Raw genomic sequence first — 49,625 nt, 5'->3', positions numbered from 1 at the left:
GTCTAGTGCCGGTACAGGTCACTTCTACACCACTGATAAAAACAAGCGGAACACGCCGGACAAGTTCGAATTCAAAAAATTCGACCCGGTCGTCCGTAAGCACGTTATGTACAAGGAAGCTAAGATCAAGTAATCGCTGTTGCGATGAAGATCGGTTTTCACTGCAGGCTAGCGCCTGTTCAAAAACCCGGCCCCAAGCCGGGTTTTTGCATGCATGTCTTTCATGTTACATGCGTCTCTTTGCCACTTTCACAAGGCTGTCATCAATAGGCCGGTACAGTGTCCAAATATGCCCGAACTCCCCGAAGTTGAAACGACCCGACGCGGGATAGCCCCCTATATTGAGGGCCAGGAAGTTACCGAGGTGTTGGTGCGGCAGCCACGGCTGCGTGTGCCGGTGCCAGAGGATCTTGCTGAGAGGCTGGTGGGCGCGCGGATTGGCGTGTTGACGCGACGTGCTAAATATTTGCAGATCCCCATTCACGCAGCCCAAGCGCCAGAAGGCGAATGTGATACCGCGCAACACGCGGATGCAACGCTGCTATGGCATCTGGGTATGTCGGGTAGCCTGCGTATTGCTAGGGTGGGGGACTTACCTAAAAAGCATGACCATGTCGATGTGGTGACCGCCAGCGGCTATGTATTGCGCTACCATGATCCTCGCCGTTTTGGCTTTGTGGATTGGCAGCAAGAGGATGCAGCGCTGGATAAGCGCCTGGCGCACTTAGGCCCAGAACCGCTGTCTGATGCGTTTAACGGTAAATGGCTATACACGCTCTCGCGCAACAAGCGGGTGGCGGTTAAGCCGTTTTTGATGGATAACCAGGTAGTGGTTGGCGCCGGAAATATTTACGCGGCCGAGGCATTATTTATGGCCGGTATTGATCCACGGCGCGCAGCTGGGCGCGTGTCCCTCGCGCGTTATCAGCAGTTGGCGGTAGCGGTCAAAGAGGTGCTGGCAGCGGCGATTACCCAGGGTGGCACCACGCTGCGAGATTTTGTCAGTGGTCAGGGCGAGCCCGGTTACTTCGCCCAGCGTCTGAATGTTTACGGCCGCCACGGCCAGCCCTGTTTACGCTGTGGCACGGAGCTTCGCCGCATTACCCTTGGCCAGCGCGCCAGCGTGTTCTGTCCCGGCTGCCAGCGCTGATGGCAGTTTGTAGAACTTGCCCTATTGATGTGAATTGAAACGCTTAAGTTTTTGGAGATTGCTGTGACCCAACGCCTGCGCCTAAATAAACACGCTGACCGCCGCCTTAAAGCGGGACATCTTTGGATCTACTCCAACGAGGTCGATATTAAAGAGACGCCGCTGAAAAACTTTGCGGCAGGCGAAACTGCTCTGGTAGAAGCTTCCAACGGCAAAGTCATGGCGGTGGCGTATGTGAATCCTCATTCGCTTATTGCCGCGCGGGTCATGTCACGCGATCCCGAGATGCGCTTGGACCGCTCGCTGTTTGTGCACCGCTTTAACCAAGCGCTTGCCCTGCGCCAGCGCTTGTATGACCAGCCCTACTACCGCTTGATCCACGGCGAAGGGGATCTGCTGCCAGGTTTGGTGGTTGATCGCTTTGGCGATGTGGTCGTCGTTCAGCTCAATACTGCCGGCATGCAGGCATTGGCAGATGAGATCGTTGATGCGCTGGAAAAAGTCATCAAGCCTGAGGTGATCGTCTTCCGTAACGACACCGGCGGTCGTCGTCAAGAAGGGCTAGAGGCTCACGTTGAAGTGATCAAAGGCGTCTTGCCTGACGAAGTCTTGCTTGAAGAGAACGGCGCGCGCTTTGCTGTGCCGGTTATTAACGGCCAGAAAACCGGCTGGTTCTTTGACCACCGGGTGAACCGCGAGTGGCTCAATCGCCAGGTGTCGGGTAAGCGCGTACTGGACGTGTTCAGCTACGTGGGCGGCTGGGGTGTTCAGGCCGCGGTTCACGGTGCCAAAGATGTGCTGTGCTTAGACTCTTCCAAGACAGCGCTTGAGCAAGTGGCTCGCAACGCCGAGCTGAACGGTGTGCAGGAGCAGGTTGCCGTGGGCGAGGGCGATGCTTTTGAAGCCCTGGCGGCTTTGAAAGCAGACGGTGAGCAATTCGACGTCATCGTGCTTGATCCGCCTGCGTTTATCAAAAAGCGCAAAGATATTCCCAACGGCGAGCGTGCCTATGCCCGCTTAAACCGCGAAGCTATGCGCCTACTGGGGCGCGATGGCCTGCTGATGTCCGCCTCGTGCTCTATGCACCTGGCGAATGATCGGCTAATGGATGTCGTGCGCGGCGCGGTACGCCATCAAGACCGTCAAGGTCAGGTGATTTTCCAGGGCCATCAAGGGCCTGATCACCCGGTACACCCGGCTATTCCCGAAACGTCTTACCTAAAAGCACTCGGCGTTCGTGTGTTCCGCGATTAATTGAAAGGAAAAGATAATGGAGTGGGCGCTGCCTGATCCCTTCATGATCGATATCCGCGTGGCTGATGAGGCGATTGACGCCTATCAGCACGCCAACAACAGCGAGTACCTGCGCTGGGTTGAGCAGGTCAGCTGGGCGCACTCAAAGGCGCTCGGACTGTCGCTTGAGCGTTATCGCGAGCTTGATCGCGCCATGGTGGTTCATCGCCATGAGCTGGACTATCTCGCGCCCGCCTTTGCAGGCGAAGAGCTGCTGTTGGCGACCTGGATTGTCGATTGTGATGAGCGGTTCAGTTTGACCCGGCGGTTTCAGCTTAAGCGACCGCGGGATGGCAAAACGTTGCTAAACGCACGCACGCGTTTTGCCTGTGTCGCGCTTAGTACGGGGCGCCCCAAGCGCCTGCCCGATGAGTACCGGCGTATCTATGGCGGCGCGGTAGTGGTGGAATGACGCAGAGGAGAGTTGATTTTTTCGTGTAGAAACAGCATTCGCTAGATTTTTCTCCTAAGAAACGCCTTAACCGGCGTTTTTTTTGTTTTTATTTTCTGGACTGGTGGTCAACGTTAGGGGTGATGTAGTTTGCCTAACAGAGCTCATTTTTTGCTGAGTGCCGACGTTAAATAAAAAGGAAGTCGCCAATGAACATCGCTATCCCTAAAGAAATTAAAAACCATGAATATCGAGTGGCCTTAACGCCCGCTGGCGCACGTGAATTAGTCGGGCGTGGCCATCATGTCAGCGTTCAGGCCGGTGCCGGTGAAGGTGCGGGGTTTAAGGATGATGACTATCAGGCTGCCGGTGCGCAGATAGAGGCCGATGTCGAGGCGCTGTGGCGCGGCGCTGAGCTGATTCTTAAGGTTAAAGAGCCTCAGCCGGAGGAGGTGGCACGGCTCACCGCGAAGCATACGCTGTTCACCTACCTTCACCTTGCCGCTGAACAAACGCTGACCCGTGGGCTGATGGAAAGCGGCGCGACCTGTATCGCCTATGAAACCATTACCGACGCGCGTGGCGGCTTACCGCTGCTGGCGCCGATGAGCACGGTGGCCGGTCGAATGGCTGTTCAGGCCGGTGCCCACAGCCTGGAAAAAGCCCAGGGGGGCGCCGGCGTGCTGTTGCCCGGTGTCCCTGGCGTTGCGCCGGGTAAAGTGACCGTGATTGGAGGAGGCGTGGTCGGCGAAAACGCGGCCCGTATGGCGCTGGGGCTAGGTGCTGATGTCACCATCTTGGATAAATCGCTGGCCCGGCTGGAAGTGCTGGACGATCGTTATCAGGGGCGCATTAAAACGGTTTATTCAACTACCGACGCATTAGAAAGCGCTGCGCGTGAGTCCGATATGATCATTGGCGCAGTGCTGGTGCCCGGTGCCGCTGCGCCCAAATTAATCACTCGGAACATGCTGGCTTATATGAAACCCGGCAGCGTATTGGTCGATGTCGCGATTGACCAGGGCGGCTGTTTTGAAACCAGCAAGCCCACGACCCACGCCGAGCCAACCTATATCGTTGATGGTATTGTGCACTACTGCGTGGCCAATATGCCCGGTGCGGTGGCGCGGACCTCTACCCAGGGGCTAACCAATGCAACGCTGCCGTTTGTGATTGCGCTGGCTGATAAAGGCTGGCAGCAGGCACTGCGTGATGACCCACATTTTCTGCCGGGCCTTAATGTCCATGCCGGGCGAGTGACGTACCCTGCGGTGGCGCAAGCGTTTGGTCTTGATGGTGTTGACCCCGCCAGCGTCATCAGCGGCAGCTAAACCGCCCATCCGCTGGCCGTCGGTTTAATAGTGCGGCGGCAGCTCATCCTCAGGGCGCCGGCCGCCCTGGGGCTCGCTATCTTGAAGTGCCTGATGCTGCTCGCGCAGGCGTTCGCGCATTAGCCCACTGAGCTGCTCCAATTTCTCCAGGCGCCGCTCTTGTTGCACGACCGCTTGGTCTAGCGTGTCCAGCCAGTGCTCTTGATACGCTAGACGACTCTCTAAAGATTCCAAAAGTTGGGTTAGCTCAGCAGGCGTTAATTCGTGGGTCATGATAACATTGCAACCTTATGTAGTAGTATGCCGGTGCTATTGGGAGTGGGCCTGATAGTTCGGCTATTGTCCTTCGTCTGTTACCCATACAACAAGAGAGCTTTCTTTTTCTATGAACCCAAAAGTTGTGTTTCGCTGTTTCTTAATCAGTGTATTACTGTCCGCCCCCACGCCACTTCTGCTGGCGGGGATTGTTCATTTAACCGATAGTGCGCTCGCTGAGCTATGGTTGGCCGAGTTAGCCATCAGTGGTATGAGCGGTGTGTATATTGCCGTTGCTATAGGGTGTTTTATTGTTTTGTTCCTCGGCACCTTGGCATCAGCTGCGTTTGCACCTTCAATGGTGGCATCAGACGCTATGGCACGCTCCACGTCAGCGTCGCGTCCATCCCAGGCGGCTCCTTTGGAAGATGATGAGGAAGAAGATATCATCGACCCCAATGACGGCCGTGAAGAAGGTGATGTAAAGTGGTTCAACACTAACAAAGGTTACGGTTTTATTACCCGCGACAATGGCGAAGACGTATTTGTACATTTTCGCGCCATTCGTGGTCGTGGCCCGCGTATGTTGGCCGAAGGTCAAATTGTGCGTTACCACGTGATAAAAAATGAGCGTGGCCTGCAAGCTGACGATGTAAGTATTATCGAGTAGGTTTAACCACTTATTTGATAGTAAACGACCCCGCCTTGGCGGGGTCGTTTGCGTTTAGCTCGTTGGATGGTTTAGTTAGCCTGATATCAGCGGCCCGAATCTGGCCACGCAATTTCACCTTCTTTGCCGCCCGGGAATACTTGCCAAAAGCGATCAGGATCATCGCCAGGGTGCCAGCCGCCTAGCGAGCAGCGCACCTCGATTTGCAGCGCCTCGGCTGCCTGCTGGGCGCAGTCTTGGTCGGTTAGCCAGGGGGTGTGGTTGCTATCAAACCAGAGGCTCGCAAACCCATCTGCAGCTCTATCAACCAATAAAACCGGTACACAGTCGCCCTGATATTGGCCGCGGGTTTTCCACTGGCCTTTGCCGACTGGGCTAAGCGGCGGTGCTATCAGCGAGCTTTTAAGCCACGCATTGAGTGCGTCAAGCGAAACGCTCTTCAGGTAAATTTCTATATCGGGGTAACGCTCCATCATACGTTTGCCTCGCCGGGTGTGAGCAGCGCCTGTAGCGTGGCTTCGTAAATCCGGCTTAAATCGTCTAGGTCGCTGGCGCGAACGCGCTCATTGACCTTGTGGATGGTGTCGTTAAGCGGTCCTAGCTCGACCACTTGCGCGCCCAGGGTGGCAATAAAGCGGCCATCAGACGTGCCGCCGCTGGTTGAAAGCGTTGGCCGCAGGCCGGTCACCGCTTCAACACCTTTAATGGCCGCATCGACAAGTTCGCCTTCTGCCGTCAAAAATGGCTCGCCATTGAGTGTCCAGTCTACCTGATACTCAAGCGCATGCTGGTCCAAAATCGCGTGTGTGCGCGCTTTGAGCTCTTCATGCGTCACCTCGGTGGAAAAGCGGAAATTAAATACCACTTCCACGTCGCCAGGAATCACGTTGGTGGCGCCGGTGCCCGCCCGCAGGTTAGATATTTGAAAGCTGGTGGCCGGGAAGAAATCGTTGCCAGCGTCCCAGTGCTCGTTAGTGAGCGCCGTCAACGCAGGCATTGCTTGATGAATAGGATTGCGCGCTAAATGCGGATAAGCCACGTGGCCTTGAATGCCTTTGATGTGCAGCACGCCGCCGAGCGAACCGCGGCGCCCGTTTTTAATCACATCACCCAGGCGCTCGGTTGAGGAGGGCTCGCCGACGATGCAGTAATCAAGGCGTTCATTGCGCTCGCGTAAATGCTCAACCACCGCACGGGTACCATCCACTGCCGGGCCCTCTTCGTCGGAGGTAATCAAAAAGGCAATTCGCCCATCGTGCTGAGGGTGGCGGGTAACAAACCGCTCCACCGCTGTCAGCATTGAGGCCAAGCTGCCTTTCATATCGGCAGCGCCACGGCCGCAGAGCATGCCCTCGTCGTCAATGCAGGGCTCAAACGGCGGATGCTGCCAATTGGTGTGGGGGCCGCTGGGAACCACATCGGTATGCCCCGCGAACGCTATGACGGGGCCGTGATGGCCGCGTATTGCCCAAAAGTTTTGCACATCACCAAACGGCAGGCGCTCAATATGAAAACCGAGCGCCTCCAAGCGCTCGATCATCAGGGGTTGGCAGCCTTCGTCGTCTGGCGTGACCGACGCACGGCGCAGCAGTTCAAAGGCGAGCGTGAGTGTCGGCGATTCAGGCTCAGTTATGGGCATGCAGCGCCTCGTTTAGGGCGATCGCACTTTTATTGGTCAGGCACTCAATACGGCCACTTTGCGAATTGCGACGCCATAGCAGGTCATCTTGCCCGGCTAATTCACGCGCAGCGATGGTATTCACTTCTTGGCCTTGCTCATCCAGCAGCGTAATTTTAGACCCAGCGGTGATGTAAAGGCCGGCTTCCACCGTGCAGCGGTCGCCTAGCGGAATGCCGATGCCTGCGTTGGCGCCGATCAGGCAGCCTTCGCCGACCTTAATAACCATATTGCCGCCGCCGGAGAGCGTGCCCATGGTTGAGCAGCCGCCGCCAAGGTCTGAGCCTTTGCCGACCATGACGCCTGCTGAAATACGGCCTTCAACCATGCCAGGGCCTTCAGTGCCGGCATTGAAGTTGACGAAGCCTTCGTGCATGACGGTGGTGCCTTCACCCAAATAAGCGCCCAGGCGCACGCGGGCGGTGTCGGCAATGCGAATGCCGGTAGGCACCACGTAGTCGGTCATTTTGGGGAACTTGTCAACGCAGTCAACGGACAGCGCACGTCCCGCCATGCGCGCCTTCAGGCGGCGCGTTGGTAGCTCTTCAATATCAATCGCGCCTTCGTTGGTCCAGGCGATATTGCGCAGCAGGCCAAACATACCGGTGAGATCGAGGCCGTGAGGTTTGACTAGGCGGTGCGACAGTAGGTGCAGCTTTAAATACACTTCTGGAACGCTTTGCGGAGCTTGGTCGGTGTCCAGGAACATGGCTACCAGCGGGCGCTGGCTGGCCGAAAGCGCTTCAGCAAGCTTCGCTTGGGCAGAATGGCCGGCGGCTTCTAACGCTTTAGCCAACCGCGTGCAGTCTTCGGGTAGAAAGCTGATGGCGGCATTGCCCTTGGGCGCATCTAGCGCTTGTTGCGCGGCCTCCACCAGACTCGCTTCTGGATTGAGCAGTGGCGCCGGGTAATAAATTTCCAGCCAATTGCCCTGAGTGTTTTGAGTGCCGATTCCAAGCGCAAAGCTCAGCATAAGTCATCGTCCTGTGGTTAGGGAAAAAGGGGTCGTAAAAATGAACAGTGTGTCGCCGCGGCTAGCCGCGAAGCTGGTCGTAATCGCCCTCGCGGTAGCCGACTAAAATGGTGGCGTCGTCTACCTCAAGCAGCGGCCGCTTAAGCAGCGTCGGATGTTTGATCAGCAGTTGGCGAGCCGAGTTGGCGTCGTAGTCTTTCTCTTCATCGGAAAGCTCGCGCCAGGTTTTGCTGCGCTTATTAATCGCCTCCACTAGCGCTACGCGCTCAAGAATGTGCTCAAGCAGGCTCGCGGAAAGGCCATCTTTGCGTAAATCATAGGTTTTAAAGGCAATGCCTTTCGCTTCTAAATCTTTTTGTGCCTTACGGCAGGTATCGCAATTATTGATAATGTAGAGCGTTCGCATACGACCTCCATTGAACGTTAAATAAGGGCGCGGTGAGTCATCGCTGTTAACCGCGCTCTATCAACTGGCGAATTCGCTGGGCCGCTTCAAGCGTGGGCGCTAACTCAGCGACCAGCGCTAATCGCAAGCGACCGGCTCCGGGATTTTTGCCACTTCTGCCGGTACGGCCCATTAGGCTGCCGGGTAAAACGCTCACGTGCTGCTCAGCGAATAGTCGTTGGGTAAAGGCGATGTCGTCACCGCCGGGAACCGCAGGCCATAGGTAAAAGCTAGCCTCTGGTGTCGGAAAGTCCATCACCGGCGCGAGTACATCGGTAACGGCGCTAAACTTCTCGCGATAGGCGTCGCGATTCGCGCGCACGTGGTGTTCATCCTGCCAGGCGGCGATAGAGGCATGTTGCAGTGGTAGCGACATGGCGCAGCCGTGATAGGTGCGGTAGCGCTTAAAGGGCGTCAGTAGCGCCGCATCGCCCGCCACAAAGCCGGAGCGCAGCCCTGGCAAGTTGGAGCGTTTGGAAAGCGAATGGAAAACGACGCAGCGCCGGTAATCGTCGCGCCCAAGCTCAGCGCAGGCCTGCAGTAGGCCGGGCGGTGGGGCGGCCTCGTCAAGATACAGCTCCGAGTAGCATTCATCGGAGGCGATAATAAAATCATGCTCATCAGCCAGCGCAATCAGTTGCTTGAACTCATCAAGGGGCGTTACTGCACCGGTAGGGTTGCCCGGCGAGCAGATAAAGACGATCTGTACCTCGCGCCACGTGGCGGCGGGCACCGCGCTAATGTCGGGTCGAAAGCCATTCTCAGCGGTGCAGTCTAGATAAAGCGGCTCGCCGCCGGCTAACAGCGTCGCGCCTTCGTAAATCTGATAAAACGGATTGGGTACGGCAACTTTGGCCGGGCGGGTGCGGTCCAGCGCCGCCTGAACAAAGGCGAAGATAGCTTCTCGCGTGCCGTTAACCGGCACTACGTGTCGCTCGCTATCCAGCTCGCGCAATTGAAAACGCTGGGTTGCCCAGGCAGCAATCGTTTGGCGCAGTGCAGGCAGGCCGTTAGTGGCCGGATAGTGAGCCATTTCTAGCTGATGCGCCACCATGGCTTCAAGCGCTGCGGGGTAGGGAGCGTGCTGGGGTTCGCCAATCGTTAGCGAGATAGGTGCGATCTCCGCTGGCGGAGTGAGCGCCGCCTTGAGCGCGGCCAGCTTTTCAAACGGGTAGGGATGCAGGGCGTCAAGGTCGGCGTTCATGATGTGTCCGTTGATGGCGTGGCGGGCGTAGACCGACAATTATAAGCAAGCCCCAGTGTTGGCTCAAACACACTGGGGCTAATCGGGCGATTAAAGCGAGCTAGACCGTCGATTAAGGGACGCGAATCGAAAGGCTTTCAAGGCTTTCAAAGGTCACGCCTGCCTGAACAAGGCCGCGCTGGTTTTGGAACTGCCCCAGCGCATCAAGCGTTCTAGGGCCCAAATGGCCATCAATGGCGCCCGTATGAAAGCCATATTGGCGCAAGGCGTTTTGTAAATCTTCCACAAGCCCAGGGGTGATGTCGTTGCCGCATATCGCCTGGCGCATTTCCAACTTGGGTTCGCCGCGGTAGTCAATGCGGTCCATCAGGCGTGTTTGGCGCGGCACGATGGTTTGCGAGGTGCGTGCAGGCGATGCAATGTCCTGAGTGCGTACCAGCTCTTCGCTAGGCTCATTCCACATCTCAATAACCCGCGCGGGCTGATCCACCACCTGGCGGGTCACCATGGTGTATTCCGCAGGTTCAACGACCACTTGCGTCGTTTCAGGGCTTACCATGACCTGCACGGAAACACGTTCTTCGCGGGCCGGGTGCTCTTGCATGCAAAAGCTCATGCTGGCGGAGCCGCCGCCGGCGCTGCACGATTCCAATGAACGGCGCTCCCCTTCTACTACGACTGTCCGCGTTTGTTCTTCAAAGACGGCGGGCACGACTTCGAACCGTTCCACGGGCGGGCGGGTCATCACACGCTCTTCAACCGTGCGGTAGGTGGCCGGTTCAATGCGGTAAGTGAGCGTGCCTTCGCGAGTTTCAACGCGTTTAAAGCCTTGCTCTATTTCCGCGGGAGTGACATCGATAGTGGCCTGCTGATCCTTGATCTGGATCTCGACCATTTCGCGCTGAGGGCGAGGATTAACGGCCCCCACGGCCCAGCACTGGCCAGGTTGAATTTGCGATAATGATTCCTCTAATGAGGAGGCTAAGGCCGGCGTCGCCAGGCTAGCAGCGCCAATGCCTGCCACCAGCCAGGGTAGCGGGCGCCGCAGCCACCGTTGGGTCGCGCAGCGTAAAATAAAGCGCTTGAGTAGAAAGTGTTGAGGCTCAGGCGATGCAGCAGGAGTTGCAGTCATAGCAGTTATTATCCGTTTCTTTCAATAGTATGCCCGTAGGTGTGCAAACGGCCGCAAGCTTATCATTTTCCAAGCAGTTGACGGAGGTCAAAGGGGCATATTGCCTTATAGCGTGATGATTGTATAACCGCGAACCCATGATCGCCCGGTATTATCCGCATATGGGGGAAAGCGGAGGTCATCTCCTAGCACCAACTGCGGCACGATAGGGTCGCTCGCTTGAATGCAAACATTCACCTGATAGCGTGGGTTAGCATTGGGCAGTGCGTTGGGTTCTGGTCGCCAGTAACCATAAACAGTGTCAGGTAGAGCGGTCCATTCTGCGGGTTCATCTTCGCTTTCACCTTCCCCTAAGTCTGTACAACCATTCCGCCATGTTGCTGGTAGCCAACTTTCATCGATGATGAGGCTATCTATCTGCTCCCCGACCCGCCTAAGCATCGCTGCCTCATCTTCAAAATATGGGGCATTAGTATCCACTTGTAGCGCTGCACGCGAGGCTTCAACGGAATAATGTTGGAAGCCCAGCCTTGCAACGGCAGGGAGGCCAAACGCAATGCTTCCATACACGAGAGCAAAGAACAGTAAAAAAATAGCGGCGAACTCAATCGCCACTGCGCCGCGTTGCTTGTGTTGACTCAGAGAAGGATCAATCACTAGTTTCAACAAGGGTAGGTACCCCACAACTAATAGCGTCTACATATGCCTCACTCCGGCCTGCTTCTAACCCCAGCATATCAGCGAGTAGTGTGTTGAGTATGCCTCCTACACCATTGAGAATCGGCTTAAGCAGGTTTAGCACAGGGCGAAGCAAGATGCACAGCCCACCAGAGCAGCTCACAGTATCCGTATTCGGGTTGGTTATGCTATTTGCTACATTTTGAAATGCATCTGAATTCTCAATATTTGGGCTGCTCTTCAGAAAGCGGGTTAAGTTATGTTTTACACAGCCATTCCAATTTAACAGTGAGCTTAGCAAGCCTGAACATGACCGATAGCCATTACTGAGGGTTGAGATGCCTAAGAGGTCCAGTAGGCTGCCAGGCTGGCCAGAGTAAGCGACAAAGGCTTGGGAGAACGTTCCGTCCCTCCATGAGCTTTGGGGGCACAGAACGATCAAGCAGCTCGTCGGTATGGATCTGGGGATGAACCAGTCGTCAGTAAGCGGTGGCAGCACTTGTCCACCGTCACTCCCGCCATTCAGTATCAGTGATGTCACATTGCCTACATTGTAAAAGCCGGCACTATTTTTGGTCGTTTCAAGGTAGTGCTCTGCTAGATACTCAATCTGCCTATCCCGGTCTATATCGGAGTCCAATTCGCCGCCATGATCACGCACAGGTGGGCGGAATAAGCCAGCTAGAAGGTCGAGCAAGCCTGCCACAATATTATCAAGGGTCCCTCCGAGTGCGAGCTCGTTCGGTTGTGTGAGGCGTGTTTCACCAACCGCCATGCCGCTGAGGGTTTCTTCACTTACCAGCCCTGGGATAATTGAGCGACCGGATAAAATGGGAGCGTAGAAAAGAGTGATGAGCTCGGTTTCTTGAACGTAAGCGGAACAACTCTCAGTGCCTGACCATCGGTCATCTTCATCAATGTCGCCAATGCAAACATTGAGTAGAGTCGACGTAACGTGGATATCTGCGGTTGACTCACTCCCTCCACATTGCATGCCCGTCAGCTCCCCATGGGCGTTGGTGACATCAATTGTTAGGGGTAAGTGAATACGAATCCCCAGCAAGCCGGTCAAAAAACCCACAATGGGGAGGCGATTAGTGTCGATATCCACATGCGCACGAACCTGCCCGCTATAGGCGGTAGTTCCAAGAGGCCCGGTGGCCCATGAGGGTGGTTCGGTGATACTGGCAGTGACTTCTATGCCCAGTAGGTCAAGTCCATCAATAGCGACGGAATGGCCGCGCGTCCCGGCCAGGATCGCTGCCGACAACAACCCGCCCAGATTAATATTGCCTTCCAGAGCAGGGCGCAAGCTACCAGAGCTACCCGTTGCCAGATTAATCAATCCTCCTTCGCCCAGTAAGTGTAAATCAGCAGTGCTCAGGGTGGCGTTGTTAAGGATAGTGGTTCGTAGTGCCGAAAGTTCAACTGCGAGAGCACTATCACCAATCAATTCCAAACTAGCATTAATCAGGTCATCAATACCTAGTAAACCAACTTGCGTGTCGACCAAGTTGAGGAGCCCTTCAGGGGTGAGCAGTGCCAGCTCATTAATGCCCACATCAACCCCAAGTGCTTTTAAAAGCCCAGCAGGGGTGATACTGACATTGGCTAAGCCTTGAGAATCCAAAATAGTAAGATCGGAAACATTAAGCCCTATCCCTTGGAGTAGTTGGCCTGCCAACTGGTTTTCATTCAGGTTCAATAGCTGGCCGCCAACAGAGAACGTAGCCACGGATTCGCTATTGCGCTGGGCAAAGGCGGTAGCGGAGAGATTGATATCTCCATCGAATGCATCACTAAATAGCGCACCGCCACGTAGCAAAATACTAGCGGGGGTGGTCCTGCTTGCCGTTACCTTTACACCGGGGCCGGGTATGTCTAGCACCTCGCGTAGGCCAGCTTCGCTGGTAACGGTCACGCAATCAGTAGACAATGCACCATCAAACCCATGCAAGCTAGCGGACTGCGTAGCAAATGTATTGGCAAGAGGAGGGTTAGCGGCGCAGTTGCCCTGTGGCAAGCGGGCGCTGGCATCAAGGGCCGCCATATCCGCGACTTTTTGCAGATTGCGCTTTTCCATGTAAAGCCGCCCGGTATCCACCACCAACGCCATTAAGGTGAGAAGTATCACCAGCAAAGAGGCGGTGAGAATACTAATAACGCCCCGTTGGCGAGCAGGGCCATAAGAGCCGCTTAAAGAGGGGGGCATGGGAGTACCTTTATATCGCAAACGCCTGTGGCAATAAATGGGTGACTTAAGACTTAAGGAGCAGCGGTCACTTCGCGGGTGTGCATTGTGGCAAAGCCCACAATCTGTTCGGGTAGGGTAGGAAACTCCCAACCCATTACTTTAATGGGTGGCAAAATACTGCTGGGCGCCGGATGGCGCACACAGACTTCCCAAACCCCGTTAGTAGGATCAATGGTTAAAAACTGCTCCGTATCTAAACAAGGTTGTGCCCAGTTAGTGGGCATCCATGCCTCACCAATTTGAGTGGCCACATAGGCTTGTGTTTGTACATCACTTGCCTGGCGATAACGCTGCCACACCAACCCTTCTCGCAATGTATCCGAAGCCAATTGCTGATAACTGGCGCTCATTAAAAGCGGCATCGTATAGCCTACGATGCCGTACAAGAGAGCCATTAACATCACAAAACTAAAGGCAAATTCTATACTCGCTGAACCTTTTTGATAAGTTAGCATTTGCATCGTCAGGATTTGATCAGTAGCTGTAATTGAAATAAAGCAGACATGCTGAAAACTTCTGCTTCTTAAAAGCCCTTGTAAGTTAAAGGAAAAATAGTGAGCAGAGTTGTAATTTATTCACCATCCCCTGCTGAGCTTAACTGGTCTGCAATGCTATTGAAAAACGTTGCGAACGCGCCATCATCTCCTGAGAAAATAGTCAGTGCTGCGATAAGTGCAATCGCCATAATCCCTGCAATAACTGCATACTCAATAGCCGTAGCGCCTTTAGTATCACGGTGAAGGCTTGTTACATAAGTATATAAAAAAGTGATCAGTTTCATGGTGGTATCCCCTGCGAGAGATGAAGAGTAGCATTAAGCTTGCTAACCATTCTTACTCTGTGAGAGTTGCTGACGTGGTTAGCGCGGTCAATATTAATTTAATCCTAAAAATAGACCTTGCCTAGTATTAATTAAGTGTTTTTTTCGTAAACAGGGCTGGTAATTGTAATACATTGAATTTATTGTTTCTAATATTAGTGAGAGGGGCGCCGTGGAGGCTTGATGGCCCCATGTGGCGTGGCCTGCGAGGTGGTTTATATGGTGAGTACCGTAATTTATTTAAGTAATTTTATGTTTCTGAGTGTAGTTAATGGGTGAGTTTAAGTTAATTTATAGCGTTGATTAGATTTTTAAATGGCATTGATTATTGTTTCTTAGACGTTCGTTGAGTTAGCGCTTGATAACGGTTTCTTGTGTATGGGTATGAGTTTGTCTATAAGTGGTCGGCCATTATATTAATAAAATCAGGTGTTGTAGTGCGAGTTAACTTAACTGGCCTGATAAAGCTACTTTCGTACGTTAAATTGCAGTTTTAAAAGGCATTGCGGGCGCTGGGGGCGTGTATTTTTGAACAGTCGAGTGTTAATGGGCGTGGCTGCCGTATTGGTCGTTGCTGCCGTGGTGGTGGGATATTTGGGGATATCCCTGGGGCGCAATGAGCCTGCGCCAGTGGTCGAGGAGTCGGCACCTGAGAGTGATGGGGAGCAAGGGTGGGTCCGTTCATTGCCTGACCTGCTGGTCGAAGCGCCGCAGGAGCCACGCCTAGACGTCGTAGTGCTGGCGCAAAGCTTACCGGCCTACCACACCCTGCGCGAAGAAGACCTTCAGGTGGAACAGCTACACCTAAAACCACCGGGCAGCTTTGACAACACAGAAGCACTGGTGGGCCGTAAGGTATGGCGCGATGTGCCTGCTGGCAGCGTACTTAACGAAAGCCACTTTATGAGCGGCGGCCCCTTAGCCCGTATGATCCGCCCCGGTGAACGGGCATTGGCCATTCAATTTGATCAACTGATGGGGGCGGGCGGCCACCTTGCGCCGGGTGATTACGTTGACGTGCTGCTGTTCTTGCAAGAGAACGAGCTCAACACGGACCGTACGGTGCAAGTGGCCGTGCCTGCGCTGCGCGTATTAAGCGTGGGTGATGAGCTGGGCTTGGCTGCTACTGGCGAGCCGCTTACCCCGCCTGTATTGATCAGCGACGAAGATGAGGCCAGCCAGCAAGCGTCAGCACGAAATCAGTCTCGCCCTGAAACCGCTGTGCTCGCCATTCCTGTAGCGTTACTGACACGTTTTGCCTTGGCCGCGGAGGTTGGCAATTTGCGCTTGGCGGTGAGGGCCGCAGAAGAGGGGCTACTGAATGATTTCTATCGCGGTGAAACATCCGTTACCGAAGAACTCAACCAGCAATTGTTCCAGTTTGAAAAATTTGCGTTAAGCCAGGCGGAACGACCACAACCTGGCTTGGTGGAGGCCTCGGCTCGCCAGCAGCCAGCGGCACCCAGGTCATCTTCACCGCAACAGGCCCAAAACGCTGGGCCACCGCCGGTACCCGTTATTCGCGGTGCTGTGAGCAGCTTGGAAACGCCGTAGAGCCGTTACTAAAGCGGTTATTAAAAAAAAACTATGTTTGGGCAGGGGAATCAGGGGAATGAAATCAATAACGCGAATGCTGGCAAGTGTATTGCTCGGCAGTGGAGTGCTGCTGGCAGGAGGTATGTTGGCACCCCCTGCGGCTGCACAGCAGGCGTGTAGCCAGCTCAATAACGTGCCCCGCGCGCTAGAGCTTGCGCCGGGTATCCATCGGGAAATACAACTGCCGGTCACTATTGAGCGCCTGGCGGTTGGTAATCCGGAGGTGGCCAACGTTCAGCTAACCTCTGATCAGGCATTTTTAATCTCCACCGCCCAGGGCGGCGCGACCAATGTAACGGTCTGGACCCGCTGCTCAGAGCAGCCTAGAGAAATTACTCTGATGGTAACGGGGCAGGCCAGCCAGGCGCTAGGCCACATAGCACCAAGCGCCCCTGCCGTTCCCGCTCAGGTACAAACAGATATCCGCTTTATTGAAGTTAATCGCACTCGCTTGCGTGAAGTGGGGGTGTCGCTGTTTGGTAGTTCCAATAATAATTTGATTACCTCGCCCGGCGTGGGGCCAGGGTCGGTGGGTGTCGGTGATATTGGCAGCTTAACGCCTGGTGCTAACGTGCCGCTCTCCAGTAGCGGGTTTAATTTGGTGATTGGTGGGGGCAGTAGCCGCGTGATGGCGGCGCTGAGTGCGTTGGAATCCAGCGGGTTTGCCTACACCCTGGCGCGCCCTAGCTTGGTTGCTTTAAGCGGCCAGAGCGCGAGTTTTTTGGCTGGCGGCGAGTTTCCGATTCCTGTGCCGAGTTCCGGCAGCGACAGTGTTTCCATTGAGTACAAAGAGTTTGGGGTGCGCTTAACGCTGACCCCAACGGTGGTTGATGATCAGCGTATTACGCTGAAAGTGGCGCCAGAGGTGAGCGAGCTGGACTTTGTCAACGGGATCACCATTGAGGGGACTACCGTGCCCTCGCTGTCGGTGCGCCGCTCTGATACCAGTGTTTCGCTGGCCAGTGGTGAGAGCTTCATCATTAGCGGCCTTATCAGTACTAGCCGCAGCGCCCAGGTCAATCAGCTGCCAGGGCTGGGCAGCTTGCCGATAATTGGGGCGTTTTTTCGCAATAGCCAAACGCGCACCGAAGAGCGCGAGCTGCTGATGATTGTGACGCCTCATTTGGTGCAGCCCATTGCATCGGATGCAGTGCTGCCATCGATGCCGGGTGAGGAGCTGCGAAACTACGACCCTAGTGTGCATGAGCTACTGTTATTTGAGGATGGCTCTTTTAATCGCCGCGCCTCTGGGCTGTCTAGGTAGGGGGTGGCATGCAAACATTTTTGGTAAGCGGCTGTACTGATATTGAGGTCGGCTGGCTGGAGTCTACGCTTGGTGACCACGGGCGTCTGGTGCCGGTGAGTAATAAGCTGGAGGCGATTATCGGCCTTGCCGACCAGATGTCGGTGGGGATTGTGTTTATCTGCGTCAATCAGCAAAACCGTCATGACGCGCTGGCGGTGATTGAAGGGTTAGACGAGTCGCGGCCTCAGGTGGCTGTGGTGGCTATCGGTGAGAGCGCAGAAAGCGATCTAGTGTTAGGTGCGATGCGGGCGGGGGCGAAAGATTACCTGTCGGTGGGGCAGCGCGGCAGCGACGTGCAAAGCTTGATTCGCCGTTTGGGCCGCAAGCAGCCGCTTATCAGCGGTGTGGAAAACGGCCAGCGCGCCCGTATGGTGGTGTTTTACGGTACGGATGTCGCCTCAGACACAACGTTGATCGCCAGTCATGTGGCGTTGTCGCTTGCCAGTAAGCAGTCGCAGGTGCTGTACATGGATATGGCGCCAGGGCTGGGCGAGGTGGATGCGATTCTTAGCCTGAAATGTGCGTTTGGCGTTGAAGACGCGATGCGCTCTGCCCAGCGCATCGATAGCTCTGTTATCTCCAGTGCCTTTGCTAAGCATGAAAGCGGGCTGTTGGTGCTGCCTTTAGTACAGGATGACCGCTACCCGGAAGGCTATAGTTATGCTGAGGCGGTGCTGCTATTGGGCGTGCTGCGTCAGCACTTTTCCTGGGTGATCGTGAATGCCTGCGGTCAGGCTGACAGCGGCTTTGTGCGCGCGTTAGTAAGCTCGGCCGACCAAGTGCTGTGGTACCTAAATCAGAGTGTGCCCAGCAGCCGACGCAATTTGCACTGTTTGCAGCGTTGGCGCAGTGAAGGCGTTACCTTGAACAATGTAGGGCTGTTAGTTGACCGCTGCGTGGCTCGGCTTTCACCAGAGCCGAAAGTACTGGCCAATACCTTTGGGTTAACGGTGACGGCGGCATTGCCTGCCCATCACGAACAACGACTTAATAGCTTAAATCAGGGCGTGTCGCTGTTTAAACTTGCGCCAAAAGATGAGTTAACGCGGGCATTGCAGCATTTAGCCGATGAAGTTCTGCCTAAGCCACCAGCGTCAGGTAAACGTGAAGGGTTTATAAAACGCTTATTACGCTAAAGGAGGCTGTATGGATCGTAATGGTCTAACACAGCTCAGTCACCTTAAGGAGCGTTTGCATCGATACCTAATTGATCAATTGGGTGAGGAGACCTCGAATCTAATCGAGGGCAGTCGCCCTGAGCTGAAGCGATTTATTGCCTCGCATATTCAGACCTTCACTCGGCTGCATCAGCTTGCTATTTCCGGCTATGAAATTGATCGCTTAACGGAAGAGATGCTTGATGAACTTACCGGGTTTGGTCCGCTTGAGGTGCTGCTAAGCGACCCGACGGTGACTGAAATATTGGTTAACGGCAGCTCTCGTATCTTCGTTGAGCGGCGTGGCGTGCTGTCGTTGAGTGATTTGCACTTTGTCGACGATCACCACCTGCAGCGGGTTATACAACGCATTATCGCGCCATTGGGGCGCCGCTTAGATGAATCTTCTCCAATGGTTGATGCGCGCTTGCCCGACGGCAGTCGAGTGAACGCGGTTATTCCGCCGATTGCATTAGACGGCGCCTGTTTGTCTGTGCGTAAGTTCAGAAAGGATATGCTTAAAAGCCAGGAGCTGATTGAGGCAGGCTCGTTAAATGCCGATATCTTGGCGTTTTTAGAGCACGCTGTGCACCAACGCTGCAACATTATTATTAGCGGGGGCACGGGCACGGGTAAAACGACAATGCTCAATTTGCTAAGCAGCATGATCGATCATCGCGAGCGGCTGGTGACTATTGAGGATACCGCCGAGCTGCAGCTAAAACATGGCCACGTGGTTCGTTTGGAAACGCGGCCTCCCAATGCGGATGGGCATGGCGAAATAACGGCACGCAATCTTGTCCGCAATGCGCTGCGCATGCGCCCTGATCGGATTATTTTAGGCGAGACCCGGGGGGCAGAGGTGTTGGACGTGCTCTCCGCCATGAACACCGGGCACGAGGGTTCAATGACCTCTATCCATGCCAATAGCGCGATGGATTCACTGCTGCGGATGGAGACGTTGGTGGGTCTTTCGGGCGTGCAGGTGCCTGAAAAAACCATGCGCCAGTCTATCTCGTCTGCGCTTGAAGTCATTATTCAGCTCGTGCGGTTACCCAGCGGGCATCGCTGTATCAGCGAGGTGATTGAGTTAGGTGAGATGAGCCAAGATGAATACACCACAAACGTTTTGTTCCGCTATGACCGTTTGAGCGAGACGTTTGTGCAAGAGAGCTTTCACGCCCTCAATGAAAAGCTTGAGGGCGCGCTAGACGCGGTGAGGGACGTTGAGCCATGAGTTATCTATCTATCGTACTGCTGGGCATTAGCGCGGCGCTGCTACTGACCTCGGTATTAATGATGTTGGCCGGTAAGCGACAGGCCGTGGGCGAGCGTATTTATCAGCGGCTCAACAGCGATGGCGACTTGGTGGTGCCAAAGCAGAAAAAAAAGAGCGGCTTTTCACTATGGCTGATGCAAGCCGGTATTCAGCTGCCTGGTTGGTTGACGGCTTTGTTGGTGGCGTTGGTGTTATTGGTTGCGCTGCTGTTCATGCAAGTGAGCTGGTTCATGCCCGTGTTGGTGGTGGGTGGAATGGCGCTGCTCGTTTATCTGGTAGGCCAGTGGCGTGCCCATAAGCGGGTAGAGCGGATGATTTCGCAAATGCCGGGTTTTTTAGACCATATGGTGCGCAGTATAAAGTCGGGAAGAACCATGGGCGATGCGATGTTACTGGCGATGAAGCGCTGTTCTGATCCGCTTCATCAGGCGATGACGCCGGTGCGTCGTGATATCGAACTCGGCGTGCCAATGGTGGAGGCTATCAATGAGTTTGCTACCCTCTATAAGCGCGAAGAGTTTCATGTCCTGGCCTTGGGCGTGCGGATTAATCAACGCTACGGCGGTAACTCGGCGGATATGTTGAAGAGTTTGATTTTGATGATTCGTGACCGCGAACGGGCAAGCCGTCAGCTAAGCGCTATGACGGGTGAGACGCGTATCAGCGCGATAGTGTTGGCGGGTTTGCCGTTGGCGTTAGGCGGCTATATCTTGATTAGTAATCCGGACTTCTTAATGGGAATGTGGGTTACGTCAGCGGGTAAAATAATGCTGCTGCTGTCGTTGGCGCTGCAGCTGACAGGCTGCTTCATCTTGTGGCGTATGTTAAAGAGTATCTAATTATGTTGCTGCTCATACTGAGTGCGCTATGTTTGTTGGCGGCGGCGGGGGTGATCGCTTACGCCTTTTTAAGGCACAAACGTGATGCCTCAATCATCGCACAGCGTATTGCGCTACCCGATGGCACGGGCATGGCGGCGACCAGGCACCGGTCGCTGTTTGCTGGCCTGGGGGAGTTAGATGGCAAGCTGGATGCGGAAGTGCCGCGCTTGCTTGACCAGTTAGGCTGGCGCAGTACCGAACAGCGAGCGCGCTATTATGCACTGCAAATTGGCGTGCCTGTAGCCGCCGGGTTGAGCGCCGCGGGTATTACGGCATTTTTAACCGGTAACGGCCCCTCTTTGTTGGCTATTTTTGCCTCTGCTGGGGTTGGGTTTTTACTGCCTAAACGCTGGTTAAAAGGTGCCGTTGCCAAGCGCCGTGAAAAAATATCTGAAGAAGTTTCAGCCATGCTGCCGTTGTTGCGCATGCTGTTTGAAGTGGGCATGACGGTAGAGCAATCGCTGCGCGCGCTTTCTCAAGAAGGGCAGAAAATTCTGCCAGAACTCTCAATTGAGTTTAAGCGCGTGCTGGCACGTGTCGATGCCGGCTTGGATTTGGCCAGCGAGTTAAATAGCTTGGCTGAACGCCTGGATATCGATCAGTTGAACGACTGTGTGGTCATTCTTGAGCAATTAATCCGTCAAGGGGGCGGGGCCGTCGCCTCGCTGGTATCGCTCAAAGAACTGTTTGATGATCGCCGAATGACGAGTCTTCAGGAGAAAGTGTCGAAGCTGTCAGCCAAAATGTCTGGCACTATGGTGGCCTTCCTTTTTCCTGCCTTGCTTATTATCTTAGCGGGGCCAGGTTTTGTGGCTATTTTTGGGGCATTGTCAGGAATGAATCAATAATGAAATATACCCTCGGTGTCATGGTGTTAGGCGCAAGCTTTGTGCTGGCCGGTTGCGCTTCCATGGGCGGCAACTCTGCGCGGCAGAATAATCAATGCGGCCCGATGGAGCAGGAGCAGCAGTTAGCCATTCAGCTGGCTGGCGATATGGCGGACCAGGGTCGGCTGCATGCTGCGCTTGCCCACTTGGAGCAGTTGCCGGAAAAACTGCCCGAGGTACGGTTACGCAAAGCCACGGTTTTGCGCAAGCTGGGGGACCCACAGGCGACGGCGCTATATGAGTCGCTGCTGAATAGCTGCGTATCGGCCGAGGCGTATCACGGCCTTGGTCAGATCGCGGCTATTAACGGCAATTACGAGCAAGCGCTAACGCATATGCAAACCGCGGCGAACCTTTATCCTTCCAGCTTTACGATTCGCAATGACTTGGGGTTTGTTCATCTGCAGCGCCGTGAGCTTGATAAGGCGCGCTTTGAGTTTATGACCGCGCTTGAGCTTAGCCAGGATGACACGCTGCCACTGGAAAACCTGCTGACCCTGCTGATGTACGAAGATAAGTGGCAGGAGTCGAGCACCTTACTTAGAGAAGGGCGAGCGACGGCGCAAGACTATCAGCGGGCGGAAGAGCGTGCGCGGCAGTTACAGCTGGAAGACCAGCAGCGCTAGCAGGTTACCCCCGCGTGTGATAACTGACATGGAGTATAGGCTGATGGCTGTGAATGGTAGGGTGTTGCCGTGGTTTGCTGGTGGGTTGGTAGCCGTGCTAATGGGTGGCTGTCAGCCGCTAGCGGTAAGCCAGCCCTCTGAGGCCAATAGCCAAAAGCCGCGGATGTTGTCGATGGGCAGTACCGAGACTGACGCACTGCTGCAAGTTCAGCGCGAAGGCAGTCAGGCCTCAACGACGCCTCAACGGCTCTCGTCACAGGAGCGGGAGCTGGCTAATCAGCGCTGGCTTGATAGCTTTACTCATCCGATTCCTGAATTCTTCGAGCGCGATGTAGGCGGCGGCTTTAGTGATGAATAGCAGTGACGAGTAGCGCTAAGAGGGGCTCATTTAGCTAGCGATTTAGGAGCACTAACTGTAGGACTGCCAGCGCCAAAAAAATGAAAGGCCCATAAGCAAAATGCCCTTGCTGGTTTGCCAGGCCCGGTGCCCAGCGCCCAAACCAACCCAGGGCACTGGTGGGCAGTAGTGTCACGATAACGGCCCAAACTACCAGCAGCAGTGCGGCAATGGCGATCACCACCAGGGTGGCCATGCCGCCTAGCGTAAGGCCAACCGCGACCACCAGTTTGACGTCTCCTCCGCCTAAAATGCCTTTAATATGGCCTGGCACGCTCAGCACGAGGGCGCCACCAAGGCCGATTAATGCCTGGCTAGGTGAAACGCCCGCAAGGCTCTCGCCATTAAACAGCAACCATGCGATGGCCAGGAGTAGGTAGGGGTATATCAGCCAGTTATCAATGCGCCGATGGCGCACGTCTTGGTAAGCGACGACGAAGCTCCAGGCCAGCAGTAAAAGCATTATCGCTTACCCTGTTTGAGAGCGTTCAAACCCCGAGTACCTCAATTAAACGTTCGCGCAGTTGCTGTTGGCGTTGCGGATCGGTCAGCGGTTCCCCTGTCTTTGTGGTAATGAAAAAGACGTCTTCTACTCGCTCGCCGAGCGTGGCGATTTTCGCTGCCGAGAGCGAGATATCCTGTTCCATAAAAATACGCCCTACGCGGGCCAGCAGGCCAGGGCGGTCGGGTGCTGTGAGTTCGAGCATCGTGCGTTCGTTAGCGGGGTCCTGCTCAATCAGTACCTCGGTGGGCACCTTAAAATGCTTCAACTGGCGGGGCGTGTGCCGCGTGACGATATCGGGATAGTCGTCGGGGTCGTCTAGTTCCTCTACCAAGTGCTGACGCATCTCTTCAATGTGCGCCGCATCACGAATCGGCTGGCCATGATAGTCGAGCACGATGAAGGTGTTTAGCGTCCAGTCGTTATGGGAGGTGGCAATGCGTGCGTCGTGAATCGACAGCCCCAGTTGTTCCATTGCGGCGGCTGTGGCGGCAAACAGATCGTCTACCGAGCGGGTGTGGATAAACACTTTGGTGCCGCCTTCCGCCATATCGACGGTGGGTGCGCTGATCAGCACCAGCGGAAGGGGCGAGGCGTTATGCGCTAAAATCCCCTGAGTCTGCCAAACGATTTCGCTGGGCGCGTACTGCAAGAAGTAATCCTCGCCGAGCGACTCCCATAACTGGTCAATCTGGGCGCGGTTGACGCCAATGGTTTGCAGCAGCGAGCGCGCTTCCGTTCGCGTTTCCCGCACCCAGTCATCGCGGTCGGGCGGGTTATTCAGTCCTCGGCGTAGGGCGCGCTTGGTCTCGGCGTGCAGTTGGCGCAGCAGCGACGCCCGCCAGCCGTTCCACAGCGTTGGATTGGTGGCGTTAATATCGGCTACGGTGAGCACGTAGAGGTAGTCCAGGCGGGTTTCATTGCGCACCACCAGGGCAAAGTCGCGAATGACGTCAGGATCGCTGATATCGCGTTTCTGAGCGGTCATCGACATTAATAGGTGGTGCTCAACCAGCCAGCTAACCAAGTTGGTGTCGTGGGGCGAAACGTGATGTCGTTGGCAAAACTGTTTCACATCCCGAGCGCCAATTTCTGAGTGATCGCCGCCGCGGCCCTTGCCGATGTCATGAAACAGGCCGGCAGTCCACAGCAAGTCCAGCTTAGGTAGTTGCTGCATCAGTGCTGCGGCGACTGGAAAGTCGTCCTTCGCTTCTGGCTTGCGGAAACCGTGCAGAAATTTAAGCAGCCGCAGCGTGTGAGCATCGACGGTATAGATATGAAAAAGATCGTGTTGCATGAGGCCTACCGCGCGGCCAAATTCAGGCAGATACTTGCCTAAAATGCCGTAGCGATTCATACGGCGCAACTGGCGAGGCACGTTGCCGGGGGCGCGCATAATGGCCATGAATAGCCGCTGATGGCGAGGCTCGTCGCGATAGTGGTCGTCAATTTGATGGCGGTGATCACGAATCAGCCGGATCGTGTCCGCGCGAACCCCTTCAATCTCCGGGTGCTGGGCCATGAGCAAAAACAGTTCCAGCATGGCCGCAGGCTGCTCGCGAAACAGGGTGCGCGAGCGCGCTTGAATGTAGCCGCCTTTGGTCTCAAAGCGCTCGTTGAGTTTGACGGTTTCCAGGGCCTCTTTGCCGCGCAGAATGACCTCGTCAAAATGCTGTAGCAGCATATCGTTAAGCCCCGCGAGCGCGGTGACATGTCGGTAGTAGCGTTTCATGAATTGCTCAACCGCCAGGCGTTCCGGCGTATCGCGAAAGCCAAACATGTCGGCGATAGTGCGCTGATGGTCAAACAGCAGGCGGTCTTCGGCGCGGTCGGTAAGCATATGCAGGGCATAGCGCACCTGCCATAAAAACGCTTGGCCCTGACTTAGAATGCGCAGCTCGGCATCGTTCATAAACCCTTTGGCAACGATGTCCGTGTACTGCTCAGTGTTAAAATGGCGCTTAGCGACCCAGCCGATCATTTGGATGTCGCGTAGGCCGCCAGGGGAGCTTTTAAGGTTGGGCTCCAGGTGATATTCAGAGTTGTTGTAGCGATAGTGGCGGGCTATTTGCTCCTGCCATTTGGCCTCGAAAAAACGGTCGGCGGGCCAAATGTTGCTGGCGCTTAGGCGCTGGTGCATGGCGGCACGCAGGCTTTCGGGGCCTGCGATGAGGCGCGATTCGAGCAGGTTAGTAATCACCGTGACATCAGCTTCGGCTTCTCGCTCGCAGTCGTTGAGTGAGCGCACGCTATGGCCAATTTCAAGGCCGATATCCCACAAGAAAGTGATAAACGCGGTGAGCGGCTCGCGGTAAGCGGTGTCATCGTCCTGTGCAAGCAGCAGGAGCAGATCGATATCCGAGTGAGGGTGTAGCTCACCCCGGCCGTAGCCACCTACCGCGACCAGCGCGATACCGTCATCGGGCCACGTTTGCAGTGCCCAGGCGATTGCCAGCATCTGGTCTAGGTACCAGGCGCGGCCGCGCACCAGGTCGCGGATATCCGCACCGGCACGAAACTGGTCATCCAGGCGTGCCTGTAGCTCGCGCAGTGCCGCCTTAAACGGGGCAATCGGTGAGCGCGAACCTGCAAGCTCCGCGCGAAAGGCGTGCAGATCGTAAAGCGAGGTGTCCGGTTCAAACCGGTAGTGGTGTAGGAGCATCAGTTGAGCAAAAAGCTGAAGTCTTCTTCGCTACGTGCAGTCAGCACCTCAACGCCAGATTCAGTGACCAGTAGCGTATGTTCCCACTGGGCAGACAGGCTGCGATCTTTGGTGACGGCCGTCCAGCCATCGCGCAGTACTTTGGTTTTGTATCCGCCAACGTTGATCATCGGTTCGATCGTGAAGCACATGCCCGCCGCGAGTTTGATGTCGGCATCCGGTGCGTAACCATCGTAGTGTAAAAACTGTGGCTCTTCGTGAAACTCGGCACCCAGCCCGTGGCCGCAGAAATCGCGGACGACCGAATAGCCGTTTTCTTCAGCGTGTTTTTGAATCACGCGGGCGAGTTCAGAAAGACGCACGCCGGGTTTTACTAATTCGATGCTTTTATACAGACACTCTTGAGTGATGCGGCTCAGTCGTTCGCCCTGAATGTTCTCACCGATAATGAACATAACGCTGGAGTCGCCGTGGTAACCCGCAGGTGTTTTAACGGTGATATCCAAATTCATGATATCGCCTTTTTTCAGCGTCTTAGCATCGTCGGGAATGCCGTGGCACACCACGTGATTCAGCGAGGTGCAGGTCGCCTTGGGGAAGCCATGGTAGTTCAGCGGCGCAGGTGTTGAGCCTAGCTCGTTAACAATGTATGCGTGGCAAAGGCGGTCGACTTCGCCGGTACTGATGCCCGCCTGCACATGCGGGGTGATCATTTCGATGACGCTGACCGCTTGGCGTCCGGCTTCGCGCATGTGTTCGATTTCAGAAGGCGTCTTGATAGGAACGTTCATGAATACTCGATTTGAATGTAAAAAGGGCAAATGGGATGGCGCAATTTAAAACCGTCAAACGGGGCACGACTTCATCTTGGCGATGATCTATGGTATAAAGCCGCGCGCTTTCCTGCAATCGTGATTCCGAGCTTCTTTATTGGCTGGGTGCACATTGAAGGGCGGGGCAATGAATATGCAGTGTGCCACGAAGCGGCGCGTTGCTTGCTTAATCACTAAAAACGTCAAGCCTTAAAAACACACATGCACCGGCACATGGTCCCGGGTGCCGCTGGCAGCGTCTAACGCAGTCAACGGTCGGATCCATGGGGTGCGTGGAGGCCTAACCCGAGTTTGAGGAGTCTTACCATGTCTCACGTTAATATGCGTGACCTGCTTAAAGCAGGCGCTCACTTCGGCCACCAGACCAAGTACTGGAACCCGAAGATGAGCAAGTTTATCTTCGGCGCGCGCAACAAGATTCACATCATCAACCTTGAGCACACTCTGCCAGCTCTGAATGAAGCGGTCGATGTGGTTGAGAAGATGGCGGCATCCAACAACAAAATTTTGTTTGTTGGCACCAAGCGCAGCGCTAGCAAGGTAATTAAAGAAGAAGCCAACCGCAGTGGCCAGCCGTTCGTCAACCATCGTTGGTTGGGCGGCATGCTGACCAACTTCAAGACCATTCGCCAGTCTATTAAGCGTCTGCGTGATCTTGAAACCATGCGTGAAGACGGTACGTTCGAGAAGCTGACCAAGAAAGAAGTCTTGATGGCGACTCGCGAGCAAGAAAAGCTTGAGCGTTCTATCGGCGGCATCAAGAATATGGGCGGCCTTCCGGATGCGCTGTTCGTCATCGACGTTGACCATGAGCGTATTGCGATCAACGAAGCCAACAAGCTTGGCATCCCGGTCATCGGCGTGGTGGATACTAACTCCAACCCCGATGGCGTTGATTACGTGATCCCAGGCAACGATGACTCTATCCGCGCTATCCAGATATACGTTAAAGCGATTGCGGATGCGTGTGGTCGTGCCAAAGAAAGCAATGCTCAAGAGTTTGTTGAAGTGGCCGAAGAGGCCGCTGCAGCTGAAGACAACACGGCTGCTGAGTAACACTGCTGTGGATGCGGTGGATTTAGCCGCATCGTGATGAAGGGGGCTATGCCCCCTTTGTTGCGCTACAGATGAATAATCTGGGCGAGTCGAATTTGCCAGCTCATCGAAGCTGGCCGCGTAGCGCAGAGTGATACATTATGGTCATCTATTTTGACTATACTCGCCTGTGTTGCGTCTAACTCTCATAGCACTATTTTCAAGTGCTACTTCAATAGCACTATTTCAGAGGTGAATTCTCATGGCAGCTATTAGCGCCTCTCAGGTCAAGGAACTTCGCGAACGTACCGGTCTCGGCATGATGGAGTGTAAAAAAGCACTCACCGAAACCGATGGCGATATCGACGTTGCAATCGAGAACCTGCGCAAAAATTCAGGCCTTAAAGCCGCGAAGAAAGCCGATCGTATCGCCGCAGAAGGTATGGTGGTTACGCGCGTAGCGGAAGACGGTAGCTACGGCGTAATGGTCGAAATCAACTCCGAGACCGACTTTGTTGCGCGTGATGACAACTTCATTTCGTTTGCTGACAAAATCGTTGGTGGTTTCTTCGCCGCTAAAAACGAAGATGTCGCTGCGGTGATGGCGGGCGATCTGGAAACTGCACGTGAGCAGTTGGTTCAGAAAATCGGCGAGAATATCGGTGTGCGTCGTGCCGTCGTTGTTAACGCGGTAGACGGTGGTTTGGTTGGCGAATACGTCCACGGTGGCCGTATTGGTGTGCTGACTGTATTGACTGGCGGTACCGCTGATGTCGCGAAAGACGTTGCGATGCACGTGGCTGCTATCAATCCTGCGGTTGCGCTACCTGCTGATATGCCCCAAGAACAGCTTGATCAAGAAAAGGCTATTATCTTGGCACAGCCGGATATGGCCGGTAAGCCGGAGCAGATCGCTGAGAAAATGGTGCAGGGTCGCTTGAAAAAGTACCTGGCCGAAAACAGCCTGACCGAGCAGCCTTTTGTTAAAGATCCTAATCAGACCGTTGCTGAGTTCGTTAAGGCAGCGGGCGGGGAAGTCGTTAGCTTCACGCGCTTTGAAGTGGGTGAAGGTATCGAGAAAGAAGAAGTCGATTTTGCTAAAGAAGTTATGGAACAGGCTGGCCGTCGCTAGGGTCAGAGGTTTCAAGAAGAAGATGGCGTGCGCGCGAGCGCACGCCTTTGCGTATCCGGCCCTTGTAATTGGTTCCTGTGCAACGGATGGTTGTACAAATCAGGGCTGCCCCGCCTGCTTGTGTTCAGGCCTGCCTCAGGAGAGATGCCATGTCACGTGATGTTCAAGAGCCGACCCCTTACGTCGCACCCAGCAAAGGCAACGCTGAGAGTTCGAAGTCAAAATACAAACGTATTTTGCTTAAGCTTTCGGGCGAAGCGCTGATGGGTGAACACGATTTTGGTATTGACCCTAAGGTGCTTGACCGCCTGGCGCTGGAAATCGGTCAGCTGGTGGGTATTGGTGTGCAAGTAGGTATTGTGATTGGCGGCGGAAACTTGTTCCGCGGCGCCGCGCTCAGTGAGGCCGGTATGGATCGTGTGACCGGTGACCACATGGGCATGTTGGCCACTGTGATGAATGCGCTGGCCATGCGCGATGCACTCGAGCGTTCCAACATCCGTTCGCGCGTAATGTCGGCTATCCCGATGAGCGGTGTGGTTGAGCATTATGATCGGCGTACTGCTATTCGCTACTTAACCTCCGGCGACGTTGTGCTTTTCTCGGCGGGAACGGGTAATCCCTTCTTTACTACTGATTCAGCTGCCTGTTTGCGCGGCATTGAAGTGGACGCTGACGTGGTGATCAAGGCGACCAAAGTTGATGGCGTCTACAATAAAGATCCGGTAAAACACCCGGACGCTGTTAAGTATGACCAGCTTTCTTACGACGACGCCCTAGATCAAAAGCTGGGCGTGATGGATTTGACCGCTATCTGCCTGGTACGTGACCATAATATGCCGGTGCGGGTGTTTGATATGAACAAGCCTGGTGCCCTGCTGAATATGGTGGTGGGGGGCAAGGAAGGCACGCTGATATATAGAGGGTAATGACGTGATCAACGATATTAAGAAAGATGCCGAATCGCGCATGAAGAAAAGCGTTGAGGCACTGGATAGTAACTTCAATAAAATTCGTACCGGGCGCGCTCATCCGAGCATTCTGGATGCAGTCACCGTTGATTATTACGGTAGTCAGGTCCCGCTGGCCCAAGTAGCCTCTGTGAACGTTGAAGATGCGCGTACGCTGAGCATTGCGCCGTGGGAGCAGGGCATGATTCAGAAGATCGAAAAAGCCATCATGACGTCTGATCTTGGCCTTAACCCGGCCAGCGCGGGTAACGTCATTCGTGTTCCGATGCCGATGCTGACTGAAGAAACCCGCAAGGTTTACATTAAGCAGGCGCGCAGCGAAGCAGAGAATGCCCGTGTTGCCGTACGCAACGTGCGTCGTGATGCCAACGGTGACTTTAAGTCGCTATTAAAAGAGAAAGACATTACCGAAGACGATCAGCGTCAAGGTGAAGATGAGGTTCAGAAATTGACCGACAAATATATCGCTGAAGTCGATAAAGCGTTGGCCGCAAAAGAACAGGATCTTATGCAGGTATAATTCTGTGTTTTATTCAATGACGGGCAGCGTTAGCTGCCCGTTTTTCGACGCTCTGGCGGGTGTTTTATGACTGAACTTTGGCGCGAGAATCCATGACGTCACCGCAGTTTCCCAAAAAACAACCGGACGATGCCAGCGTTCTTTCCCTGGATGGGGAGGCTATGCCGTCTCATGTTGCCATCATTATGGATGGTAATAACCGCTGGGCGCGTGCGCGTGGGCTTTCTGGCGTGCGTGGGCACCGCGCAGGCGTTGAAGCGGTTCGTGCGGTGATTCAGCGTGCCGCTGAGCTTGAGGTGAAAACGCTTAGCCTGTTCGCTTTCTCCAGCGAAAATTGGAAGCGCCCAGCAGCAGAGGTTAACGCGCTGATGGAGCTGTTTTTAATGGCGCTTAAGCGTGAGGTCAAAAAGCTCAATGAGCGCAATGTACGGCTGTCGATTATTGGTGAGGAACGTGGTTTTTCTCATGCGATTCAAAAGCATATTAAGCGTGCTGAGGCGCTAACGGCGCACAACACGGGTATGCATTTAGTGATTGCCGCCAACTATGGTGGGCGGTGGGAGATCGCCCGCGCGGCGCGGGCTTTAGCCGAGCAGGTTGCCGCCGGTGACTTGGCACCGTCCGCCATTGATGAAGATTGCTTCGATGCCGCGATGGGCAGCGAGCGAGTGCCGCCGGTCGACCTGTGCATACGGACGAGTGGAGAGCAGCGGCTATCAAATTTCATGCTTTGGCAGCTCGCTTACGCTGAGCTGCACTTTTCACCTCTGTTATGGCCTGATTTCGGCGCAGACGCTTTTGATTTGGCGTTAAACGACTTCTGTCAGCGTCGTCGTCGCTTTGGTATGACAGACGAACAAATTGAGGCGCAAGGTGCTTAGACAGCGGATTATCACCGCGGCTTGGTTAGCGCCGCTTACGCTAATCGGCCTGTTCGGATTACAAGGCGGTGCATTTGCGCTGTTTACAGCCTTGATAGTTCTGCTTGGCGCTTGGGAGTGGGCCAATTTAGCCGGCGTTACTCGCCAGCGTGCCCGCTTACAGCTGGTAGCCGTTCTAGCCTTACTGATGGCGGGTATGTGGCTGAGCGGTGCGGTATTTGCTGTTTGGCCGCTCTGGCTGGCCGCAGTGGGCTGGTTAGTAAATCTTTACTGGGTCGTCCGCTACCCGGCAGCGGGGGCGCAGTGGCAAGCCACAGGGCGCCGCTTAGCAATGGGTTTATGGGTGCTGCTGCCTTGCTGGGTGGGCTTTAACGTACTGCGTGATAGCGGCGCGATTTGGCTATTGTTCGTGATGCTGCTTGTCTGGACTGCCGATATCGGTGCTTATTTTGCCGGCCGTCAATGGGGTAAGCGCAAGCTTGCGCCCCGCGTTAGTCCTGGTAAATCCTGGGAAGGCGTTATTGGAGGGCTGGTGGCAACCTCGCTACTGGCACTAGCGTTTGCCATTTGGCAACCGCTGGGCGTCGCGGGAGGATTAGCGTTGATCATAATCACTGCTCTGGTCACTCTGATTTCCGTGCTTGGTGATTTGTTAGAAAGCATGTTGAAACGATATCGCAATATTAAGGATTCCAGCCAGTTGCTGCCTGGTCACGGCGGAGTTTTAGACCGTATTGACAGCCTGACAGCCGCTATTCCGCTGTTTGCACTGCTGTATCTCGAAGTCTTGGTCGCAAGGTTTGCCCCGGTGCTGGTCCAAGGGCTGCCGCTATGATTCAGTCAGCTAAGCCATCATCGTTGCAGCGAGTCACGGTGCTAGGATCGACGGGCTCTGTGGGGACTAGCACGCTTGACGTGATTGCCCGCCATCCCGAGCGCTATGCAGTTCACGCGCTAACTGCGCACACCTCGAAGGAAGCGTTGCTAGCCCAGTGTTTGGTGCATCGACCCGCGGTCGCCGTGCTAGATAGCGACGCTGATGCCGCGTGGCTACGTTGCGAACTTAAACAAGCTGGGCAGCAGGTCGATGTCAATGCCGGCCCGCAGGCGCTATGTGACGTTGCTCGAGATGCCAGTGTCGACTGTGTTATGGCCGCAATTGTGGGCGCCGCAGGCTTGCTGCCAGCACTGGCGGCGGCGGAGGCGGGTAAGCGAGTGCTGTTGGCCAATAAAGAGGCACTGGTCATGAGCGGCGCGCTGTTTATGGAGGCTGTTTCCCGCTCGGGCGCAACGCTATTACCAATTGATTCCGAACATAATGCCATCTATCAGTGTCTACCCGTGGAGCACCGCGGTGGGTTAGCACAACACGGTATTACCCAGCTTATGTTGACGGCCTCTGGAGGGCCGTTTCGCACCTGGCGTCAGGCCGAGATCAGTAGCGCAACGCCAGAGCAGGCCTGTGCCCATCCTAATTGGTCGATGGGGCGCAAGATTTCAGTCGACAGCGCAACGTTGATGAATAAGGGGCTAGAGCTGATTGAAGCCTGCTGGTTATTTGATGCAACGCCTGAGCAAATCCAGGTGGTGGTTCACCCGCAAAGCGTGATTCACTCCATGGTGGCGTATCATGACGGGTCAGTCATTGCCCAACTGGGTAATCCAGATATGCGCACGCCTATTGCCTACGGGCTTGCTTGGCCTGAGCGTATTAACGCTGGAGTGGAAACTCTTGATCTTTTTCAGGTGGCACGGCTCGATTTTGAAGCCCCTGACGAAACGCGTTTTCCCTGTTTAGGCCTTGCTCGCGCAGCGATGCAGCAAGGCGGGTTAGCACCGGCCGTATTAAATGCAGTGAATGAAATAGCGGTTGAAGCATTTTTGCAGCGTCGGCTGGGCTTTTCTGCGATTGGGCAACTGGTAGAAGAAATTCTTTCGCGCCCCTTTGAAGGTTGCGTTGATAGTGTGGAAAGCGTATTGGCGGCCGACCAGTGGGCGCGACATCAGGCAATTGAGTTGGCAACAAGGTGGTCCGCTTAAGCATCCGCTGAGCTGGTCGTTAAGAGCGGGGCGTAAAGGAGTGTAGTGTGGGCCTGATACAAAATATTTTAGCGGTCATTGTGGTGCTGGGTCTGTTAGTGACTTTTCACGAGTTTGGCCACTTTTGGGTGGCGCGGCGTTGCGGCGTCAAAGTGCTGCGCTTTTCGGTAGGTTTTGGTAAGCCTTTGTGGTCCCGGGTTGATCGTCAAGGCACTGAGTACGCCATCGCGGCGATTCCGCTCGGCGGCTATGTCAAAATGCTTGATGAGCGCGAAGCGCCGGTTCCAGAAGATCAGCTAGACCAGGCGTTTAACCGCAAGACAGTTTGGCAACGCATTGCTATTGTGGCAGCGGGGCCGATCGCTAATTTTTTGCTAGCGATCGTTGTGTACTGGGGGCTATTTGTGGCCGGTACCACGGTTGTTGCGCCCATGGTGGGGAGCGTTATTCCGGACTCCCCCGCCGAGCAGGCGGGGCTTGCGCGCGGCTATGAAATTGTCGCTGTTCAGGGCGACGAAATGCGCTCTTGGGAAGATGTTAATCTAAAGCTAGTGTCTATCATTGGCTTTAACGGCGAGCTGAGTATTGAAGCACGGCCCGAAGGGGCGAGTGATTCCCAGCGCTATATGCTGCCGGTGGCAAATTATTTGGTGCGTCAGGATCCACCGCAGCCGTTGGAAACGCTGGGTATCACCCCGTGGCAGCCAGAGTTCCCGGCTATTTTAGGCCAAGTCGTGAGTGGCGAAGCCGCCGAGCAGTCGGGCCTTATGACTGGCGATACCATGGTAGCGATTAATGGCGAGCCGGTGGATGATTGGATGCACTTCGTCAATATCGTGCGGGGCAGCCCTGGTGAAACGCTGCAACTCACTTACGAACGAGACGGCGAACGGTCGAATATAGATTTAACCCCAGGGCGTAACAGCTTAGATACGGGGGTTGAAATTGGTTATATCGGTGCCGGCGCACAGCAGATTGAGTGGCCTACGGAGTTCCAGCGTGAAATCCGCTATGGCCCTATTGAAGCGGTTGGACAGGCGCTTTCGCGCACCGGAGAGATGACGCTATTAACCGTAGATGCCATACGCAAGATGTTGGTTGGGCTCATTTCTCCCTCCAATTTATCCGGGCCGATTACCATCGCACAGGTGTCTGGAGATTCAGCGCGTGCGGGAATAGAAGCGTTTGTTGGCTTTCTAGCGTATCTTTCTATCAGTCTTGGGGTGCTTAATTTACTACCAATCCCCGTGCTTGATGGTGGCCATTTGCTTTATTATTTCATGGAGGTCGTGCGTGGACGGCCAGTATCTGAAAGAACACAAGCCGTAGGATTGCGCATTGGGCTTGCCATGGTTGGCATCCTGATGTTGATGGCCCTCTATTTTGATCTGATGCGCCTGTGGTAATGACGCGTGTAGCGCGCAAGATGCCTTGTCATCTGCCTGCACAAATGTATATGGTGCCTTTCTGGAATGATCGGCAGACCAACGCGAGCGAATTGACTGCATGAAAATCAAGACCCTTGGAATGGCGGCACTTTTGCTGGCAGGCGCCAGCGTCGCCCAAGCACAATCCTTTGATGTTTCAGACATTCGAGTGGAAGGACTACAGCGGGTATCTGCCGCCTCGGTCTTCAATGCATTCCCAGTCAGTGCCAATGAGCGCGTCAGCGAGGCCCAGTTGGCTGACGCTGCTCGTGATTTGTTTGCAACGGGACTTTTTGACGATGTCTCTTTGGCCCGCGAGGGGGATGTGCTCGTTATTCAGGTCGTTGAGCGCCCGACCATTGCACGGCTACAGATCAACGGCAACGATCAGATATCTGAAGACGATCTGCGTAATGGCTTACGCCAATCGGGTCTTTCTGAGGGGCAGGTGCTGGAGCTTTCTACGCTAGAGGAAATTCAGCGCGAGCTGGAAGGCGTTTATCAGTCTCAGGGTCGCTACAGCGCCAGCATTGATACCGAAGTTGAAGAAATTGATGAAGGCCGCGTTCAGGTCAATATCAACATCAATGAAGGCGAAATTGCTAAAATTAGCCAGATCAATATTATTGGTAATGAAGCCTTTGATGACAAAACTCTGCGCCAAGTATTTGAGTTAAACGATCGGCCAGGGCGGTTTTTTGGCTGGTTCTCTAGCGACGAGTACTCCCGCGAAGCATTGTCGGGCGATATTGAGCGACTGCGTTCTTACTACCTAGACCGCGGCTACGTCAACTTTGACGTTACCTCGACTCAGGTGTCGATTGGTCCCGAGAAATCGGAGATTTTCATCACGTTAAACGTTGATGAAGGTCAACAGTATCGCGTTGGTAATATTCGTTTTGCGGGTGATTTACAGATCAGCGAAAACGAAGCCCGTCAACTGCTCACCGTTAACGAAGGTGAGATTTTCTCGCGTGGTGATGTCAATGCCTCCACTGAGGCCCTGCGCCAGCGGTTAGGCGCGGAAGGCTTTGCCTTTGCTGATATTCAGGGCGTGCCTGAAATATCGGACGACGGCGAGACGGTCGATTTGGTCATCGCCGTTAATTCTGGTGAGCGTGCCTATGTGCGCCGCATTGAGTTCTTTGGTAATACCACCACTCAAGATGAAGTGCTGCGTCGCGAGATGATTCAGCTAGAAGGCGCGCCTGCTTCGACGGATGCCATCACCCAATCACGTCAGCGTCTAGAGCGACTGGGTTTCTTTAGCCAAGTAGAAGTGGATACGCAGCCTGTTCCTGGTGAGCCGGATCTGCTGGATGTTACCTATAACGTTGAAGAGCAGCCTTCAGGTTCGGTGTCGGCGAGCGTTGGCTTTTCTCAAAGTGCCGGCGTTATCTACGGCGTCGGCCTATCGCAGAACAACTTCCTTGGCACGGGTAATCGGGTCAACATAGGGGCTCAGCGCAGCGATACCTTTACCAGTGTCAACTTTGGTTTCACCGACCCCTATTGGACGCTTGATGGGATTTCTCGCGGTTACAATGTTTTCTACCGCGAAACCGACTATGCCGACTCCGATATTTCTACGTTCTCGACGGATGCTTATGGTGCGGGTATTAACTTCGGCTACCCTGTCAGCGAGCTATCGCGGCTAAACTTTGGCGCCAGTATTGAAGACCTAACGGTCAAAACCTATTTTGATACGGCCTCTGAAATTCGCCGCTATGTGGAAGATCAGGGTGAAGACGCGCAAAGCCTTAAGCTAACGGCCAGCTGGACACGTAACAACCTTAACCGCGGTATCATGCCGACGGCTGGTAACTACCAGCGCCTTTCAGTAGAAACCGGTGTGCCGGGCAGCGATGCGGAATACTATAAGCTGCGTGCGCGTGCCCAGCAGCTTTTCCCGATCAACGCTGATGAGTCCTTCGCGCTCAAATTTACCGGCAATGTCGGCTATGCCGACACGCTAGGCGGCAGCGACCCGTTCCCCTTCTATGAAAACTTTTACGCCGGTGGCCTAGGCTCGGTGCGTGGTTTTACCTCTAATACGTTAGGTCAGCGCACAACGCCATCTTCTGAGGGCGGCCGTAATCGTACGTTGGGTGGTAACGTTTCAATCGAAGGCAGCGCCGAGATCATTTTCCCGCTGCCCTTTATTGAAGATCAGCGCGCACTGCAAACATCGCTGTTCTTAGATGGTGGTAATACCTTCCTGAGCTCTTGCTACGATGTGCTGGATGAAGATGCCGGCCGTCAGCAGTGTAACTCGGGCGTTGATTTAGGTGATCTGCGCTACAGCACAGGTATTGGCCTTTCTTGGCTGACACCGGTGGGCCCGCTAACGTTTAGTGTTGCGCGCCCATTGAACGATGAGAGCGGTGACGATACACAGTTCTTCCAGTTCTCATTGGGACAAACGTTCTAAGAGCTCTAAGAGGCAGCCGTTTTAATTTTGCTAGGTCGCGTGCCATGGTGGCGCGCACTAGCGTGACCTAAGGAGTTAACACAATGCGTAAACTGACAGCGGTTGTATGCTTGTTGGGCGCGATGATTTTACCTGCTCATGCGGCGGAAGTGGCCGTACTTGATTGGCGAGCAGCGTTGATGAATACCCAATCTGCTCAAGCGTCACTGAGTAGTCTGGAAGGTCAGATCGGCAGCCAGCAGCGGGAAGCGCAGTCTCTTGGCAACGAGCTTCAGCAGCTCCAGCAGCGCTTGCAAAACGAAGGTGAAACAATGGGGCAGTCCCAGCGTGAGTCGCTGATAGGCGAATTGCAGCAAAAGGGCAGCCGCTTTGAGCAACTTCGCCAAGAAGTGATGCAGGCGCAGCAGCGTTCTGAACAGCAGTTTTTAGAAAGCGCTGAATCCAAGCTAGAGCAAGCTGTAGAGCGAGTGCTGGAGCGTCACGGCATAGACGTGCTGGTTGAGCCACAGGGCGTACTTCACTCCGGTGTTGACCTGCCTAATCTGACCGACGAAGTCACTCAGATTTTTGATGGCTTGAACTAAACTTAAACGATGTTTGGTGTGGTCTGGCTACACCAAAGCTTCTCTGGGTTCCCATGACGCACGCTTCTCATCACCTTACTCTTGCAGACATTGCTCGCCACTTAGGCGTTGCCTTTAAGGGCAATGCTGAGCAGCCGATACGAGGTCTTGCGACGCTAAAAGAAGCGCAGCCGGATCAAGTGGCCTTTTTGGCGAACCGTGCCTATTTGAAAGATTTGGCAACGACCCAGGCAGCGGCGGTGTTACTACACCCCGAGCATGGCAAAGATTGCCCTGTGCCGCGTCTGGAAATTGATAACCCGTATTTAGGTTATGCCAAGCTCTCTCAGCTGTTTGATCCGTTGCCGGCGCGCGACGTGATCGGTATTCACCCGACGGCAGTGGTGGCCGATGACGTTCAGCTAGGTGACGATGTTTCTATTCAGGCGCACGCAGTCGTGGAAGCAGGAGTGGTGCTTGGCAGCCGCGTTGTTATTGGTGCCGGTAGTATGGTCGGGGCAGATAGCCAGCTCGGCGAAGGTACACGCCTGCATGCTAACGTTACCGTCTGTCATAGCGTCGTTATTGGCAAGAACGTGATCCTGCAAAGTGGCTGTGTCATCGGCGGCGATGGGTTTGGCTTTGCTCACGATGGTGCAGGCTGGCATAAAATTGTTCAGTTGGGTGGCGTTGTGCTGGGTGATGATGTGGAGGTCGGCAGTTGCTCGAGTATTGATCGTGGCGCGCTGGGTGATACGGTGATTGGCAATGACGTTAAAATCGATAGCCAGGTGCAAATTGCCCATAACGTTATTATTGGCGACCACAGTGCATTGGCGGGCTGTGTCGGCATTGCAGGCTCAACGAAAGTCGGCAAGCACTGCATGTTGGGCGGAGGCGTCGGGCTGTCCGGCCACTTGACCATTTGTGATGGCGTTCAAGTGACAGGAATGAGCCTGGTCACGAACTCTATTCATGAGCCCGGCGTCTACTCTTCGGGCACTGGTGCCATGGCCAATAACCAGTGGCGGAAAAACGCGGTGCGCTTTAAGCAGCTCGATGATATTGCCAAGCGTTTAGCGCGATTGGAAAAAAAGCAGCGAGATTAACAGGTGCTGAATGATTTTATCCGCCATTAGCTTGAGGCTAGATAGCGGCGGGGTATAATCCACATCCTTTTCACCCGCAGGCGTGCTGGTATTTACCTGATCTCCCCTCAGGTGTTCCAGGTTTATTTGTCATTTTAGAGGTCGCTACGATGGTTATGGATATCAATGAAATTCGCGAATACTTGCCCCACCGCTATCCGTTTTTGCTGGTGGATCGAGTAACGGAATTGACCATCGGTGAGTCCATCGTTGCGTACAAGAACGTTAGCATCAATGAGCCGTTTTTCAACGGACATTTTCCGCACCATCCGATCATGCCCGGTGTTCTGGTTATCGAAGCGCTGGCCCAGGTGTGTGGCATTCTTGGCTTTAAAACGGTTAATAAACTACCGGCCGATGGCTACGTCTATTATCTAGTAGGTAGCGATAAAGTGCGCTTCAAACGTCCGGTTATGCCCGGTGACAAGCTCACGTTAGAAGCTAACGTTATCAAAGGTAAACGCGGTATCTGGAAATTCGCCTGTCGCGCTTCTGTGGATGGCGAGCTAGCCTGCGAAGCGGAAATTATTTGTGCCGAGAGGAAGGTTGCTTGATACATCCTACTGCCTTGGTCGACCCAGCGGCGCGTCTAGCCGATGACGTTGAGGTGGGTCCTTTTAGTGTTATTGGGCCAGACGTCACTATCGGCGCAGGCTCTGTCATTGGCCCTCATGTGGTGGTTAAAGGCCCCACTACACTGGGCGAGCGTACGCGTATCTTTCAGTTCGCCTCTGTAGGCGAAGACTGCCAGGATAAAAAATACGCAGGCGAGCCAACGCGCCTGGTGATGGGCGACGACAACGTAATTCGTGAAGGCGCCACGCTGCATCGCGGTACGGTTCAGGATCGCAGTGAAACCACGATTGGTTCGCGCAATTTATTTATGGCCTATGTGCACGTTGGGCATGATTGCGTTATTGGTAACGACTGCATCTTAGCTAATCAGGTCACCTTGGCTGGGCATGTCACCGTCGGCGACTACGTCATCCTTGGTGGTTTGTCGGCAGTGCATCAGTTCTGCCACTTTGGCGATTATGCCATGGCGGGCGGTGGGTCGATTATCACCAAAGATACGCCCGCGTATATCATGATTAATGGGAATCCCGCTGAAGCACGCGGCCTTAATTTAGTAGGTTTGAAGCGTCGAGGCTTTAGTCGCGAAGCGATTAACGCACTTACTGCAGCCTACAAAATGGTGTATCGCCAGGGCTTGACGACAGAGCAGGCGCTTGCCGACATGCGCAGCCGCTTTGATTTGCCTGAGGTAGAGCATTTTGCCGCCTCTATTGAGCGCTCGACACGCGGCATTACCCGCTAGCCCATGCGAATTATTTTATGACCCTGCAACGCGTTTATCTCGTGGCCGGGGAGCTCTCCGGCGATATTCTGGGCGCAGGATTGATGCGCGAACTGAAAGCGCGTCATCCGGGTGTTGAGTTTCGTGGTATCGGCGGGCCTCGCATGCAGGCTGAGGGTATGGAAAGTCGTTTTCCATTAGAAACCCTGTCAGTCATGGGGCTGGTTGAAGTGCTCAAGCATCTGCCTGAGCTGATTCGTGTGCGGCGTACCTTAAAAATAGAAGCGCTGGCCTGGCAGCCGGATATTATGCTGGGTATAGACGCACCTGATTTCAACTTGGGGCTAGAAAGACAGCTCCGCGAGGCGGGTATTACGACCGCCCATTACGTCAGCCCCTCCGTTTGGGCGTGGCGTCAGGGCCGCGTGACAGGCATCGCTAAATCAGTCGACGGTATGCTGACTCTGCTGCCCTTTGAAGCTGCTTTTTATCGCGCCCATCGAGTCCCCGTCGTGTTTGTTGGCCACCCGCTGGCCGATGAGCTACCGCTTGAAAATGATCGTGGTGCTACGCGTCGTGAGCTCCACTTGCCTGCTGATGCGCCGGTGCTGGCTCTGTTGCCGGGCTCGCGCGCTAACGAAGTGCGTTTTTTAGGCGCTACTTTTTTGGTCGCTGCCGAGCAGCTTTGTCAGCGTCATCCCGCGCTGCACGTTGTTATTCCCGCCGCTACGCCTGATCGACGTCGTGAAATAAGTGCACTACTTGCCGACTATCCGCTGCTCGCCGAACGCACCAGCCTGCTAGATGGGCAAGCCCGCGAAGCCATGGTGGCAAGCGATATTGTTTTGCTCGCCTCCGGTACGGCGGCGCTTGAAGCGATGCTCTGCCACCGGGCGATGCTGGTCGCTTACAAAATGGCGCCGGCGACTCATTGGCTGGCGAAGCGGTTGGTGAAAACGCAGTGGGTGTCGCTGCCGAACCTGATTGCGCAAGAAACGCTGGTGCCTGAGCTAATTCAGGAGGCCGCCTCGCCTAAGGCGATTGCTGACCAGCTCAGCGCTATGTTGACCGATGAACCGAGCCGTTACGCGCTTGAAGCGCGCTTTGCCCAGATACACGCCACGCTGCAGCGCAACGCTAGCCGGCGCGCGGCTGAAGCGCTCGGCGCTTTGGCAGCAGGGCAGCCATGGGAGGAGGCTTATGACGATTAACTACGCCGCCTATCCGCCTATAGAGATTGCCTATATCGGCCAGCGGCTTGCCGGGGTCGATGAAGTGGGGCGCGGGCCACTGATTGGCAGCGTCGTGGCCGCTGCGGTCATTCTGGATCCTGCCCATCCAATTGACGGTTTGACTGACTCAAAAAAATTAAGCGCGCGTCGGCGTGAAGCGCTGGATGAGCAGATTCGCGCGCGGGCAATTGCGTTTGCGGTAGCAGAGGCCAGTGCCGCCGAAGTGGACGCGCTAAATATTTATCACGCCACTCACTTAGCCATGCGCCGAGCCATTGATGCGCTGACGCCTTCGGCCGAGTATCTGCTCGTCGATGGTAACAAGCTGCCCGGTCACCGGTTGCCCGGGCAAGCCGTGGTAAAAGGCGATGCCCGCCATGCGGCTATCGCCGCGGCGTCCATTTTGGCTAAAGTGGCGCGCGACTCACAGATGGTGACGCTGGATATGCGCTATCCTGAGTATGGCTTTGCGCGCCACAAGGGGTATCCCACCAAAGAGCATCTCGCCGCGCTGGCCGCTCATGGGCCCTTGCCAGATCACCGCCGCAGTTTCGCGCCTGTTCAGCGTCAGCTAGCGCTGCTTTAAGCCTGTTTATTTATTTAGCGAGAGTTTCATGACGGTACCGTTTGTCCATCTGCGTTTGCACAGTGAGTACTCCCTGGTCGACGGCTTGGTTAAGCTTAAATCGCTGGTCAGTACCACCGCTGAACGGGTGATGCCGGCGCTGGCCTTGACCGATGAAACCAATTTATTTGGTCTGGTAAAGTTCTATAAAGCGGCCCAGGGCGCTGGTTTAAAGCCCGTGATTGGCAGCGATTTATGGCTCCAGAACCCGCACGACGAATCGCATCCTTACCGTATAACGCTGCTGGCGATGAACGACGTTGGCTATCGTAACCTCACCGAGCTGATCTCTAAGGGCTGGACTCACGGCCAGCGCCAGGGGCGTGCCATTCTTGACAGGCAGTGGGTGATGGAGCAGAGCGAGGGGTTGATTGCGCTCTCCGGCGCTCGCGAGGGCGAAATTGGCCGCCACCTGCTATCTGATCACGAGCATGACGCGCGAGCGCTGTTGAAAGAATGGCAGGCAGCCTTTCCTGAGCGTTTTTATCTGGAGCTAGTACGTACCGGGCGCCCCCTGGAAGAGGCCTGTGTTCACGCAAGCGTCAAGTTAGCCATCGAGACTGGGACGCCGGTAGTCGCTACCAATGACGTACGTTTTTTGGCGCGCGAGGATTACTGGGCGCATGAAACCCGGGTGGCGATTGGCGAAGGCAAAGCATTGGACGACCCGCGCCGCGAGCGTCGTTATACCGAAGAGCAATACCTAAAAAGCCCCGATGAGATGGCGGCGCTGTTCTCCGATATTCCCGAAGCGCTAGAAAATAGCGTAATGATTGCCCAGCGCTGCAGCGTAGACGTGCGTCTTGGCGAAATTTTCCTGCCTGAGTTCGAAATTCCCGAGGGTATGACGCAGGACGAATTTTTCCGCAAGGTTTCCCACGATGGCCTGACGGATCGCTTGGATTTCTTATTTCCCGCTGAGCGCTATCCTCGCGAGAGTGACGAATACAAAGCGATCGACCAGCGCTATCGCGATCGGCTTGAATTTGAGCTGAACGTTATTATTCAGATGGGCTTTCCCGGCTACTTCCTGATCGTGATGGACTTTATCCAGTGGGCGAAGGATAACAGTGTGCCGGTAGGGCCAGGGCGTGGTTCGGGTGCAGGCTCGTTGGTAGCCTACGCGCAAAAAATTACCGACTTAGATCCAATTGGCTACGACCTGCTGTTCGAGCGCTTTTTGAATCCTGAGCGTGTTTCCATGCCCGACTTCGACGTCGATTTCTGCATGGAAAAACGCGACAAAGTCATTGAGTACGTGGCCGAGCGCTACGGGCGTAACGCGGTCTCGCAGATCGTTACGTTCGGCACCATGGCGGCGAAGGCCGTGGTGCGGGATGTTGCTCGCGCTCAGGGCCGACCTTATTCGCTGGGCGACAAGCTCTCTAAGCTGATCCCTTTTGAAGTCGGCATGACGTTGTCCAAAGCGATTGAGCAAGAACCAGCGCTTAAAGAGTTTATCGGCAACGACGAAGAGGCCGAAGAGATCTGGGAGATGGCGCTCAAGCTAGAGGGCACCACGCGGGGTACCGGCAAACACGCGGGCGGCGTGGTAATAGCGCCGACCAAACTCACCGATTTCTCACCACTGCTGTGCGATGAAGACGGCTCAGGCCTCGTCGTCCAGTTCGATAAAAACGATATTGAAGAAGCGGGCCTAGTCAAATTCGATTTCTTGGGTCTGCGTACGCTGACGATTATCGACTGGGCGCTGGAGATGGTCGATAAGGTGCGTAGCGTTAATGGTCAGGGGGCGCTGAATATCGAGAGCATTCCGCTGGACGATGCGCCGACCTTTGAAATGCTAAAACGCGCCGAAACTACCGCGGTGTTCCAGCTTGAGTCGCGTGGCATGAAGGAACTGATTAAGCGCCTGCTGCCCGACTCACTAGACGACATGATTGCCCTGGTGGCCCTGTTCCGTCCCGGGCCTCTCCAGTCGGGCATGGTCGACGACTTTATCAACCGTAAGCACGGCCGGGCCGAAGTTTCTTATCCACACCCGGATTACCAGCATGAACTGCTTAAGCCGGTGTTGGCGCCTACCTACGGCATCATTCTTTACCAAGAGCAGGTCATGCAGATCGCTCAGGTCATGGCCGGATACAGCCTTGGCCAGGCCGATATGCTGCGCCGTGCGATGGGTAAGAAAAAGCCCGAAGAAATGGCTAAGCAGCGCGACGGCTTTATGGAAGGTTGCGCTGCCAACGGTATCGATAAAAATCTGGCCGGTAACATTTTTGACTTAGTAGAAAAATTCGCCGGCTACGGCTTTAACAAGTCGCACTCGGCAGCCTACGCGCTGGTGTCTTATCAAACCGCTTGGTTAAAAGCCCACTATCCGGGGCCCTTTATGGCGGCCGTCATGTCCACCGAAATGGACAACCTGGATAAAGTGGTGCCGCTGATTGAAGAGTGTCGCAATCTTAAGCTCACGGTGACGCCCCCAGATGTCAACGTGGGGGGCTACAAATTCACGGTGGACACGGACGCGCGCGTTGTTTATGGCCTGGGCGCGATCCGAGGTGTGGGCGAAGGACCGATTGGTGCCATTGTTGATGCCCGTAAGGCGGACGGCCCGTTTAAGGATATCTTCGACTTTTGCCGGCGTATGGATCCTAAACGGATGAATAAGCGCACCCTGGAGGCGCTTATTCGTTCCGGTGCACTCGATACGATAGGGCCTAATCGTGCGGTGCTGTTCGCGGCGATGGAAGACGCGTTAAAAGCCGCTGCGCAGAATCATACCAATCAGAATCTGGGCATGCTGGATATGTTTGGCGATGCATTCGCCGAAGCCGACGACAGCGAGAGCAACGTTTACGCCGAGTATCTCAGCGCTCGTGAGTGGACTGATCGCGAAAGGCTGTCGGGGGAGAAAGATACCCTAGGGCTTTACCTAACCGGTCATCCGATTGACGAGTACGAGCGCGAGTTAAAGCGCTTTGTTTCCACTCGCATCAGCGATTTAAAACCCTCTCGCGATCCTCAGCGTGTGGCAGGGCTGGTGGTTGGCATGCGCACGATGAAGTCCAAACGCGGCGATACCATGGCGTTTATCACCTTGGATGACCGCACCGGCCGCATTGAAGCCTCGCTGTTTGGCGAGCTATTCGAGCAACTGCGCGGGCAGATTGAGTCCGATCAGGTGTTAATTGTTGAAGGCGAAGTCTCCAGCGACGAATTTTCTGGCGGTTTGCGTCTGCGCGGTAAAGACGTTACGCCCATGGTGACGGCCCGGATTCGCTATGGTCAGGCGGTTGAACTTGCTCTAGACGCTGAGCAAATCAACGGCCGTTTAGTTGAGAGCCTGCGTGATAGCCTTACGCCATACCGCGATGAAGCGGGGCTGCCCGTGCGGCTGCAGTATCGCCATCCGGCAGCAGTGGCTTGGCTTGAGCTTGGCGATGAGTGGAAGGTCGCGCCTAGCGATGATTTATTACTAGCGCTGAGAGATGTGCAGGGCCAGGCGGGCGTCCAGCTTCGCTACCGCTAACCAAGCGGCAAAGAATTCTTCACCTTGCGTGGCAGAGTCAGGGTGCGATAATGCTCTTATTCTCTCATTATTTATCAATGCTTATTTTGATCAGGCTTCTTACAGGTAGCGCCGATGAATCCTAATTATCTCGATTTCGAACAGCCCATTGCCGAGCTTCAGGCAAAAATTGAAGAGTTGCGTTTAGTCAGCTCCAGTAATCAAGTGAATCTCTCCGATGAGATTGCTCGTCTGGAAGAAAAAAGTCGCAAGCTGACGGAATCTATCTTCAAGGATTTAACTCCCTGGCAGGTTTCTCAACTATCGCGTCACCCGCAGCGTCCCTATACGCTCGACTATCTTGAGCATATTTTTACTGACTTTGATGAGCTGCACGGCGATCGTAACTTCGCCGACGATGCCGCTCTTGTTGGTGGGGTTGCGCGGTTGAACGATGCGCCGGTGATGGTGATTGGCCATCAAAAAGGCCGTGACGTGAAAGAGAAAGTGCGCCGCAATTTCGGTATGCCGCGTCCAGAAGGTTATCGCAAAGCGTGCCGCCTGATGGAGATGGCCGAACGTTTCAAAATGCCGATTCTGACCTTTATCGATACGCCTGGCGCTTATCCCGGCATTGATGCCGAAGAGCGCGGTCAGTCAGAAGCAATTGCCTACAATCTGGCCGTTATGTCACGACTGAAAACACCGATTATTTCTACCGTGGTGGGCGAGGGCGGCTCCGGTGGCGCGCTGGCTATTGGCGTCTGCGACGAGCTACAAATGCTGCAGTACTCGACTTACTCGGTGATCTCGCCGGAAGGCTGCGCCTCGATTCTATGGAAGAGCGCGGCCAAAGCCTCTGACGCTGCTCAGGCCATGGGTATTACCGCCGAGCGTCTAAAAGAGCTAGGGTTTGTCGATTCATTGATTAAAGAACCGTTAGGCGGCTCGCATCGGCATCCTCTAACCACCGCTGAGCGCGTTAAAGAGGCGCTGTCTGCCAGCTTAGAACGTTTGCAGTCGATGGACACCGAGGCGCTGCTGGAACGCCGCTACAAGCGCTTAATGAGCTATGGCGCCCCAGCCGCTTAGCACACTGCAAAGCCTGCTTAACGACGCCCTGGCGGAAACCCCGCCGGGGCGCTCTGTTTGGGTGGCGCTATCCGGCGGTTTAGATTCGAGCCTACTGGCGGCGCTCGCTGCCATGGTAGGCAAGCAGGCTAATCGCTGCGTTCGCGCTATTCATATCAATCACGGCCTTCAGGCGGCTGCCCAGACCTTTGAGGCGCATTCGCGGGCGCTGTGTGAGCGCCTGAATGTGCCGCTGACGGTAGTCAATGTCACGGTAGCTGCGCAGGGGCAGGGTATCGAAGCGGCGGCCCGTAACGCTCGCTACGAAGCATTTTACGCCACGCTAGCCCCTGGCGATGCACTATGGCTTGCCCAGCACCAAGATGATCAGGCCGAAACGTTTCTGCTCGCTGCGCTGCGTGGCAGCGGGCTACGTGGCTTGGCGGGCATGCCTTATCGGCGTGAATCTCAGGGCATTACGCTTGTGCGCCCCTGGCTGAGCGCACGTCGAGCCGAGTTGGAAGCCGCGGCGCGTTCGCTAGCGCTAACGTGGTGTGAAGATCCTACCAATGCTGATATTAGCCTCGACCGTAACCGCCTGCGCCATCGCGTACTGCCGGAGATCCAGGAGCGCTGGCCAGGCGCCGCGCACGCGTTAGCGAATAGCGCGGCGCATGCGCATGAGTCGGATGCCGTGCTGGGCGAATATGTTGCAGCAGAGCTAGCGGGCCTTATGACCAATGCTGGTCAGGTGGATGTCGATGCGCTTAATCGATGCTCACGCCCGCGTCAGCGGCTGCTAGTGCGGGCGCTGTGCCAACAACAAGGCTTGCCGCCGCCGCCGAAAAAACGCTTAGAAAGCCTATTGGAGCAGTTGACGGCGAGGGCTGATGCAGAGGTCTGCGTTGAGTGGTCGGGTGGTCAGGCGCGGCTATGGCGTCAGCGGCTCTACGTGACGACAAGGCTTGAATCGCTACCGCCGTGGGATGTTTTCTGGGACGGTCAAACGCCGCTGGAAACGCCATTGGGGTGGTTAGGCTGGCAGGTGACTTGCTCACAACGGCTGCGAGTAGCCTGGCGCAAGGGGGGCGAAGTGATCCAACTGTCCGGGCGTGGTCGGCGCGATTTAAAGCGGTTGCTGCAAGAGGCATCCGTGCCGCCCTGGGAGCGCGAGCGGCTAGTGGTGGTGATGCAGGCAGAGACCTGTATTGGTGTGGTTGCACCCCCTGGTAGGCTGCTCTGGCAGGCTGCAGGGGTCGAGTTTACGCCTCAGCCTTCACCTGCTTAACCGCAAAATTAAACCCCGCGGCTTGCATGAATGCCTGCTCCTGTTCGAGGTCGGTGCTCAGCAGGGTGGGTTCATCGCTGTCTGGCAGTGTAATCGTCAAGCTGTCGCTATCGACGCTTAATAGCGGCAGCGCTGGCGTCGCCTCAGGTCGAGAATGATTAAATAAAACCGCCAAGCGCAGCAGCCGGGCAAGCTTTTGAGCGCTTGCCTGCTGTGTTTCTGGCAGCGCCTGCCACTCTTTTAGCGGAAATTTACGTCGATGGGCGCGCACTAGAAAGGCCAGCTGGCGCTGTTCCGGGCGTGAAAAACCGGCGAGGTCCGAGTGTTCTAACAGGTAGGCCCCATGGCGGTGAAATTGGCTATGGGAAATCGCCAGGCCAATTTCATGCACATGGCTTGCCCACTGTAAGTGGCGCGCCTGGGCAGGGCCTAACGACCAGGCATGACGTACCTGATTAAATAAACGCTCGGCGGTGTCGGCGACATTGGCTCCTTGGCGAGTATCTACATCGTAGGTTCGCTTCAGCGATTCCAGGCTTTTCGAGCGTGAATCTTCAGCACTATTGCGTCCCGCCATATCGTAGAGCACGCCTTCGCGCAGGGCGCCGTCCGCAAAACGCATTTGCGTGAGATCGAAGGCTTCAAAAATCGCGCCTAGGATGGCAACCCCCGCAGGGAAGACTTTGGCGCGATCAGTCTTTAGGCCATCCAGCTCGACTTTATCCAGCTGCTTGCATTTCAGCAGGCGCTCGCGCAGTTTTTTTAACCCGCTGCGCGTAATAACCCCTTCGTGAGGCGTATCGCCGTAAGCATGCAACACGCTAGCGGCAGCTTTGATCGTGCCGCTTGAGCCGACAGGGTCGTCCCAGCCTAAGCGCTGATAAGGGCGCTGGATATTAGCGAGCTCTGAAAGGGCGGCGATTTCAGCACGGCGCATGCGTTTTTCGTTTAACTCGCCATCGGGGAAAAAGCGTCGAGAAAAGGTCACGCAGCCCATGCGCAGGCTTTCCAATGCTTTGGGTTCAAAGGCTTCGCCAATGATGAACTCGGTGGAGCCGCCGCCGATATCGACAATTAAGCGGCGACCGTTTTCGGCCAGCGCGTGAGCAGCACCCAGGTAAATGAGGCGGGCTTCTTCGCGACCGGCAATAATCTCGATAGCGTGACCCAGCTGAGCTTCCGCGCGCTCAATGAAGGCTTGGCTATTACGCGCGTCGCGCAGCGCGTTAGTGCCGACGATGCGTAAGTTGCCATGGGGAATGTCGCTAAGAAACGGCGCGAAGCGGCCCAGGCAGTCCAGCGCACGCTGTATGGCTGCTTCATTGAGCAGCCCATCATCATCTAAACCTGCTGCCAGCTGGACTTTTTCGCCCAGTCGGGCGACGACCTGCAGACGCTCATGCTGATAGTTGGCCACCAAAAGATGGAAGCTGTTGGAGCCCAGGTCAATCGCGGCAAACCGCTGCGGCGCAACGCTTTCTGTCTCCGCCGTGGCGGTAATGGGTGTCGAAAGGTCCTGGGGCATACGCTATCCTTCTTATGATCTGTGCCAAGGTTGCGGTGAGCTTTATCCGTTGTCAATTACCAAAGACTTGCGTTTGTCGCGATGCTTGACTACCATCGAGCTACTGGCTTGATATGACCTAGTTTGTTAGTGTGTCCACAAGCGCGGCGTTATGGTAACAAACCGTTTACATTCGTCGTTCAAGTACGGCATCTTGGTCGCCCCAGACGTTACTCATGGTTTATCTCGTTAGCGTCAGCCAGATTTCCAAGTCGTCAGATAGCCCACTGGTTTCGCCACTCTCCTGTGCGAACCGGATTAAACAACTGTTAGCACCCTCGAGTTGAGCCTTAATAACGCTAGCCAATAGTGTTATTAACTGAGCCCAATCAAGTTCCTTTCATTTTCGAGCGCGTGTCTTCTCCGGGGTCTGAACGCATCACACGGCGTAACTTAAACGCCTCCTGTCTTATTCCCGGCGCCTAGCGCCCAGCTTCCATGAGCAATTTTCTAACACACCGATGAATCTTACTGAACTCAAGCAAAAAACCGTTCCCGAGCTCCTCGATATCGCCCGTGAAATGG

47 protein-coding genes are annotated in these 49,625 nt (G+C 55.1%); 32 read left to right on the top strand and 15 right to left on the bottom strand.

Annotated features, from left to right (window positions below; all coding sequences use genetic code 11):
- The 5 genes from rpmG to ald form a co-directional block, all read left to right on the top strand.
- Positions 1–133: 50S ribosomal protein L33 (rpmG, locus tag ACTH5D_RS05465; RefSeq protein WP_441669133.1), on the top strand; the 133-nt coding region annotated here is incomplete at its 5' end.
- A gap of 156 nt (positions 134–289) precedes the next feature.
- The gene (gene mutM, locus ACTH5D_RS05460) at positions 290–1,150 is read left to right on the top strand and encodes a bifunctional DNA-formamidopyrimidine glycosylase/DNA-(apurinic or apyrimidinic site) lyase (RefSeq protein ID WP_441669129.1); all 861 of its coding nucleotides are present in this window, start codon (positions 290–292) and stop codon (positions 1,148–1,150) included.
- Between the two features lie 63 nt (positions 1,151–1,213).
- Positions 1,214–2,404, top strand: coding sequence for a class I SAM-dependent rRNA methyltransferase (locus ACTH5D_RS05455; protein ID WP_096282191.1), 1,191 nt, complete (start codon positions 1,214–1,216; stop codon positions 2,402–2,404).
- 16 nt (positions 2,405–2,420) lie between these two features.
- The gene (locus ACTH5D_RS05450; RefSeq protein WP_441669127.1) at positions 2,421–2,855 is read left to right on the top strand and encodes an acyl-CoA thioesterase; all 435 of its coding nucleotides are present in this window, start codon (positions 2,421–2,423) and stop codon (positions 2,853–2,855) included.
- Between the two features lie 188 nt (positions 2,856–3,043).
- On the top strand, positions 3,044–4,165 hold the full coding sequence (gene ald, locus ACTH5D_RS05445; RefSeq protein ID WP_441669125.1) for an alanine dehydrogenase: 1,122 nt from the start codon (positions 3,044–3,046) through the stop codon (positions 4,163–4,165).
- A gap of 24 nt (positions 4,166–4,189) precedes the next feature.
- Here the strand turns inward: ald and ACTH5D_RS05440 are convergent, their stop codons facing one another.
- Positions 4,190–4,438, bottom strand: coding sequence for a SlyX family protein (locus ACTH5D_RS05440; RefSeq protein ID WP_096282188.1), 249 nt, complete (start codon positions 4,436–4,438; stop codon positions 4,190–4,192).
- Positions 4,439–4,550: 112 nt separating this feature from the next.
- On the opposite strand from ACTH5D_RS05440, the gene ACTH5D_RS05435 reads away from it, so the two are divergent.
- On the top strand, positions 4,551–5,090 hold the full coding sequence (locus tag ACTH5D_RS05435) for a cold-shock protein (RefSeq protein WP_441669123.1): 540 nt from the start codon (positions 4,551–4,553) through the stop codon (positions 5,088–5,090).
- An 86-nt stretch (positions 5,091–5,176) separates the two neighbouring features.
- Here the strand turns inward: ACTH5D_RS05435 and ACTH5D_RS05430 are convergent, their stop codons facing one another.
- The 10 genes from ACTH5D_RS05430 to ACTH5D_RS05385 form a co-directional block, all read right to left on the bottom strand.
- Complete coding sequence (locus ACTH5D_RS05430; protein WP_441669121.1) at positions 5,177–5,566, bottom strand: hypothetical protein; 390 nt, start codon at positions 5,564–5,566, stop codon at positions 5,177–5,179.
- Complete coding sequence (gene dapE, locus ACTH5D_RS05425; RefSeq protein ID WP_441669119.1) at positions 5,563–6,729, bottom strand: succinyl-diaminopimelate desuccinylase; 1,167 nt, start codon at positions 6,727–6,729, stop codon at positions 5,563–5,565. Before dapE ends, ACTH5D_RS05430 begins: the two co-directional genes overlap by 4 nt.
- The gene (gene dapD, locus ACTH5D_RS05420) at positions 6,716–7,741 is read right to left on the bottom strand and encodes a 2,3,4,5-tetrahydropyridine-2,6-dicarboxylate N-succinyltransferase (RefSeq protein ID WP_441669117.1); all 1,026 of its coding nucleotides are present in this window, start codon (positions 7,739–7,741) and stop codon (positions 6,716–6,718) included. Before dapD ends, dapE begins: the two co-directional genes overlap by 14 nt.
- A gap of 61 nt (positions 7,742–7,802) precedes the next feature.
- Positions 7,803–8,147, bottom strand: a complete 345-nt coding sequence (locus tag ACTH5D_RS05415) for a Spx/MgsR family RNA polymerase-binding regulatory protein (RefSeq protein ID WP_441669115.1) — start codon at positions 8,145–8,147, stop codon at positions 7,803–7,805.
- A gap of 46 nt (positions 8,148–8,193) precedes the next feature.
- A complete protein-coding gene (gene dapC, locus ACTH5D_RS05410) occupies positions 8,194–9,390 on the bottom strand; it encodes a succinyldiaminopimelate transaminase (protein ID WP_441669113.1) in 1,197 nt (398 codons plus the stop codon).
- Between the two features lie 112 nt (positions 9,391–9,502).
- The gene (locus ACTH5D_RS05405; protein WP_441669111.1) at positions 9,503–10,522 is read right to left on the bottom strand and encodes a peptidoglycan-binding domain-containing protein; all 1,020 of its coding nucleotides are present in this window, start codon (positions 10,520–10,522) and stop codon (positions 9,503–9,505) included.
- 105 nt (positions 10,523–10,627) lie between these two features.
- Positions 10,628–11,191 carry a TadE/TadG family type IV pilus assembly protein gene (locus ACTH5D_RS05400; RefSeq protein WP_441669109.1) on the bottom strand — a complete coding sequence of 188 codons (564 nt, stop codon included), beginning with the start codon at positions 11,189–11,191 and terminating at the stop codon, positions 10,628–10,630.
- The gene (locus tag ACTH5D_RS05395; RefSeq protein WP_441669107.1) at positions 11,172–13,412 is read right to left on the bottom strand and encodes a pilus assembly protein TadG-related protein; all 2,241 of its coding nucleotides are present in this window, start codon (positions 13,410–13,412) and stop codon (positions 11,172–11,174) included. The genes ACTH5D_RS05400 and ACTH5D_RS05395 overlap by 20 nt, the downstream gene beginning before the upstream one ends.
- Positions 13,413–13,465: 53 nt before the next feature.
- Entirely contained in the window at positions 13,466–13,909 is a 444-nt protein-coding gene (locus tag ACTH5D_RS05390) for a TadE/TadG family type IV pilus assembly protein (RefSeq protein WP_441669131.1), read from the bottom strand.
- 116 nt (positions 13,910–14,025) lie between these two features.
- On the bottom strand, positions 14,026–14,235 hold the full coding sequence (locus ACTH5D_RS05385; protein ID WP_441669105.1) for a Flp family type IVb pilin: 210 nt from the start codon (positions 14,233–14,235) through the stop codon (positions 14,026–14,028).
- 567 nt (positions 14,236–14,802) lie between these two features.
- On the opposite strand from ACTH5D_RS05385, the gene cpaB reads away from it, so the two are divergent.
- The 8 genes from cpaB to ACTH5D_RS05345 are packed head-to-tail and all read left to right on the top strand — an operon-like array spanning position 14,803 to position 22,364.
- On the top strand, positions 14,803–15,828 hold the full coding sequence (gene cpaB, locus ACTH5D_RS05380; RefSeq protein ID WP_441669103.1) for a Flp pilus assembly protein CpaB: 1,026 nt from the start codon (positions 14,803–14,805) through the stop codon (positions 15,826–15,828).
- A gap of 58 nt (positions 15,829–15,886) precedes the next feature.
- The gene (locus tag ACTH5D_RS05375) at positions 15,887–17,134 is read left to right on the top strand and encodes a type II and III secretion system protein family protein (protein ID WP_441669101.1); all 1,248 of its coding nucleotides are present in this window, start codon (positions 15,887–15,889) and stop codon (positions 17,132–17,134) included.
- Between the two features lie 8 nt (positions 17,135–17,142).
- Entirely contained in the window at positions 17,143–18,312 is a 1,170-nt protein-coding gene (locus ACTH5D_RS05370; protein WP_441669099.1) for an AAA family ATPase, read from the top strand.
- 10 nt (positions 18,313–18,322) lie between these two features.
- Positions 18,323–19,570, top strand: coding sequence for a CpaF family protein (locus tag ACTH5D_RS05365; RefSeq protein ID WP_441669097.1), 1,248 nt, complete (start codon positions 18,323–18,325; stop codon positions 19,568–19,570).
- Positions 19,567–20,451 (top strand): type II secretion system F family protein, encoded by an 885-nt coding sequence (locus ACTH5D_RS05360; RefSeq protein WP_441669095.1) that lies wholly within the window; start codon positions 19,567–19,569, stop codon positions 20,449–20,451. Before ACTH5D_RS05365 ends, ACTH5D_RS05360 begins: the two co-directional genes overlap by 4 nt.
- Before the next feature lie 2 nt (positions 20,452–20,453).
- Positions 20,454–21,341 carry a type II secretion system F family protein gene (locus ACTH5D_RS05355; RefSeq protein ID WP_441669093.1) on the top strand — a complete coding sequence of 296 codons (888 nt, stop codon included), beginning with the start codon at positions 20,454–20,456 and terminating at the stop codon, positions 21,339–21,341.
- Positions 21,341–22,006 (top strand): tetratricopeptide repeat protein, encoded by a 666-nt coding sequence (locus ACTH5D_RS05350; RefSeq protein WP_441669091.1) that lies wholly within the window; start codon positions 21,341–21,343, stop codon positions 22,004–22,006. Before ACTH5D_RS05355 ends, ACTH5D_RS05350 begins: the two co-directional genes overlap by 1 nt.
- A gap of 43 nt (positions 22,007–22,049) precedes the next feature.
- Entirely contained in the window at positions 22,050–22,364 is a 315-nt protein-coding gene (locus ACTH5D_RS05345; RefSeq protein ID WP_441669089.1) for a DUF3613 domain-containing protein, read from the top strand.
- Between the two features lie 34 nt (positions 22,365–22,398).
- Here the strand turns inward: ACTH5D_RS05345 and ACTH5D_RS05340 are convergent, their stop codons facing one another.
- From ACTH5D_RS05340 to map, 3 genes are read right to left on the bottom strand one after another with little or no spacing between them, the layout of a single operon-like run.
- Positions 22,399–22,866 (bottom strand): prepilin peptidase, encoded by a 468-nt coding sequence (locus tag ACTH5D_RS05340; RefSeq protein ID WP_441669087.1) that lies wholly within the window; start codon positions 22,864–22,866, stop codon positions 22,399–22,401.
- Positions 22,867–22,891: 25 nt separating this feature from the next.
- A complete protein-coding gene (locus ACTH5D_RS05335) occupies positions 22,892–25,567 on the bottom strand; it encodes a [protein-PII] uridylyltransferase (protein ID WP_441669085.1) in 2,676 nt (891 codons plus the stop codon).
- Positions 25,567–26,358: a type I methionyl aminopeptidase gene (gene map / locus ACTH5D_RS05330; RefSeq protein ID WP_441669083.1), complete on the bottom strand. Its 792-nt coding sequence runs from the start codon at positions 26,356–26,358 to the stop codon at positions 25,567–25,569. Before map ends, ACTH5D_RS05335 begins: the two co-directional genes overlap by 1 nt.
- 348 nt (positions 26,359–26,706) lie before the next feature.
- Between map and rpsB the strand changes: the two genes are divergently transcribed.
- The 18 genes from rpsB (at position 26,707) to tilS (ending at position 47,536) form a co-directional block, all read left to right on the top strand.
- Positions 26,707–27,456 (top strand): 30S ribosomal protein S2, encoded by a 750-nt coding sequence (rpsB, locus tag ACTH5D_RS05325; RefSeq protein WP_441669081.1) that lies wholly within the window; start codon positions 26,707–26,709, stop codon positions 27,454–27,456.
- 241 nt (positions 27,457–27,697) lie between these two features.
- The gene (gene tsf / locus ACTH5D_RS05320; RefSeq protein ID WP_441669079.1) at positions 27,698–28,567 is read left to right on the top strand and encodes a translation elongation factor Ts; all 870 of its coding nucleotides are present in this window, start codon (positions 27,698–27,700) and stop codon (positions 28,565–28,567) included.
- Between the two features lie 149 nt (positions 28,568–28,716).
- Positions 28,717–29,496: a UMP kinase gene (pyrH, locus tag ACTH5D_RS05315; RefSeq protein ID WP_096282177.1), complete on the top strand. Its 780-nt coding sequence runs from the start codon at positions 28,717–28,719 to the stop codon at positions 29,494–29,496.
- A gap of 4 nt (positions 29,497–29,500) precedes the next feature.
- Positions 29,501–30,058 (top strand): ribosome recycling factor, encoded by a 558-nt coding sequence (gene frr, locus ACTH5D_RS05310; protein WP_441669076.1) that lies wholly within the window; start codon positions 29,501–29,503, stop codon positions 30,056–30,058.
- A gap of 92 nt (positions 30,059–30,150) precedes the next feature.
- The gene (uppS, locus tag ACTH5D_RS05305) at positions 30,151–30,939 is read left to right on the top strand and encodes a polyprenyl diphosphate synthase (RefSeq protein WP_441669074.1); all 789 of its coding nucleotides are present in this window, start codon (positions 30,151–30,153) and stop codon (positions 30,937–30,939) included.
- Entirely contained in the window at positions 30,932–31,774 is an 843-nt protein-coding gene (locus ACTH5D_RS05300) for a phosphatidate cytidylyltransferase (RefSeq protein ID WP_441669072.1), read from the top strand. The genes uppS and ACTH5D_RS05300 overlap by 8 nt, the downstream gene beginning before the upstream one ends.
- Positions 31,771–32,979 (top strand): 1-deoxy-D-xylulose-5-phosphate reductoisomerase, encoded by a 1,209-nt coding sequence (gene ispC, locus ACTH5D_RS05295; protein ID WP_441669070.1) that lies wholly within the window; start codon positions 31,771–31,773, stop codon positions 32,977–32,979. The genes ACTH5D_RS05300 and ispC overlap by 4 nt, the downstream gene beginning before the upstream one ends.
- 47 nt (positions 32,980–33,026) lie before the next feature.
- Positions 33,027–34,385: an RIP metalloprotease RseP gene (gene rseP / locus ACTH5D_RS05290; protein ID WP_441669068.1), complete on the top strand. Its 1,359-nt coding sequence runs from the start codon at positions 33,027–33,029 to the stop codon at positions 34,383–34,385.
- 100 nt (positions 34,386–34,485) lie between these two features.
- Positions 34,486–36,837 carry an outer membrane protein assembly factor BamA gene (gene bamA / locus ACTH5D_RS05285; protein ID WP_441669066.1) on the top strand — a complete coding sequence of 784 codons (2,352 nt, stop codon included), beginning with the start codon at positions 34,486–34,488 and terminating at the stop codon, positions 36,835–36,837.
- Positions 36,838–36,920: 83 nt separating this feature from the next.
- Entirely contained in the window at positions 36,921–37,421 is a 501-nt protein-coding gene (locus ACTH5D_RS05280) for an OmpH family outer membrane protein (RefSeq protein ID WP_441669064.1), read from the top strand.
- Between the two features lie 53 nt (positions 37,422–37,474).
- The gene (gene lpxD / locus ACTH5D_RS05275; RefSeq protein WP_441669062.1) at positions 37,475–38,509 is read left to right on the top strand and encodes a UDP-3-O-(3-hydroxymyristoyl)glucosamine N-acyltransferase; all 1,035 of its coding nucleotides are present in this window, start codon (positions 37,475–37,477) and stop codon (positions 38,507–38,509) included.
- A 149-nt stretch (positions 38,510–38,658) separates the two neighbouring features.
- Positions 38,659–39,102 (top strand): 3-hydroxyacyl-ACP dehydratase FabZ, encoded by a 444-nt coding sequence (gene fabZ, locus ACTH5D_RS05270; RefSeq protein ID WP_096282168.1) that lies wholly within the window; start codon positions 38,659–38,661, stop codon positions 39,100–39,102.
- Entirely contained in the window at positions 39,099–39,866 is a 768-nt protein-coding gene (lpxA, locus tag ACTH5D_RS05265) for an acyl-ACP--UDP-N-acetylglucosamine O-acyltransferase (RefSeq protein ID WP_441669059.1), read from the top strand. Before fabZ ends, lpxA begins: the two co-directional genes overlap by 4 nt.
- Before the next feature lie 17 nt (positions 39,867–39,883).
- The gene (lpxB, locus tag ACTH5D_RS05260; RefSeq protein WP_441669057.1) at positions 39,884–41,056 is read left to right on the top strand and encodes a lipid-A-disaccharide synthase; all 1,173 of its coding nucleotides are present in this window, start codon (positions 39,884–39,886) and stop codon (positions 41,054–41,056) included.
- Positions 41,046–41,663 carry a ribonuclease HII gene (rnhB, locus tag ACTH5D_RS05255; RefSeq protein WP_441669055.1) on the top strand — a complete coding sequence of 206 codons (618 nt, stop codon included), beginning with the start codon at positions 41,046–41,048 and terminating at the stop codon, positions 41,661–41,663. Before lpxB ends, rnhB begins: the two co-directional genes overlap by 11 nt.
- Positions 41,664–41,691: 28 nt before the next feature.
- On the top strand, positions 41,692–45,198 hold the full coding sequence (gene dnaE / locus ACTH5D_RS05250) for a DNA polymerase III subunit alpha (protein WP_441669053.1): 3,507 nt from the start codon (positions 41,692–41,694) through the stop codon (positions 45,196–45,198).
- A gap of 114 nt (positions 45,199–45,312) precedes the next feature.
- Positions 45,313–46,269: an acetyl-CoA carboxylase carboxyltransferase subunit alpha gene (locus ACTH5D_RS05245; RefSeq protein WP_441669051.1), complete on the top strand. Its 957-nt coding sequence runs from the start codon at positions 45,313–45,315 to the stop codon at positions 46,267–46,269.
- Positions 46,250–47,536: a tRNA lysidine(34) synthetase TilS gene (gene tilS / locus ACTH5D_RS05240; RefSeq protein WP_441669049.1), complete on the top strand. Its 1,287-nt coding sequence runs from the start codon at positions 46,250–46,252 to the stop codon at positions 47,534–47,536. The genes ACTH5D_RS05245 and tilS overlap by 20 nt, the downstream gene beginning before the upstream one ends.
- On the opposite strand, the gene ppx is transcribed toward tilS, so the two are convergent.
- Positions 47,511–49,061 (bottom strand): exopolyphosphatase, encoded by a 1,551-nt coding sequence (gene ppx / locus ACTH5D_RS05235; RefSeq protein ID WP_441669047.1) that lies wholly within the window; start codon positions 49,059–49,061, stop codon positions 47,511–47,513. The two genes, tilS and ppx, sit on opposite strands and share 26 nt — an antisense overlap.
- Positions 49,062–49,625 lie beyond the last annotated feature (564 nt).

Source organism: Halomonas sp., assembly GCF_052095695.1.
In the GTDB taxonomy this organism is placed as follows: domain Bacteria; phylum Pseudomonadota; class Gammaproteobacteria; order Pseudomonadales; family Halomonadaceae; genus Vreelandella.
This window is presented reverse-complemented; position numbering and strand designations above follow the sequence as displayed.

Excerpts from the sequence above, each read along its gene's own strand:
- ACTH5D_RS05390 (WP_441669131.1), bottom strand. The coding sequence starts at position 13,909 with ATGCTAACTTATCAAAAAGGTTCAGCGAGTATAGAATTTGCCTTTAGT.
- mutM (WP_441669129.1), top strand. The coding sequence starts at position 290 with ATGCCCGAACTCCCCGAAGTTGAAACGACCCGACGCGGGATAGCCCCC.
- bamA (WP_441669066.1), top strand. The coding sequence starts at position 34,486 with ATGAAAATCAAGACCCTTGGAATGGCGGCACTTTTGCTGGCAGGCGCC.
- lpxD (WP_441669062.1), top strand. The coding sequence starts at position 37,475 with ATGACGCACGCTTCTCATCACCTTACTCTTGCAGACATTGCTCGCCAC.
- lpxB (WP_441669057.1), top strand. The coding sequence starts at position 39,884 with ATGACCCTGCAACGCGTTTATCTCGTGGCCGGGGAGCTCTCCGGCGAT.
- fabZ (WP_096282168.1), top strand. The coding sequence starts at position 38,659 with ATGGTTATGGATATCAATGAAATTCGCGAATACTTGCCCCACCGCTAT.
- tsf (WP_441669079.1), top strand. The coding sequence starts at position 27,698 with ATGGCAGCTATTAGCGCCTCTCAGGTCAAGGAACTTCGCGAACGTACC.
- ACTH5D_RS05350 (WP_441669091.1), top strand. The coding sequence starts at position 21,341 with ATGAAATATACCCTCGGTGTCATGGTGTTAGGCGCAAGCTTTGTGCTG.
- ACTH5D_RS05405 (WP_441669111.1), bottom strand. The coding sequence starts at position 10,522 with ATGACTGCAACTCCTGCTGCATCGCCTGAGCCTCAACACTTTCTACTC.
- ACTH5D_RS05440 (WP_096282188.1), bottom strand. The coding sequence starts at position 4,438 with ATGACCCACGAATTAACGCCTGCTGAGCTAACCCAACTTTTGGAATCT.
- ACTH5D_RS05360 (WP_441669095.1), top strand. The coding sequence starts at position 19,567 with ATGAGTTATCTATCTATCGTACTGCTGGGCATTAGCGCGGCGCTGCTA.
- ispC (WP_441669070.1), top strand. The coding sequence starts at position 31,771 with ATGATTCAGTCAGCTAAGCCATCATCGTTGCAGCGAGTCACGGTGCTA.
- map (WP_441669083.1), bottom strand. The coding sequence starts at position 26,358 with ATGAACGTTCCTATCAAGACGCCTTCTGAAATCGAACACATGCGCGAA.
- ACTH5D_RS05430 (WP_441669121.1), bottom strand. The coding sequence starts at position 5,566 with ATGATGGAGCGTTACCCCGATATAGAAATTTACCTGAAGAGCGTTTCG.
- pyrH (WP_096282177.1), top strand. The coding sequence starts at position 28,717 with ATGTCACGTGATGTTCAAGAGCCGACCCCTTACGTCGCACCCAGCAAA.
- uppS (WP_441669074.1), top strand. The coding sequence starts at position 30,151 with ATGACGTCACCGCAGTTTCCCAAAAAACAACCGGACGATGCCAGCGTT.
- ACTH5D_RS05415 (WP_441669115.1), bottom strand. The coding sequence starts at position 8,147 with ATGCGAACGCTCTACATTATCAATAATTGCGATACCTGCCGTAAGGCA.
- rpsB (WP_441669081.1), top strand. The coding sequence starts at position 26,707 with ATGTCTCACGTTAATATGCGTGACCTGCTTAAAGCAGGCGCTCACTTC.
- ACTH5D_RS05375 (WP_441669101.1), top strand. The coding sequence starts at position 15,887 with ATGAAATCAATAACGCGAATGCTGGCAAGTGTATTGCTCGGCAGTGGA.
- dapC (WP_441669113.1), bottom strand. The coding sequence starts at position 9,390 with ATGAACGCCGACCTTGACGCCCTGCATCCCTACCCGTTTGAAAAGCTG.
- ACTH5D_RS05450 (WP_441669127.1), top strand. The coding sequence starts at position 2,421 with ATGGAGTGGGCGCTGCCTGATCCCTTCATGATCGATATCCGCGTGGCT.
- dapE (WP_441669119.1), bottom strand. The coding sequence starts at position 6,729 with ATGCCCATAACTGAGCCTGAATCGCCGACACTCACGCTCGCCTTTGAA.
- ACTH5D_RS05280 (WP_441669064.1), top strand. The coding sequence starts at position 36,921 with ATGCGTAAACTGACAGCGGTTGTATGCTTGTTGGGCGCGATGATTTTA.
- ACTH5D_RS05345 (WP_441669089.1), top strand. The coding sequence starts at position 22,050 with ATGGCTGTGAATGGTAGGGTGTTGCCGTGGTTTGCTGGTGGGTTGGTA.
- ACTH5D_RS05435 (WP_441669123.1), top strand. The coding sequence starts at position 4,551 with ATGAACCCAAAAGTTGTGTTTCGCTGTTTCTTAATCAGTGTATTACTG.
- ACTH5D_RS05245 (WP_441669051.1), top strand. The coding sequence starts at position 45,313 with ATGAATCCTAATTATCTCGATTTCGAACAGCCCATTGCCGAGCTTCAG.
- ald (WP_441669125.1), top strand. The coding sequence starts at position 3,044 with ATGAACATCGCTATCCCTAAAGAAATTAAAAACCATGAATATCGAGTG.
- ACTH5D_RS05355 (WP_441669093.1), top strand. The coding sequence starts at position 20,454 with ATGTTGCTGCTCATACTGAGTGCGCTATGTTTGTTGGCGGCGGCGGGG.
- ACTH5D_RS05340 (WP_441669087.1), bottom strand. The coding sequence starts at position 22,866 with ATGCTTTTACTGCTGGCCTGGAGCTTCGTCGTCGCTTACCAAGACGTG.
- ACTH5D_RS05365 (WP_441669097.1), top strand. The coding sequence starts at position 18,323 with ATGGATCGTAATGGTCTAACACAGCTCAGTCACCTTAAGGAGCGTTTG.
- ACTH5D_RS05395 (WP_441669107.1), bottom strand. The coding sequence starts at position 13,412 with ATGCCCCCCTCTTTAAGCGGCTCTTATGGCCCTGCTCGCCAACGGGGC.
- ACTH5D_RS05385 (WP_441669105.1), bottom strand. The coding sequence starts at position 14,235 with ATGAAACTGATCACTTTTTTATATACTTATGTAACAAGCCTTCACCGT.
- tilS (WP_441669049.1), top strand. The coding sequence starts at position 46,250 with ATGGCGCCCCAGCCGCTTAGCACACTGCAAAGCCTGCTTAACGACGCC.
- ACTH5D_RS05370 (WP_441669099.1), top strand. The coding sequence starts at position 17,143 with ATGCAAACATTTTTGGTAAGCGGCTGTACTGATATTGAGGTCGGCTGG.
- rnhB (WP_441669055.1), top strand. The coding sequence starts at position 41,046 with ATGACGATTAACTACGCCGCCTATCCGCCTATAGAGATTGCCTATATC.
- ppx (WP_441669047.1), bottom strand. The coding sequence starts at position 49,061 with ATGCCCCAGGACCTTTCGACACCCATTACCGCCACGGCGGAGACAGAA.
- dnaE (WP_441669053.1), top strand. The coding sequence starts at position 41,692 with ATGACGGTACCGTTTGTCCATCTGCGTTTGCACAGTGAGTACTCCCTG.
- ACTH5D_RS05335 (WP_441669085.1), bottom strand. The coding sequence starts at position 25,567 with ATGCTCCTACACCACTACCGGTTTGAACCGGACACCTCGCTTTACGAT.
- dapD (WP_441669117.1), bottom strand. The coding sequence starts at position 7,741 with ATGCTGAGCTTTGCGCTTGGAATCGGCACTCAAAACACTCAGGGCAAT.